Raw genomic sequence first — 55,858 nt, 5'->3', positions numbered from 1 at the left:
CTGCATGCCGCGAGCCTGAACGGCGGCACGCCCGGGGTTCTGCACGGCAACCGCACCTACCTGCTGCAAGACGAAGACGGCCAGATTACCGACGCCCACTCGATTTCTGCGGGGCTGGATTACCCCGGCATCGGGCCAGAACACGCCTGGTTGCACGAGCAGAAGCGCGTTGAGTACGTCTCTGCCACCGACGACGAAGCGTTGGAAGCCTTCCAGATTTGCTGCCGCAAGGAAGGCATTATCCCCGCCCTGGAAACTGCCCATGCCCTGGCCGAAGTTGCCAAGCGCGCGCCCGAGCTGCCCCGCGAGCATCTGATGGTGATCAACCTGAGCGGCCGTGGCGATAAGGACATGACGAGCGTCGCCCATCATCTTGGCGAGACCTCTCAATGAGCGCGAATCAGGAGACTGAAATGACTAAATCCACGCGTCTTGAACACTGCTTTAACGCCCTCAAGCAGCAAAACCGCCCGGCGCTGGTCAGCTACCTGACCGCAGGCGACCCGGATGCCGACACCTCCCACCGCCTGCTGCACGGGTTGCCCGCGGCCGGGGTGGATATCATCGAACTCGGCATGCCGTTCAGCGACCCCATGGCCGATGGCCCCGCCATTCAAAAAGCCGCGCAGCGCGCCCTGAAAAACGGCCAAACTCAGGCTAAAACGCTGGAGATGGTGCGCCGCTTCCGAGAAGAAAATAGCACCACGCCGATTGTGCTGATGGGCTACTACAACCCCATTTACTGCTACGGCGTTGAGCGCTTTTTGACCGATGCCGCCCGCGCCGGTGTCGATGGCCTGATTGTGGTAGACCTGCCTCCCGAGCACGACGAAGAGCTCTGCCAGCCAGCGTTTCAGCACGGCATCGGCTTTATCCGCCTGGCGACCCCGACAACCGATGCCAAGCGCCTGCCCAAGGTGTTGGCGAACGCCTCCGGGTTTATCTACTACGTCTCCGTGGCGGGTGTGACCGGCGGCAATGCCCCCACGCCGGAAAGGCTGGAAAGCTCGGTTGCCCACCTGCGTGAACATACCGATCTGCCTATTGCCGTCGGCTTCGGTATTCGCACCGCCGAGCAGGCCGCCTCCATTGGCCGTTATAGCGATGCCGTGGTGGTTGGCTCCGCGCTAGTGGACTGTATTGAACACGCCAATACGCCCGATGAGGCCGTGGAGCGGGTACATGGCTTGGTCAGCGAGCTGGCGGAAAGTGTGTGGGCGTGCCGGAGGTAGGTCACTGCCAATAATTGTGACTTTACATAGCGAATGAACAAAAAAAGAGCTAATATCAACCCTATATTAAGTACTTTATATAGGGTTTCCAGGAGGCCGACATGCATCAGGTATTAGCAGATTTTTCTGTAAGTATCTCTGAGCTAAAGAAAAATCCATCTTCGCTGCTTGCCAGGGTTAGCGGCTCCCCTATTGCCGTGCTGAACCATAACAAGCCAGCCGCCTATTTGATCCCCGCCGAAACCTATGAAGCCATGATGGAAATGCTGGAAGACTATGAGCTGGCCAAATTGGTGGATGAACGCCGAGCTGATAAAGATAAGGCAGTATCGGTTACGTTAGATGACCTATAAGCTTCGCTTTCTGCCAGCAGCGCTTAAAGAATGGGAAAAGCTCGGCGGGCCAGTCAAAAGCCAGTTTAAAAAGAAGCTCGCGGAAAGGCTGGAATCACCCAAAGTAGCCGCTGATAAATTAAGCGGCTTTGATGCGTGCTACAAAATCAAGCTTCGCAGCGCTGGCTATCGCCTGGTCTATGAAGTCGTTGACGACGAGCTGTTCGTTTATGTCATTGCCGTTGGCAAACGCGATAAAGGTAAGGTCTATGCGTCACTAAAACGTCGTATGTAATGTGGGCCAAACTCGACCTGGGTATAGGCGTTAGCCAGCGAGCGGCACCAAGGCGTGCTCAACACCAATCGACAGCGCCACGGCGTCCAGTAGCCCCGCCATCAGCCAGTTGAAGCCTTTCACGACCCGCGTGCTTTGAATGCGATCTCCCACCAGATTGCCGATGACCACATAGCTGCCGGGGGCGCCCGCCGCCATGGCGGATAGCCCCAGCGCCCACACAACCAGGCTGATGCCCTGAATACCCGCCGCCGGCAACTGAAGGGTGGCAATAGGCAGGGTCGCGACAATGGCTTTCGGGTTGAGCAGCTACATCACCAGCCCATCGCGAAAGCTCAGCAGGCGCGGTGCATGGTCAGGCTCGCCTAAATCCGCGTTGGCGCGGGCAATTTTGACGGCCAAGTACACAATGTAGCTACAGCCCAGCGCACTCACCACGACCAGGGCGCTACCGCTGATCCAGGCAGCCCCCGCCCAGGCCAACATCCCCGACGACGCCGTCGAGCGGGTACACGGCTTGGCCAGTGAACTGGCGGAAAGCGTGAGGGGGTGCAGGGGATTGGAAGAGCAGGTGATCAGTTAAAATTGGAGATTGAGTAGGCGTAAGAAAGCAGGTGATGAAAGCCTGCTATTTTTTGTCTGACCAGCTTCTTAGCCTGTGGCACTGTCTTTGCGCTGCTCCAGGTTAATAAAAAATTGTATTTTGGTTGATTACTGAACATTTTCTTGTTGAAGTGAATAAAATATTTTGATTTGAGGCGTTTTGTGATGAGGCCGGTAGGTTATGCGTACCTGCATGAACATTTGGCGTTGGGGGTATGCCCACCCATTTACCCTGCGCGGGTTCGACCAGTCACACGCATCATGTCTATGGAGAAGGAAATAGCAGTACCTGCGGGGCGTGCGCCAGAAACGTCATTGCTCGACCATCTACTTTTCGCACTTAAGCACGAAGGTATCGATCTCGCCATTCTGGCGGGCGCATTGCCACATTTGCCCATAGAAGCGCTTCAAAACGCCTTGCAAGCCTCGCCAAACGGCATCTATTTAAGAAAGTTAGGCTATCTGTACGAAGCGTTCGTAAAGCGCTTGCCGTTCGATATAGCCGTCAGTGGCCGAGCAGTGCCTTTGTTCGACCCCGTGCGCTATGTTACTGGCCCTCCAGTTCGTGATAGCCGTTGGCGGATTGACTTTAACGGGCTAGGAACACTTGATTATTGTGCAACCGTGAGGCGTACGCCAGAAATTGCCGGACTACTTGAAGAAGACATTCTGACCCAAGCCGCTACTTTTATGGCCTAGTTGCCCCCTGGCATGCTGGATCGTGCCATTCAGTGGGCTTATTTCAGTGAAACCCAATCTTCGTTTGCCATTGAGCGAGAATCGCCGTCGCAAGATAAGCAGCAGTCACATCATCAGTTTGCCATCAGCACTGTTGTTAACCTATAAAGGTGATTTTTCATGAGCCTAACCACGCTGCTGCTGTTTATCCCTGCCTGCTTCGCCCTCAATATGGCGCCAGGGCCTAATAATCTGCTGTCACTGACCAATGCCAAGCGCTATGGCGTTAGGGCAGCTTGTCTTGCAGGTATTGGGCGGCTGGCGGCCTTTGTTGGCATGATCACGCTTGCTGCAACCGGCTTGGCTACGCTGCTTTACACCTCTGAAAAGATTTTTCTGGTCATCAAGGTAGTTGGTGGCCTCTATCTGTTATGGCTGGCGTATCAATTATGGGGTGCCGACAGCGCTGAAAGTGTTGACGGAGACACCCAGCCCAAGAGCCTGTTTGAGCTGGCGCGACAAGAGTTCCTGCTTGCCGCCGGTAATCCCAAAGCCATCCTGATTTTCACCGCATTCCTGCCGCAGTTTGTGGAGCCCAGCGACAATGTAGGGCAGCAATTTATAGTGTTAGGTACGCTGTTTTTGCTGCTGGAATGGGTAGCGATTGCCGGTTACGCCTATGCAGGCAGCTTTTTAAACCAGTGGTTTTCACGCCCTGCCATGCGGCGTTTATTCAACCGTGGCTGCGCAAGTTTGTTAGCCAGCGCAGGGGTAGGGCTGTTACTGGCTAAAAAATAGTGAGCAAGCTTTAACATGGAAGTTGCGAATTTAATAAGTGCTGGCCGTCATACATGAACACTAGCTCAATACAGATGACTATTTAATGCTAAGGGAAAGCAATGACTGCTAGGTCGATAGTAAAGACGATGACGGTAGGTTTTGCGCTGATCGGTTTTGCGAGCGTATTGCTCCTTTGTATTGGTTTAATCATGGATTTTCGATCTTTCGATCAGACCCAGGGCGGTTACGAACCTCCTTACACTGACGTCACCGGCCAGCCCATACACTGGGAAAAGCTTGATACCACGAAAACGGGCATGGTGCATCGTGGTCATGTGGTCGACGTTCTGATCGACTGCCGCTTGGGTATGATGACGTTTGATGTGTTTGGCTTGGAAATTCCGTGGCGTCGCTTTTCTGAACGCGCCATAGTAGTGCACAAACCACGAGATGCCTGCGAAGAGCGTGGGTTCTCACCCATATTTTAAGGGCAAACGCTAAGCAGACGCGGTGCATGGTCAGGCTTGCCAAAATCCGCGTTGGCGTGGGAAATTTTGATGGCCAAGTAAACAATGTAGCTACAGCCCGGCGCACCGGAGAGGGGTTAAAGCCTACGCTGATTAAGCGGGCAGCGGTGCTGACCTGGCTGCTCGAAGCTGGCTAACATCAGCCCGCGGTGGGGCGCCGAACATACGGCTGTATTCACGGCTGAAGTGGGAAGGGCTTTCATAGCCCACTCGGTAACTGGCGGTGGAGGCTTCCAGCCCCTCGGCGAGCATAAGCCGGCGGGCTTCGTGCAGGCGTAGCTTCTTCTGAAACTGTAGCGGTGACATTCGAGTGACCTGTCGGAAGCTATGATAAAGCGTCGACTCGCTCATATTGGCAACCGCTGCCAACTCACGAATCTTGAGCGGCTTGGCGTAGTGTTCTTTTAGCGCGTAGACGACCCGCGCAATCCGGTTAGCCTGGGAGTCCGAAGCGGCAAAGCGGCGCATGTGAGGCCCCATGGCGCCCATCAGCGCCCGGTAGATCAGCTCACGTCGGGCCAGGGGCGAAAGCACTTGAATATCATCCGGGGAGTCGAGCAGATTCAAGAGACGATAGAGAGCGCCCTGCATACGTTCATCCATAGGGGCTGATGTTAAACCGCAGTCCATCTCGGAGCAGATAGCATCATTCCCTGTGGGTGGAGCCTTGTCACCCAGTTCCAGTATCAGTCCGGCGACTTCCTGAGGATTTACCGCGACCTTTACCGCCAGATAGGGATGCTCGGGTGTGGCATGGTCAACCCTGCCCACCACCGGTAAGTGAACGGCGCTCGCCATGTAGCTTGGCCCCGTATAGACGATCTCCTTATCACCCAGTAGTACGGTTTTGCTGCCTTGAATGACAAAGCACAGGCACGGCTCATACACGGCGCAGTGAAAGCTGGTAGGGGCGTCAGTGCGCACCAGTTGTACCTCGGCGATCGCCGTGTCCTGAAGCGTTTGCAGGGGTGTCCAGCGGCGGACGATCTGGATCAATTGCTGTGGCAGGCTTTGGCTTAGGTGGTGGACCTGCTGGGGTGTGAGATGGGTCAATGGCTTTCCTCCCTGACAGATCGCAGTATATGCCTTTGTTTCCTAAGTGTGAGGCTTTTTCATCTGGTTTTGCAGAATCAGGCAATCACCGCGTAGAAACCAGCAATCCCTGACGTGTGTCATCAAGCAGACACAATGCTTGAGCATGGAACACAACGCTATTCAGCCCCGCCAGGCCTATTGGCGCTTTCATGCGCCACGACAGAATTAGGCAATCTTCCCGCAGGAACCCGATACCTTCAATACACTCGCCTCGCCTATGGTAGCTGATACCTGATAGGCACTCGGTAATGCCTGTCTGTTCAGTCCCTCTCATATTACTGCCGCTTTCTGTCGATTCTGACGCGGTTTAACCGACTTGTTAGAGCCAATACGGTGGAATCTGTCTCACGAACGTCATCACGAACGCCATCACGAACATAATCACGAACATAATCACGAACATAATCACGAACATAATCACGAACGCTGCTATCGGATGCCGGTAGCCATGGGAGCAATTCATCATGGGAAGTCTTTTACAAAGAATCCGTTTTGCAAGCGGCCGGGCAGTGATCCTGCCCCTGCTGATAACGGCCTTGCTGGCTGGATGCGAGGCTAAGAGCGAGGAGGAAGTGGCTTCTCCAGCACCGCCACCGCCGGAAGTCGACGTAGCGGAGATCATCGCTCAGCCGGTGGTGCTGAGTGAGTCATTCACCGGGCGTGTAGAAGCCGCGCAAACGGTGGAGTTAAGAGCTCGGGTGAGTGGCTATATCCAGGAAGTCGCTTTCGAGGAGGGAGAACTGGTGGAGCAGGGGGACCTGTTGTTCCTGATTGATCCACGGCCTTATCAGGCGCGTGTTGGCGCCGCCCAGGCGGATCTTGCCCAGGCCAGGAGCCAGCTTGCCCAGGCTGGCAGCGAAGCCGAGCGCGCCCGGGTATTGCTTGGCCGTCAAGCCATTTCTCAGGAGGTGCATGACCAGCGTCAAGCGACTCTGAATAATGCCCGCGCCATGGTAGATGCCGCTCAAGCCGCATTGGATACCGCCGAGCTGGACCTGGAATACACCCGCATTACGGCGCCCGTCAGTGGTCGCGTCGGTCGGGCCATGGTGACGCTGGGTAATCTGGCCAACGCTGATCAGAGCCTGTTGACCACGCTGGTGAGCATTGATCCGGTACACGTCTACTTCGAAGCGGACGAGCAGGCCGCATTTGCCAGTCAGACACTCCTGATTAGTGACGCGCCGAACAGCCTGACGATTGAGCTGGGCGGTGACCCGGAGCGCCAGTACACGGGCACCCTGGACTTTATCGACAACCGTTTGAACCCCAACACAGGTACTCTGCAGTTTCGGGCGGTGCTGGCCAACCCGGATGGCCGCATTCGACCAGGGGAGTTTGCGCGGGTCGAAATGCCGGTCGCTCGTTTAGAGCAAGCATTACTGGTAGATCGTAAGGCAGTGCTGACCAATCAGGATCGCCGCTACGTCTATGTCGTCAATGAGAATAACCTTGCAGAGCAGCGCCAGGTAACCACAGGGCGGCAGGTGGCAGAACGAACAGTCATCACCGACGGGCTTCAAGCGGGTGATCGAGTGATCGTTAATGGCGTGCAAAAAGTTTTCTTCCCCGGAATGGAAGTGAGCCCGCAAAGCGTAGCGACCGCCCCGGCGGCTGATACCCCTATTTCCGACGACCAACCCACCATTGCTGCCAGGGAAGAGTAAGCCGCCATGAACTTCTCCCGTTTCTTCGTGGACCGACCGATTTTTGCGGCGGTGTTGTCGATCATTATTCTTGCGGTGGGACTGATCTCCATTCCCAACCTGCCGATCAGTGAGTACCCGGATGTAGTGCCGCCCTCCGTGGTAGTGAGAACGGTTTACCCCGGCGCCAACCCGAAGGAGATTGCCGAGACCGTAGCGACGCCGTTGGAAGAGGCCATCAATGGCGTCGAGGACATGATGTACCTCAAGTCTGTTGCAGGTTCTGATGGCGTGCTGCAAATGACCGTCACCTTCCGCCCCGGTACCGATGCTGAGCAGGCCGCCGTTCGCGTACAGAACCGCGTCAGCCAGGCCGAAGCCCGGCTGCCGGAGGCCGTTCGCCGTCAAGGCGTCACTACTCAGAAGCAGTCACCCACGTTTCTGATGGTTGTTCACCTGACCTCACCCAGCGGCGAGTACGACACCCTTTACCTGCGTAACTATGTACGGCTGAATGTCCGCGACCGTCTGGCCCGGCTTGAAGGGGTAGGGGATGCGCAAATCTTCGGTGGCGGTGACTACGCCATGCGGGCGTGGCTTGATCCCGACCGGATCGCCGCCCGCGGCCTGACGGCTGGCGATGTGGTAGGCGCCATGCGGGAGCAGAATGTCCAGGTCTCCGCCGGGCAGTTAGGGGCTGAACCCATTGAGGAGAGTGATTTTCTCACCCTGATCAATGCCCGTGGGCGGTTGGAAACGGTGGAAGAGTTTGGTGACATCGTGCTGAGACGCGGCGACAGCGGCGAGATACTCAGGCTTTCGGATGTGGCCCGGCTGGAAATGGGTGCCGGTGACTATACCCTACGCTCGCAGTTGGACAGCCAGAACGCAGTGGGTGTGGGGATATTCCAGGCACCGGGTGCCAATGCGCTGGAGATCCGCGAGCAGGTAGTCGCCACCATGGATGAACTGTCCGAGCAGTTCCCAGAAGGCGTTAAGTACGAAGCGGTTTACGACACCACGATCTTTGTGAACGACTCTATAAAGTCGGTGATAGCCACCCTACTGGAAGCCGTGCTGCTGGTGGTGTTAGTGGTCACACTTTTCCTGCAAACCTGGCGTGCCTCGATCATCCCGCTTTTGGCAGTGCCGGTATCGGTGATTGGCACCTTTGGGGCGCTTTACCTACTGGGTTACTCCATCAACACGCTGACCCTGTTTGGTCTGGTGCTGGCCATCGGTATCGTGGTGGACGATGCCATCGTGGTGGTGGAAAACGTGGAGCGGAACATCGAGGAGGGCCTGAAGCCGCAGGCGGCCGCTCATCAGGCCATGCGTGAAGTCTCTGGGCCTATCATCGCCGTGGGACTGGTGTTGTGCGCTGTATTTATCCCCATGGCTTTTCTCTCGGGGGTCACTGGTCAATTCTATAGCCAGTTCGCGGTGACGATTGCCATCTCCACGGTTATCTCCACCATCAACTCGCTGACCCTTTCACCCGCGTTGGCGGCGATGCTGCTCAAGCCGCATAACGCACCCAAAGATCGGCTCACTCGCGTGATCGATACGCTGTTCGGCTGGATATTCCGTCCCTTTAATCGTTTCTTTAACGCCAGTTCCAACAAGTATCAGGGAGGCGTGGCTCGATCCCTTAAACACCGAGGCGCAGTATTTGTGGTCTACGCGTTGTTGCTGCTGGGCACCGGTGTGATGTTCAAGGCGGTGCCGCCCGGGTTTATCCCGGTGCAGGACAAGCTTTACCTGATTGCCGGCGTCATCCTGCCGGAAGGCGCGTCCCTGGAGCGAACTGACCAGATGCTTCAGGACGTCGTGGATGTGGCCATGGAGATTGATGGCGTGGAGCACGCCATTGCCTTTCCGGGCCTGAACGCGCTGCAGTTCACCAATACTTCTAACACCGGGGTGGCGTTTCTTACCCTCAGCGCTTTTGGTGAACGCAGCCTTAGCGCCGCAGAGATAAACGCCCGCATCAATCAGGGCATTGGCGGCTTGAAAGAGGGGTTTGCGTTCTCGTTTATGCCGCCGCCGATTCTGGGATTGGGCAATGGCTCCGGCTTTCAGCTGTTCATCGAGGACCGCGGTAACCTTGGCTATGGGGCATTGCAGCAGGCGGTTAACCAACTTCAGGGCGCGATTGCGCAAACGCCGGGGATGGGGTTTCCGATCAGCAGTTACCAGTCCAACGTACCGCAGTTGGATGCCGAGGTGGACCGGCTAAGGGCCAAAGCCCAGGGCGTGCCGTTGACCGAACTGTTCGATACCCTACAGACTTATTTGGGCTCGACCTATGTTAATGACTTTAATCGCTTCGGTCGCACTTGGCAGGTGATCGCCCAGGCGGACGCCCCTTATCGGCAGAGCGTCGAAGACATCGCTCGGCTGCGGACCCGTAACGACCAGGGTGAAATGGTGCCCATCGGCACGATGGTGGATATCCGGCAAACCTTCGGCCCAGACCCGGTGCTGCGCTACAATGGCTACCCGTCGGCGGATCTGGCCGGCGAGTTCGATCCCCGCATACTCTCTTCCGCCCAGGCGATGGACACCATCAACGCCCTGGCGGAAGAGGTGCTACCACCGGGCATGGCGCTTGAGTGGACCGACCTGAGCTACCAGCAGTCGACCCAGGGTAATGCGGCGCTGGTGGTCTTCCCGCTGTCGATCCTGCTGGTGTTCCTGGTATTGGCGGCACTCTACGAGAGCTGGACGTTACCGCTGGCAGTGATTTTGATCGTGCCCATGTCGATGCTGGCGGCGCTGATCGGCGTCTGGTTTGGCGGGGGTGACAACAACATCTTCGTCCAGGTGGGGCTGGTGGTGCTGATTGGCCTGGCGTGTAAGAACGCCATCCTGATTGTCGAATTCGCCCGGGAGTTGGAGCTGCAGGGCATGAGTGTGGTGGACGCGGCCCTGGAAGCCTGCCGACTACGGCTGCGGCCGATCATCATGACCTCGATTGCCTTCACGGCGGCGGTGTTGCCTTCGGTGGTAGCCACCGGCGCAGGTGCAGAGGTGCGGGCGGCGCTGGGTACGGCGGTGTTTGCGGGCATGATCGGTGTCACCCTGTTTGGCTTATTCCTCACGCCGGTGTTCTACGTGGCGCTGCGCAAGCTGGCTGGCCCGCTGGTCAGTCATCACAGCGCTACCCTGACCACCGATGATAGCTCTGTTCAAGACAGTTCTGTTCAAGACAGTCCTGGTCAGGATGACTTGCCGGATTCAGGCCGAGCCTGAGACGCTTATGGCGAGGTGGGTAGTCCAACCACCTCGCCTGGCGGGTTTCTACCATACGCAAGGGCGCGCTTTAGTTCGTAAGCGGCATCCAGACATGCTCAACACCAATCGACAGCGCCACGGCGATCAGCAACCCCGCCATCAGCCAGTTGAAGCCTTTCACGACCCGCGTGCTTTTAATGCGATTCCCGACCAGGCTGCCGATCACCACATAGCTGCCGGGGGCGCCCGCCGCCATAGCGGATAGCCCCAGCGCCCACACCACCAAGCTGACGCCCTGAATACCCGCCGCCGGAAACTGAAGGGTGGCAATGGGCAGAGTCGCGACAATGGCTTTCGGGTTGAGCAACTGCATCACCAGCCCATCGCGAAAGCTCAGCAGGCGCGGCGCATGGTCAGGCTCGCCCAAATCCGCGTTGGCGCGGGCAATTTTGACGGCCAGGTAAACAATGTAGCTACAGCCCAGCGTACTCACCATGATAAGGGCGCTGCCGCTGATCCAGGCAGCCCCCGCCCAGCCCAACACCAGCAAGTAAACAAGCATTGCCGTTCCCACGCCCAGGCAAAACCCGACCGACTGTTTGGCCTGGCCATTGATGCCTACATTCAGGCCGAGCAGATTTACAGGCCCAGGCGTGTACATGACGCCCAGGGCATAGGCGACGATTGCTAACATGGTGGAACCTCTAAGTTTGGTAGGACTACCGCGCGATATCGCGCTGGTATTGGTGGGGCGTCATGCCATAGATGCGCTTAAAACGGCGATTGAAATGGCTAAGGTCGGCAAACCCAAACCGCAATGCCACCTCATTCAGCGGCGCACCCTGGTCCAGTGCCGCACGGGCTGCATTGATCCGGCAATTAATCACGTACTGGTGAGGTGTCATGCCGTAGTGCTGCCGAAACAGCCGTAAAAAGTGGTACTTGGATAAATGCGCGGTTCGGCTGATGTCATCCAGCGACATATCCGTCTCCAGGTGGGCGTGGATATATGCCTTGGCCAGGCCTAGCAGGGCATCCGGGCGTTGCGTGACGCGGCTGGGTTGAACATGGCCGCCTAGCTGAACGGTTCGCTCAACTACCTGATAAAGCGCATTCTCCTGGTCAATGCAGCTTCCGGCGTGAGTGCTCACCAAACGGGCCAATTCCAGAATGGCGTGGCGCAGGGGCGCATCCTGAATCAGCGTTTGGTCGGAACGAAAGCCTGCGGCGCTTTCGCGGCCAAGTACCTCGGCGAACAGCGGCATCACCTGTTCGGGGTGGGCATACACCATCAGGTAGTCCAGCGCTTGTGCGCCGCCCGAATGCCCGTCGTGGACTTCCTCCGGGTTGAACAGAATCACGTTGCCCGGCGGGCTGCGATGAAATTGCCCACCGCTGAAAAAGTCCTGACGACCGGCCAGCGTGACGCCAAAGGCATACTCCTCGTGGGCATGCGGGTCGTAGCTGAAATCCTCAATAGCCGCCTTCAGCACCGTCAGTGTTGGCACATGATGACTTTTGAAGAACTCAAACCGGCTGGCGCTGCTCATGCCGACCTCCCCTGATAAAATCTAACTTGATGAAGTACAGTCTTAGCTTATGTCGGCAGCGCCAAGGATGCTTGTACATAATTGCTCATCGACTGTGCGATGATTGTCTATCGATAGCGATCACCACCAAGGAGTTTGCATGGGAAAGCTTTTTTCACTGATCGTACTGGTAGCGCTGGGCTATGCCGGTATTTACTTCTATTACGGCGTTGTCGTTGAGCGCGAAATCCAAGAGCAACTGGATAGTCGCGGCCTTTCCTCGGTTAGCGTTGATAACGTCGAGTATGGTGTGCTGGCGCCCGTTAGCAGCTCTGCGGATATAGCCGTCACCGTAACCTACCGCGGCGCTCAAGCGACGCTAGATTTCGCGGTTCAGGGGCATCCGCTATTCTCTGACGAAGTCAGTATCGAATTTGACGCCTTACAAGCATTGCGGCTGGGTATCAGCTTTGGGCAGTGAGCGGCATCCACACATGCTCATAAGCAATCGCACCACCAGTCCATTGAGAAGCTAAAGTGCCGAGCGGCGAGGGCAGGCTTAATAAGTGTTTAAATCAGCGTTTGAACGGCCATTTTGCTAGCTCGTGTAAATGTAAGGACGTGACATGCCGCATCACATCACTAACCGAAAACGTAGTTATCAAACGTCGTTACCCAACGATAGTTTTTTATGGGAAGGCCTGAATGCTTCAGCCTACATCGTGGGAGCCGTCGCCTTTGTGATAGGGAGTCTCTTTTTCCTGCCGGCCTTTGAGAAACACTTGGCGGCGGGTGCCTGGCTGTTCATCTTGGGTTCATTAATCTATTTGGCTGTGACAGCAAACGATTGTGTAGAAATCATCAGCCATTATCGCCGTCACCCCTCGCACGGCACAAAAACAATGCTTGAGTTTGTAATGTCGGCAGGCTACATCATCGGTAGTGTACTGTTCCTGGTAGGCAGCGCCTTGTTTTTGCCGAGTGTAGGCTGGGAGAGAGGCGGAGCCTGGTGCTTTATCATTGGCAGCATTCTGTTCACGATTGGTGCGACGGTTAACGTGACGCAAATCACACAGGCTGGAAACATAGTTGTCTTGCAACTGCTCAATGCCGTTGCCATCTCGTTTATTATCGGTTCCATTCTGTTTCTGGTCTTCTCGATTCCTTATCTCTGGCCGAGCTATCAGACGCCGCTTGCCCATACACTGCATACCTATTTGGGTGCTCAGTTCATTTTCGCCAGTATGCTGTTTCTCGCTGGGGGAATAGTCAACTTCTATAGAGCTTATAGGGCTCACCAAGACCATCAAAAAAAGGAAGACGTCAAAAACCAGTGCCTCTCCTGATTAGCCAGCATCGCTTCCGAATGCTTGTACATCATGGCTAATCGGCAGGGGAGAATAAGCATTGAGTTGTGCTGAAGGGCGATGGCGGGAACGTTGAGGTATGAGATAGGAACATCCCCGAGCACTGATGTGCACAGGGATGTCGATCAAACATTTGCCGAGGGCCTGATGCGTTAGGGAACAGTCTCTAGCAACATAGATTAGCGTTGCTCATCGCTATATTCTGACCAGGCCGTATGATCAATATCCAGGTCATTGAATTTATTGGAATCAAACACCGGGCGTTTAATACCTTGAGCAAGCTGCTCGCGAAAATCTTTCAGCAGGCGTAGGCAAGTAGGCAGCAGCATCATAATGGCCACCAGGTTCACCACCGCCAGTAGTCCCATCATCGGGTCTGAGAAGAAGAACACCGATGTTGCCCCTGGCGCGATGGCGCCTAGGAAGACGATGCCGATAATTACGACGCGTAGTACCTGAATGGCTATCGGATTTTGGGTCATCACGGCCACGGCATTCTCGCCAAGGTAGTAGTTATAGATGATCGAGCTAAATGAAAATAGCAATATCATTAAAGACAGCAGATATTGCGTCCAATCCCCCAAATGATAGGCCAACGACTGCTGGGTCAGCACAACGCCGTCGATATCACTGGCACCAGGCTCATAAACGCCTCCTAGCAAGATCATAAACGCCGTGCATGAACAGATAAGCATGGTATCGATAAAGACTGAGAACGATTGCGTGATTCCTTGGCTAATGGGGTGACGCACATCAGCGGCAGCGGCAACGTTTGGCGCTGACCCCAGACCGGCTTCGTTAGAAAACAGCCCGCGCCGAATGCCCTGCGCAATCGCGGCCCCCATACCACCGCCTACCGCCTCCTCGAAACCAAACGCATTAGCAACAATAGTGGCGATGACGCCGGGAATTTCAGTGATGTTCATTACGATGATGAGCAGCGCCATCAGTATGTAACCCATCGCCATCACCGGCACCACCGCTTCGGAAACCCTGGCAATGCGTCGAATGCCGCCAAACACGATCAAGCCTGTTGCACCGGCCAGCAGCGTACCGGTGACATAGCGGCTGACGCCCAGGCTGCTCTCGATTGACCCCGCCACGGTATTGCCCTGAAAGGCATTAAAACCAAGGCCAAAAGCAGCCAGCAAACAGACTGCATAAAAGACCGCGAGCCATTTGTACTCAGCGCCTAAGCCGTAAATAATCGAATTGGCGGGGCCGCCTCTGAAGGTGCCATCGGTCTGGCGACGTTTAAAAAGCTGCGCGAGCGAAGATTCCACCAAGCTTGTGGCCATGCCCACCAAGGCAATCGCCCACATCCAGAACACCGCCCCTGGGCCGCCGAGGGTAATCGCCACAGCAACCCCCGCAATATTGCCGCCGCCCACACGCCCACCTACAGAGAGCATCAAGGCAGCGCGGGCGCTCACGCTATTCGGGTCAGACGACTCACTTTTAGCGGATAGAACGCGGAACATACGCGTGAAGAACCTGAATTGAACAAATCCGGTCATTAAGGTAATGAACAGCCCAAAGACGACCAGCAGGGGTATCAGTGCCCATCCCCAGGTTAGGTCTTCCAGTACACCAAAGAAATTTTCGATAAAAGCCATAGTCTCTTACTCCGCCTATTAGGTGAGATGTTGGTGAGATTCGGCGTCAATTCTGAAAAAGCATCGCGTATTTTTTTATATGACTAACTCGAGTGACTAGATTGAGCATATGGACATTTTTGCGAGGAAAGCAAAATTTTTTAGATTGAACAGCTACATGGGGCAGGGTAATTTTAAGGCATATATCCAAAACGATGACCATCAGCGGCTATACCGCCGCCATTGTTCTGTAGAGCGAAAGAGAGGGTTCTCAATAGCCACGCAGGGGGGGCGATGGTTCCCCCCATCTCGCGGCCTGCCGTGGCGTGCAGTTCGATGCTCATGCTGGCGCCTGCTTGCGTGCCAGCACCAGCAGTAACACCAGTGCGAATGAAGCAGCGGTTAATAACGTGCTGATGGCGGCGATGGTCGGGTCAATCTCGTCGCGCAGCGCGGTGAACATGCGCACGGTCAAAGGCTGGTTCTGGCCACCCGAAATAAATAGCGCCACCATGGTTTCGTCCAGCGCCTGAATAAACGCAAAGATCGCGCCGGTTACCACGCTAGGCATGATCTGCGGCAGGGTGACGCTCATGAAAGCGCGGAAGCGATTCATCCCCAGGCTTCTAGCCACCATCTCCTGGGTCTGGTCAAAACCGTGCAGCCCTGCCGTTACCGCGGTGATCACATAGGGCAGCGCCAACATCACGTCCGCCATGATCAGGCCCGGAATGGTGTATAGCATTCCTGCCAGGGCATAGATGAAGAATACGCCGGTGGCGACGATAATAATCGGCACGATCAAGGGCAGCAGAAGCACTATCTTCAGATAGCGCATCAGCCAGTGTGTCGAGCTATTGATGGCATAGGCCGCTGCCACGCCAATCGGGGTCGCGATCAATGCCGTGGAGAATGCCACGATCAGGCTGGTTTTCGCGGCGGACATCCAGCCCAGGTTATTGAAGAAAGTGTCATACCAGCGAAACGAGAAACTGCTGGGCGGAAAGGAGAGAAAGCGGCTGTCCGAGAACGACATGGGCACAACGATCAGCAAGGGCAGGATCAAGAAGGTCAGCACCACGACCACATAGCCAATGAAGATGATTCGGCTCAAGGATAATTTATTCATTTGGCACCCAGTATCTTCTCAAGGGGAACGAGGCGACTCACCACATAGAAAATGACCAGCACACACATCAGCAGCACGACACTGACGGCACTGGCGGCGCCCCAGTCGCTATACAGCTGGATGTTGCGGCTGACCAGCATTGAGGCCATGACCGTACGCCCTCCACCCACCAGCTCCGGGGTGATATAGAAGCCGAGGCACAGCACAAACACCAGCGTCATACCGGCTAACACACCGCTAAGCGAAAGCGGGAAGAACACGCGCATGAAAACGTGCAGTGGGCTGCCACCGAGACTGGCGCCAGCCTGTATCAAGTCGTGGGGAATTTTCTGCATAGTGGCGTAAAGCGGTAAAACCATGAACGGCAGTAGAATATGCACGGTGGCAATGATGGTGCCCAGCTCGTTATGCACCAGTGCCAGCGGCGCGTCGATAAGGCCCACGCCCATCAGCGATTCGTTAACCACCCCTGAGCGTTGCAGCAAAATCAACCAGGCGTAGGCCCTGACCAAGACGCTAGTCCAAAACGGTAGAATCACCAACGCCAGCACCACCACTGACCAGCGTCGTGGCAATATCGAGGCGGCATAGGCGATGGGATAGCCCATCAGCAGCGCCAGCAGGGTGACGATAAAACTGATGCGAAACGTGACCCAGAAGGTATTCCAGTAGATGCCTTCGGTGAGAATCCGTTGGTAGTGTTCCAGCGTGAAACCGTCGGCATAGAAGGACTGGCCGATCAACCAACCCAGGGGAATAAGCAGCAGCACAAAAACCACCAGCACGGCGGGCGACATCAAGAGCAGCATGAGCGCATGCTCGCGCCGCCGATAGCCACGTGAGGCATCCCGGTGGCGAGCGTGAGGGTAATTGTTGTTGATGGCGGTCGCTTTCAAAGGATGTCTCCTAGCGGGAAATCGACAAGCGTTGCCGTACCCCGAAGGTGGGCTACGGCAACGACGCACTTATCGCTGCATGAACTCCAGCCAACGACGTTCCGCTTCCTCACCCGCCGAGGAGGCCCACCACTCGTAGGACATCAATACCTGACGCTCGGCGTTTTCGGGGAAGCTTGGTAGCTCCTTGGCACGCTCATCGGGAATCTTGCCCGTATCGAAGGCAGCCGGGTTGCCGGGGCCGTAATCGATATGTAACGGCAGATTGGCTTGGTACTCGGGGGCGATTGCCGCGTTGATAAACTCGACGGCCGTTTCCTGATTGGTCGCGCCTTCAATAATGCACAGGTGCGTGTTTTGCAGCACACCATCGTTATAGGTGAACTCCGCGCTGGCGCCTTCATTAATGATCGCGCTAACGCGACCATTCCACATCATCAGCATGTCGACTTCGCCGTCGTAGAGCAGCTGCGCTGATTGTCCACCAGACGTCCACCAGGTGGTGATATGCGGTTTGATCTCCTCAAGCTTGGCGAAGGCGCGGTCAACGTCCAGCGGGTAAAGCTCTTCTCGCGGCACCCCATCGGCCATTCGGGCGGCTTCAAGCGTCCCTAGTGGGTGGTTGCGCAGGGCACGATTACCGGGGAACTCCTCGACATTCCAAAAATCCTCCCAGCTTTGAGGCGGATTACCATCGAAGGCCTCGGGATCGTAGGCCAGTACGCTGGAATAGAACTCATAGGCCACGGAGTAGGGCGTCTTGTACGCCTCGGGCATTGAGTCGGCGTTGGGGATCTGGCTGAAGTCGAGTTCCGCAATCAGCCCCTGGTTACCGCCCCGCACACAGTTCAGTGGCGGGGTATCGACCACATCCCATACTGCCTGGCCGGTAGTGCCTTGGGTCTTGATCATCGGCCAGGCGTCGGGGGCGCTCTCCTGGCGAATGGTGATGCCTAGCGCTTCGGCAACTGGGTCGAGTATGGCCACCGTCTGTGCTTCCTGGTACGCCCCTCCCTGGGAGACGAAGGTAATTTCGCCGTCTGCCAAACTATCACCAGCACCGACGCTACCTACCGCAACTACCGAGAAACCAAGCAAGTATTTGAAGCAGTGAGTATCTTTCATCTTGCTATCTCCATTGAGTAAATGCACCGACGCCGGATCAGCGCCCGATGGCATCAAGGAACTGGTAATAACCGGCTACCAGTCGAATACCAACTTCACGTAAGGGGTAAAACGGCACGGCCTTGAGCCGATCCGCCGCCAGCAGCGCGACATCAGGGCTTTCACCCATGGCGTAGTCCGCCGCCAACCGCCCGAGCAACGTCGACATGGCCACACCGGCGCCGTTGTAACCGGCGGCGTAGCAAACGCGGTCGTCGAATCTGCCCACATGGGGGAGGGCATCGAGCGTCATCCCCACATGCCCTGACCAGCGATAGGCAATGTCGATATCGGTGAGCGCTGGAAAAAGCGACACCATAGCGCTCTGCAGGGAGTCGAACGCCGCCTGAGAGTCACGCTTCCCAAACGCCCCGCGTCCTCCAAATACGATCCGTCCATCGACCTTGCGAAACCAGCGCATCATCCGGCGGGTTTCGCCATAGCTTCTTTCCTTGACCAACAGATGGTTCTTCAGCGCCTCCGGAAGGGGTTCAGTCGCAATGATCGAACTTCTAAACGGCACTAAACGAGACTTGATTGCTGCACTTACAGGGGTGATGTCCGAATAGGCATTGGTAGCCAGGATCACCTGTCGCGCCTTGATTTCGCCGTCTGGCGTTGTGATACATACACCATTATCCAATCGACGAATGCTAGTGGCGGGGGTTCGCTCGAAGACTACCTCGCCATGGCGTTGATTAATCCCTTCCGCCAGTCCGCGCACATAGTCAAGCGGGTGCAAGGTGCCAACACCAAGCCCCAAAACCCCGCCTGTAAACGCCTGCGACCCAGTCTCTTCGGCTACTTCGCCAGCGGAGAGGCAGCGTAGCGAATCATCGCCCATTTCCCGCCGCATCCACTCGGCTTCTTGGGTAATTTCTTTCAAAGCCTTGGCTGTGTGGGCGCAGCGCAAGTTACCGCAGCGTGTGAAGCGGGCACTCTCCAGGCTGTACGCCTGAATCAGTGCTTCTACCTCATCCACCGCCTCATGGCAGAGCTGATGCATGGCGTTGGCAACCGACATACCGTGTGCCTGGGCGATGCTGGGAAACGATAGCCGGAACTTGGCCGATACCACGCCGCCGTTGCGCCCGCTTGCTCCCCAGCCAATAGGGTTGGCATCCACTACAATCGCTTGAACATCCCGTTCTGCCAAGCGGTGGGCCGCGGTTAACCCCGTGTAGCCACCGCCGATAATGGCGACATCAACGGTTTTATCGCTGGAAAGCGGCGCGAAATTAGCGGTGGTACTCGCCGTATCACGCCAAAGCGAAGCAATCGGGGATCCTGGCTGCGGCCCACTCATATCACACCTTCTCTACGGCGTCGGCCAACGCCTTAAGGGTGGGGAAATGAAAGTCTGGCGTCGTGAGCTGTTTTGGCGCCGGCGTGCCGCCGAATCCCGTTTGCCCCTGACGACGCTCTATCCAACAAGTGGTGTAGCCCAGCTCTTTGGCTATGCCGATGTCGTGGTACTGGCTCTGGGCAACGTGCAGTATTTCCGAGAACTTATAGCCGTGGGCCGTCTGACGGCCACGGTTGTAGGCGAAAAACTGTGGGTTAGGCTTGGCCACCCCGGTCTCGTCGCAGGTTACGCTATCGTCGAAGGGGTCATCGAGAGTATGCGAGTAGCAAGAGAAGGCGGTGCGATCAGCATTGGTCATGGCGACCAGACGATAGTGCTTGCGCAGGCGCTTCAGTGCCGCCACCGAATCCTCAAAAGCAGGCCAACGAAATACAGCCATCTGAAAGGCATCTGCCGAAGCCGTATCGGCAGGCAGCTTTAACTCTTCAGCCAACGAGCGGTAGACATCCGCCATGGCACTGCTTGAGCGCCCGGGGTAACGATCCCGACCGCGCTTGTAGGCCTCGAAAATAGTGTTGTCGTCCAGATCCTGGGCCGCAGCCCCACCAAGTCGCCGGATTGCTTCCAGTACACCTTTCTCGAAATCAATCAGCGTGCCCACGACATCGAATGTCAGAACTTTAAAGTTGGAAAGTTCCATGATCGGCTATGACTCCTGTTGTTTACTTCGCAGTTATGTCAGGCAACGTTTGTCGCCGGAGTGGGGCATCCCGCACGAGGCACGATGATGGTGTCCTCTGGATGCAGTACCACGCTCAAGCGCTCGCCGAGCGGTGGAATCTGTAGCCTTGCGGCGTGGTGGCTGGGTTGGCGCATACTGATGGAAGTGCCGTCTTCAAGTTCGAGGAACAATCGCAGGCTATCGCCCTGGTATACCGCCTCGATGACCCGGCATGGCAGGCGATTGGCGCCTGGTTCATGACGCCCATCGTCGATCAGCAGTTTCTCGGTTTGAATGGCCAGCAGTAGCTCTGCATGAGGGGCGATGGGCTTGGTCGAACGCAGCGTGTGAGTGCCGAGGCGGACACTGTGCTCATCAATGCGGGTCACCGGTAGCAGAGTGGAGTCGCCGATAAAGCTGGCCACAAAGGAGTCTTTAGGGTTGTTGTGCAGCGTTTCGGGGGCGCCGATCTGAACCAGTTCACCATCCTTAAGGATGGCCACCCGGTCGCTCATGGTTAGCGCCTCACGCTGATCGTGAGTCACATACACAACGGTAGCCCCCAGCTTGCGGTGTAAGCGGCGAAGTTCTATCTGCATCGTCTCGCGCAGCTGCTTGTCCAGCGCTGACAGGGGCTCGTCCATCAGGATTAGCCGCGGCTCGAACACAATCGCCCTGGCCAGCGCGACCCGCTGCCGTTGTCCGCCCGACAGCTGCGACACCCCTCGATCCTGATAGCCATCCAGTTCAACCATGGCCAGCGCCTGCTTCACGCGCTCCGGCCACGTTGACTTGGGTAAACGACGGGCACGCAGCGGAAAGGCGACGTTTTCGCCAACGCTCATGTGGGGAAAGAGTGCGTAACTCTGAAAGACGATGCCGATGTTGCGCTTATGCGGCGGCATGTAAGTCATATCCTGATCGCCGACCCACACCGACCCTGATGAAGGCATCACGAAACCACCCAAGGCGCCCAGCAGGGTCGTTTTTCCAGAGCCTGAAGGGCCCAGCAATGATACGAACTCACCCGGCTCAATAGTTAAGGTTATGTCCTTCAGGGCTACCGTACTGCCATAACGCTTGCTGATGGAGCGTATGGCAACTCCCACACTGTCTCGCTCATCCATAGGGGTTATCACCTTTCATTGTTGTGATGCCTATCGGTTGTCATTGAGTACAGCAGATAAGGTGTTCGCGGACAATTGCGAAATTCTTGGCTGTGGCATAACCTGAAGTCATGCCTACATTGCGCCGACAACTGCCCAGTGCCAACGCACTCTTCGTTTTTGAGTCAGCGGCCCGCTGCGGTAACTTCACCAAAGCCGCCGCCGAACTGGGGGTTACCCAGCCGGCGGTCAGCCGTATGCTGGCGCTTCTGGAAGAGTATCTGGAGGTCAAACTGTTCTTGCGCACGCCCGGCAAGACCGAGCTGACCGAGAGCGGTGAGATACTTTACCAAGGCGTGGTCGACGGCTTTCACAATATCGAAGCGGCGATTCAGGAGATCCGGGCACGCAGCACCGGGCTTGAAACCGTCACGCTATCGGTCTCTACCGCCTTCACCACCCATTGGCTGATGCCGCGTATGCACAAACTGCAGGCGCAGCTACCCAATATCGACCTTCGCTTTCAACTGATTTCAGGGTCGGTAAGCGGCTCAGTCGAGGACGTGGATCTGGGGATTCGCTTTGTGACGGGGGAGGACATCCTGCATGACGCTTCACTGCTATTGCCGGAAATACTGGTACCTGTCTGCAGTCCCGCCTATCGCCAGCAGCAACTCGAATCGACCAGCAACGACATTTCCACCACCCTGATCAGCCTGAGCGACAGCCGCATAGACTGGTTTGAGCTTCTGCCCAATTTTCATATGGAAGCTTATGGGTCGACTCACTCGTTGGTCTTTTCGGACTATGCAGTAGTGCTCCAGGCCGCTCTGCTTGGTCAGGGAATCGCCATCGGCTGGTTGAACATCGCCTCCCACTGGCTAGAGACCGGCTCGCTGGTGCCCGCCACGCCCACTGCAATTGCCACCGAGCGGCTTTGCCACCTGGTGCACTCACGCAAAAAGCCGCTGAGTGATGCGGCCAAGCAAGTACGCGAGTGGATAATAGAAGAGACCCGCAATGACGTTGCGAATGTGGCGAGGCAGTATCCAGAGTTGAAGCTTGATGCCTATTTAAAGAATTGCTAACTCTTTCCAGACTGTGAGGGCCACTAGCTAATAACTAGCGGAGACACCATGCCGCTAGAGCTATGGCCAAGCGCGCGAGATTCTTGCTGCGAGCTTGAGTCACTGCATAATCCATGCGGGTCTATGTACGGGGTGGAGCTTCAGCCATCGGTTGAGCGTGTTAGCGTCTCCCATTCGCTAATTTCGTCGATAAGCGCCGACAATTTTCTGCGCACCAGCTCTAGCGCATCACTTCCCAGCAACAGATGTTCCGGCGGTGTGTCGCTGGCTATTGCAGCCAGCATTGCGCGCGCGGCTTTTTGAGGATCACCCAGTTGCTGACCGCTTTTCTCCTCTCGGGCGTTGCGGATTGGATCGAACTGCGCGTCGTAGTCAGGGATGGAGCGTGGCGTGCGGGACATCGAACGACCAGCCCAATCGGTGCGAAACGAGCCGGGCGCCACGGCGGTGACGTGAATGTTGAAGGGTTTAACTTCTTTGCCAAGCACCTCAGAAATACCTTCCAGCGCAAATTTACTGCCACAGTAATAGGCAATGCCCGGCATCGTGATGAAACCACCCATCGACGTGATGTTGAGGATGTGGCCGCTCCGGCGTGCGCGCATGAATGGCAATACAGCCTTTGTCACGGCGACCGCGCCGAATACATTCACATCGAACTGTCGACGCATCTCGGCTATCGGGGATTCCTCCATAATACCTTCGTGGCCGTAACCGGCATTGTTGACGAGAACGTCGATCGCTCCAACGTTCGCCTCAATCTCGGCTACGACACCGTCAATGGCATCGAAGTCGGTCACATCAAGCAAACGGCCCACTGCCTTCGCGGGATCGAGCTCTTCGAACGCTTGCCTGGCCCGTTCGCTGCGGACCGTGCCGACCACGTGATGGCCGCTAGCAAGTGCTTCCTGAGCCAGCGCCTGGCCAAAGCCGCTGCTGACCCCGGTAATAAATAAGAGTTTGCTGTTAGACATTACATATAGCTCCTGTGTATCAGTAGAAGATGCACATTACGCTGTTGAATTGCCTTATTTTAGGCTCATAATTCTTATATTATTGCCTATTCTAATAATTCCAGTGGATATCGCATGGAAAAGACTTTTCCCTCTCCGCAGGCGGCTGAACAGCGGGACATGGTGACGTTGCTTCAGGCGCTGGCGCCGGAAGAAGGATACAACCTCACGGCCCTGCCTGATGTACGCATCCTGCGTTCGGATCGCCCCTTGTCGCGTACCCCCGTTCTATACGACCCTGGTATCGTGATAGTTTGCCAGGGACGAAAGCGGGGTTATTTCGGCGATCAGGTTTATCTTTACGATGAGCAGCACTATTTGGCAGTCGCGGTGCCGGTGCCCTTCACGATGGAAACTGAGGCGACACCTGAACACCCACTGTTAGCCATTTACATGCATCTGGATTTTCAGCTCGCAGCGGAACTGATGACCCAGATCGACCACCATCAGGCCCTCGCCCAGGAACGCGCGGCCCAGAGTCTAATGTCCAGCCCCATGGATGCTGCTTTGCGGGTGTCCGTGACACGTTTTCTCGAAACAATGAGTCAGCCGCTTGAGGCGAAGATTCTCGGCCCCGCGCTGGTGAGAGAACTGTATTTTCGTGTGCTCACCGGTGCGCAGGGCAATGCCATGCGTGCAGCGCTGGCAATGCAGGGGCAGTTCGGGAAAATCAGCAAGGCGTTACGCCACATCCACGCGACCTACGCTCAGCCGCTTAACCTGACGCAACTGGCCAGCGAGGCCGGTATGAGCGTTCCGACGTTCCTTAATCACTTCAAAGCCATTACGCACACCTCACCAATGCAGTACGTTAAATCCACGCGACTGCATCAAGCGCGACTGCTGATGGTTCGCCAGGGCATGACGGCAGAGGCCGCCTGCCATGCTGTCGGCTACCAGAGCCCTTCGCAATTCAATCGGGAGTTCAAACGGCTTTTCGGCTTGACGCCAGCTTCCGAAACGAAGCGGATGCGGGAGAACTTCGCGTTGCCGCCAGCTTTTGCCAGTTCGGACTACGTGTCGTCACATTGAGAGGGAAGACTTGATCCGCTACGGCCAGCCGATATCGACGATATTCGCGCTATGCGTAAACGTTTAGGATAATAGTGCCGCGCCAGACGCTCCGTTTTAACCTAACTGCCACTTAGTGAGAACCACCTGATGCACTACCGCACCATGACCATCAACGACTATGACGCCGCCATTGCCCTGTGGAGCGAAAGTGAAGGCGTGCGGCTGCGCGATGCTGATTCACGGAAAGGCATTGAGAAATACCTGCTGCGAAACCCCGGCCTAAGCTTTGTAGCAGAAGGAGAAAGAGAAGGGGAACTGGTGGGAACGATCATGGCGGGCCACGATGGCAAGCGCGGCTATGTTCAGCACTTGTCGGTGGCAGACTCACATCGTCGAAGGGGCATAGCAACAGAGCTGGTAAACCTTTGCCTGGATGCGCTTAAAAACGAAGGGATACTAAAATCGCACCTGATGATTCTTCCCGAGAACAAAGCCGCCCAGAAGTTCTGGGCAAGCCAGGGCTGGGCTTACCGATCCGATATTCTGCTCTATTCGTTTGTTAATGGGGATAATTTAAATATCTAGACCAGGACTGTCATGTCCTTGCCGACTCCCTATCCTTATTTGTACTATTGAAGTTCTTTCCACGCTAAGCAGAGGTAGTTGCCCAATGAGCCATTGATGCCTGCCGTTGTTATGACGGCCAGTCTCCATTAGCCCCTGACTCAGGGGGAGTACTCGGCATCTCTGGAATCAACTATGACCACTACCCATCTCACCTTAAAGGGTGTCTCCTACGTTTTGCCGAATGGCAGAACGCTTTTCACCGACCTTCATGAGCAGTTCGATGCACGCCCAACCGGGCTGGTGGGCCGCAATGGGGCCGGCAAAACAGTCTTAGCCAAAATTATCGCGGGCTTGTTGCAACCCTCCAGCGGCCATTGTCAGCGCCCCGACAATGTGAACTACCTTGCCCAGCAAGTGGATCAACTGAAGGAAGCTTCTGTTGCTGATCTCGCGAATGTGCGAACAACGTTGGATGCACTGGCGCGCATCGAAGCCGGTAGCACGGTACCAGAGGATTTTGAGGCAGTGGATGACCGCTGGGATATGCCCCAACGCTTCCGCCATGAGCTTGATCGCAATGGCTTGGGCTATCTCGAAGCCACTACCCCGGCCAGCACACTGAGCGGTGGGGAAGCCATGCGGATTGCCCTAATGGGCGCCATGCTCTCGGATGCCGATTTTCTGATTCTTGATGAGCCAAGCAACCATCTTGACCGGCCCAACCGACAGGCGCTCATCGAACAGTTAAGCCGTTGGCCGCGTGGGTTGATCGTGGTCAGCCATGACCGGCAATTGCTTGAGTCCATGGCGCGCATTGTGGAACTTTCCCCTCTGGGGCTGCATAGCTACGGTGGTAACTACACTTTCTATGCCGAAGCGAAAGCCCACGAACAGCAAACTGCGATTGACCAACTCAATCAACATAAGCTGGAGCGCCAACGCCAGGAACGGGAGATGCGTAAGCAGCGTGAACGTCAGGAGAAACGACAGGCCCGTGGTAACCGGCAGGGCAAGGAAGCCAATCAGGCCAAGGTAATACTGGATGGACAGAAAGAGCGCAGCGAAAACTCCACCGGCGCGTTGCACCAAAAGCAGGCAGCCAGCCGTGATCAACTTAACCAGCGCGTGCGGGATGCCGCAAAGGAAGTTGAAGACGAAGCGCACATCACTCTGCATGAGATACCGATTAATCAGGTAGCCAAGCGCTGTTTGGTTGAATTAGAAAGGGTAGAGCTACCATTCGTCATGGGAGCTACTCGCCGCATTAGCCTAATGCTGAGAGGGCCGCAGCGCATCGGCATCGTTGGCCCCAACGGCTGTGGTAAATCCACACTGCTTCGCGTGCTAGCGGGCCAGATCGAACCATTATTCGGAACCTGCAAGGTGACCCCAGAAAAGGCTTATCTCGACCAGCGGCTGGAGAGTCTTGAGCCGGGAAAAAGCGTGCTCGAACAACTTCAATTGGCTAATCGCTCAATGACAGAAAGCGAACTGCGCATGCTGCTGGCCCAACTAGGCCTGGACGCGCAGAAGATCACCACGCCCAGTGGACGGCTTAGCGGCGGTGAACGCCTGAAAGGGGCGCTGGCCTGCATCCTCTATGCCGATTCGCCCCCGCAATTGCTGCTGCTCGACGAGCCAAATAACCACCTCGACCTGCCATCCGCGCAGGCCCTGGAAGCCATGTTGCGCAGTTACCAGGGTGCGTTACTGGTGGTATCCCATGACGATGCCTTCCTGGAAAACCTGGCGCTAACAGACCGCCTGCTGGCAACTGAGCAAGGCTGGCTCCTGGAGCCAGTTTGATGAAGAACTCTGACTTTTCGATCTTCAATAAGCGCTGGTTGGTGTAGGGCAAAAACTCAAATAGGCTTGAATAGCACGGGTTCCGTGCTATCGTGTATTTATGATCGTAAATTTCAAAGACAAAGCGGTAGAAGATCTATTCAATGGCGAGCATACCAAAGCTGCTCGCAAGCTATGTCCGCCATCTCTCTGGAAAATTGCATCACGAAAACTCGATCTGCTTGATTCGGCACAAAAGTTGGATGAACTGAGGGTGCCGCCTGGGAACCGGCTTGAAGCGTTATCAGGCGATAGAGCCGGGCAACACAGTATCAGAATCAATGGGCAGTACCGTCTCTGTTTTAAGTGGACTGAGGCTGGGCCTGATGAGGTCGAGTTAGTCGATTACCACTAACAGGAGAAAGCTATGATTCGTGTACCCACACATCGCGAACCGACACACCCCGGCGAAATGTTACTGGAAGAGTTTTTGCAGCCCATGGACATTACCCAGCGTGAGTTGGCCGCTGCTATCCACGTTCCTTACCAACGGATCAACGAACTGGTGAATAAAAAGCGGGGTGTTACGCCCAGCACGGCACTAAGGCTGGCGCGGTTTTTTGGTGTTTCAGCAGATTTTTGGCTGAATTTACAAATGCGCTGGGATCTCTTTAAAGCAGAGCAGTTAGAGCATGAGGATCTCTCTAGTATCCAGCATTGGCAGAAGATGGCGTAGCCCTGCAGCTTCACGGCAGGGGGAAACCGTGATGGGTAAGTTCTATATCTACACGAACTCGGCCGTCCTTCTCAAGTCCTGCGATGATGGGTTTCCCCCATTACATCAGCTATATCAGCTGGGGTTTTCTCCGCAAGCAGGCGAATTTCGGCAAGCCTGATCTCGAATAACATATCATTGGCTTTTGTCTCAGCTGCTGCAACTACCTCAGGCTTTTCTCTTACTAACAAGTCTTCCAGTTGACGTGCCATAGTTATCACCTCACGTTATTTTCCTGGTGAACCGCGTATTCTTTATCGGCAACTGGGGCATTTTAGTCTCCAAAAACGCTATTTCCCATGGATGATTTTTAGCTAAAGTAAGATTAACGCGTACCTGCCCGAAGGCCGTCAATGACTGATTTAATCATCTTGCGAGATTTCCTGGCCCTTTGTGAAACCAAGAGTTTTAACCGCACGGCTGAGCACCGGCATGTATCGGTGTCAGGGTTGAGTCGCCGTATTCAAGGTCTTGAAGAGTGGGCAGGCACCGCGCTGTTTGAGCGGCGTAAAGGGGCGTTAGTGCTGACGGATGCAGGCCACAGACTGCAAACGGTAGCCTCGCAAGCACTTAGCTCTTTAGATTGCTTTCGTCGCTCCGTTGCTGACGATATTAATGATCAGAAACAGCGGATACGCTTTTGCTCACCACACATTATGGCGACGATGTTCTTTCCCCAGTGGCTACCGCGCTTACAAGAGCAGTTTACACGGGCTAAATTTAGCATCGACTCGAATACCTTGCCGGAATGCCTGACCGCGCTCAATCAGGGAGAAACCGACTTCGTAACGGCGCTATTCGATTGTGAACACCTTATTGCAAGGCGCTTAGGAGTGGTGAGTGATAGCTACGCTTCTATTGAGCTGGATACCGAGTATCTCATCCCTGTTAGTGCGCCAAATGTTGCCGGTCAGTCACTGTTTAACTTACATGTAACAGACGGCTCTCCACTCTCATTTTTGAATTACTCACAAGAGTGCCACTTGGAGTGGTCGTTGAGTGCCATGCTCGCGCAGCAAGACTTAAATTTGCAGCAACACCATGATGCTGGACTCGCTGACAGCCTGCGTCATATGACTTTATCAAAGTTGGGTGTTGCGTGGCTTCCTTATTCGCTCGTGCGAGAAGACCTCGCTGCTAAGCGGCTAGTTCGAGCCGGAAGTGACGCTTTCGATGTGCCATTAAACGTTGTACTACTGAGACGAACCACGCCCTTACCAAAAGAGGCCCAGCGGCTATGGGACGGTCTCTTGGAAGTGAAGAACGTGACAGCCTTTTGTGACGTTGTCTGATCGGTACTCCGTGAGCACGTTGCAGCGTTGGCAATGTTTTCGCCTCTTTTCAGCCTGTCGTGCAACCTGGATAGGCAATACACACTGTGCTTGCTGATTTGGCAACAAGCGTTGCGATATCGTCGTGGCTTAACGCCCATAAATGGCTAATGCTAGGGAAAGGCTCAATGTACTGAGAACCCCTATGACGACAATGCTGCCGATGGCTTCTGCTCAAAACTACCGCTGGATCATTCTGCTGATAGCCACCCTTGCTCAAGCAGCGGCTTGTTTCTTCGTTCAGGGTATCGGGGCCATTAGCGTCTATATACAGGCAGATATGGGACTCTCCGCATTTCAGATTGGGGCGCTGGTCTCGGCGGCTCAGCTGGTGCCGTTGGTTGGGCTGTTGGTTGCTGGGGAGTTGTTGGACAGGTTCAGTGAGCGTTTGGTGGTGGGGGTAGGCACCCTCGTGGTAGGTATCGCGCTGTGCGCTGCCGTACTGGCTGAGAGTTACTGGGCCATGCTGCTGTTTTTGGTCATCGTCGGCGCGGGCTACAGTACCGCCCAGCCCGGCGGTAGCAAATCGGTAGCCGCTTGGTTTGATAAATCTCAGCGCGGCTTTGCCATGGGTATTCGCCAGGCAGGTTTGCCACTGGGCGGGGCGCTGGCGGCGATCATACTGCCAACCGTTGCTATCACCTGGGGGTGGCGCGCCTCTTTTTTGGTGGGCGGGCTGATTGCGATCTTTGGGGCGTTGGCCTTTATGCTTTTTTACCGTGCCCCTGCTGGCGTGGCGCCGGTCGCAAGAGCCTCTGAAGGCAGCCTAACCAACGTCGTCTTATCGCGACTGGCGATGATTCGCGAACCGGCCATGAAACAGATTATGGCGTCCGGTATTAGTTTAATCTCGGTTCAATACGGCATTTTGATTTTTACCGTGCTCTATTTGCACAGTCGTTTGCAGATGGAGGTGCTGCAGGCCGCGACCTTACTATTTGTGGCCCAAGGGGCCGGTGTTGCCGGGCGCATTTTGCTGGCGGCCTGGAGTGATCGCTGTCGCTCGCGCTATTTCCCGGTCATGGTGTGCATGGCGGCGGTGATAGTGGGGCTGCTGGTACTGGTTTGGCTGCCGCTAAACTCGACGTTCATGCTGGGCTGCTTGATGGCCTGGCTAGGTTTTTTTGGTTTCGGCTGGTACGGCCCTTGGGTGGCTTATGTGGCAGAGTCGGCACCCGCCAATAAAACTGGTTTTGTGCTGGGCCTGGCCATGGCGATTAACCAACTGGCAATCGTATCGGTACCGCCACTGCTTGGCTGGATGCTGGATGTAACGGGCAGCTTTATGCTCGGTTGGAGCCTGCTGATTGCCATGACACTGCTGGGATTATTAATGACCCTCCAACGGCAAGGAGACGTTAATGAAAGCCATCGTGTTTGACGTGTTCGGTACTATTGTCGATTGGCGTTCCAGTTTGATTAATCAGTTCGGGAAGCTTGAGAAAGAGTTAGGGCTTGAGTTACCAAGTGACGGATTGGCTGTTTAGTGGCGTTAGCATTATGTGCCTTAAGCATTTGAATGTGGTGGTGAGCCAAAATGACGATAAGAGCATTTCGAACCAGCGATTTTGAGGCCATAGAGAAGATTTATTCACTCGCCAAACTGGATGAGTTTCGGTTTGAGCAGGATCAATTTGTGCTAATACCGCTTAGGGAAGACGAGACGCGGCTGCGGGAACTGCTGGAATCAACGATATTTGTTCATGACGATAAAGGCATTCGAGGGTATGGAGCGGTCTATGGAAATGAGATTCGCACGCTACTTGTTCACCCGCTCTTTCGCCGCCAAGGCGTCGGTGGTCAATTGTTTAGCCATATGATCGCTTGGGTCGGAGGCCCCGCGACGCTCTGTGTCGCAAAAAGCAACGTGACGGCAAAAGCGCTTTATCAGCAATATGGCTTTAGAGTGACCGGGGAGTTTGAGGCCTGCTACAACGGTAAGTCAGTCATAGCCAATACGATGGATTAGTCGAACATTATTTCTGGAAAAATCTAGCACTGACAGACTGCTTCCTAGCAACCGTACAAGGTACCTATCTGGAGTCGATCTAGCCTTGTTTTCTGTACGGCAAAGCCGTATATTTAAATGATGTTATTCATCGAAACTTCTACGTTCACCAAGCTGTTACCTAGCTACCTCACGGATGAGGAGTACCGTGGGCTGCAAACGTATTTGCTGCAGAAACCGGATGCAGGCGACCTCATCAAAGGCTCCGGTGGTGTTCTTAAAGTTCGTTGGTCATCAACAGGTTCGGGAAAGAGCGGCGGTATCAGAGCTATCTATTATTGGAAGAAATCTGACCACGAGATATGGATGCTCACGCTGTACAGTAAAACGGAGCGCGCCAGTATCCCTGGACACATGCTCAAGCAGATAGCGGAGGCAATCAAAAATGGTTGATAGAAATCTTGGAGCAGAGATTCTCGACGGTATTAATGAGATTAAACAGTTCAAGAAAGGCAGAGTTGCGCTGCGAACTAATGAGTTAGCAGCGCCCTCACCGCCAAAAATGATTCGATTGAAACTGAAGCTCTCTCAATCAGCCTTTGCGGGGCTGCTGGGGGTAAGCATACGTACGCTTCAGGACTGGGAGCAAGGTCGAAGAGAGCCACAGGGCCCGGCAGTTGCTCTTTTGCGTATTGCTGAACAGCGTCCGGAAGTCTTTGATCAACTGCACTGATCAGCCTGCTACCGACTATGAAGCAGTAAGCTGAGGCTCATCCACCACCACCGCATCACGCAAGGTGTCAGCGAAGCTTGCCAGGGCGGGTGTCCATGTCTCGGGTTCGAAGGCGGCAAAGTAAGTATCGACATTGGCGATGGAGGAGGGCAGTTCCAGGGTGTGAATCCCGAACCGGTGTTGGTGGGCTTCGACTGTTCCTCGGGGCAGTACTGTGTAACCCATTCCCGCCGCGACACAGCCTAGCATCGCGTCCAGTGAACCGAACTCAAAAATCCGCCCGGCATTAACGCCATGGGAGGCCAGCAATAGCTCGATACGCTGGCGGTAGCTACACCCTTGACGAAACGCCAGGAAGGCAGAGGTCAGCAGCTCCTGAGAAGAGGGCATCGTCGTCATCGGCGTTGAACCCACCAGGACAAGCTGCTCGCTGAAAGCCTTGAGCAAGTGATAGCGGCTATGCTCAAGCCGCCCAGCCACGAAAACACAGTCCACCTGTCCGTCCAGCAACAACTCGACCAGTTCGGCCGTTGGCCCGGTCTTGATCTGGATATCAACGTCAGGCTGTGCTGCGTGGTATGCCGCCAGTATCGGCGGAAGGCGCACGGCTGTGGTGGTCTCCATGGCGCCAATACGCAGTCGGCCACACGCCTTCTCCTGGCCCTTGAAGAGCGATACCGCTTCATCGTGGGCCGTCAACATGCGTTCAGCGTACTCCACCAATGCCAAGCCAGCGCTCGTAGGGCGAACGCGGCCCGCACGCTGAATAAGCTGCACGCCTAACTCATCCTCAAGTTTCTTGATGTGAGCCGTCACGTTGGATTGCACCGTGTGCAGCTGATTAGCCGCCGTCACGAAGCTGCCTGTTTCGGCGACGGCCATGAATAGTCGCAGTGATTTCAATTGCACGCGCCGTCTCCCTGTCAGGCTATCTCAAAAAAAGATAGTAACGATCAAAACTAATCGTTTCTAGAAATAGTTTCTCACGCGTAGTCTGGCTGTGTAACAACGCGCTGCCCACCTTGCCCTAATGGCGGCACGAAAAGGACACAGCATGATGAATCGAGCACTCACTACCCAAGACCTACCCGCCCTAATTACCGGGATAATGGCGACCTTGGCGGGCATTGGCATTGCGCGCTTTGCCTACACGCCGCTACTGCCCGCGATTATTCAGGAAGGCTGGTTTACCGCCAGCCAAGGCGCCTACCTGGGAGCTGCCAACCTGCTGGGTTACTTTATCGGCGCGCTCTCCGCCCACGCCTTGAGTGAGCGCTTTTCTTCCCGCTGGGTAATTGGCGCAAGTTTCGCGGCTATCGCCCTCAGTTTTATGCTCTGCGCTGGCGCGGGCAGTTTTGCCTGGTTCTTCTTTTGGCGATTAGTCTCCGGCATTGCTGGGGCCATTTTAATGGTGGTTGGCCCATCGCTGGCGCTGGCGGCTACTCCGCCTGAAAGGCGAGCCAGTGTGGGTGCTATGGTGTTTACCGGGATTGGCCTCGGCGCGCTGCTTTCGGCCTTCATCGTGCCTGTGCTTCTGGAGTTAAGCCTAATGGTCACCTGGAGCACGCTGGGGTTGCTCTGCATTGCTGCGGGCCTTTTAAGCGACGCTTTTTTACAACGCGTGACGCCCTTAGCACTAACTTCAGATGCTAGCCCATCGGCCAATAGCCAGAAGGGATATATGGGTATAAAGCTAGTGGTATTGTTGGTGATAGGCGCTTATGCCCTGGACGCGGTCGGATTTGTGCCCCATACCGTGTTCTGGGTGGACTATCTCGCCAGGGAAAACGCCCTGGGGAATCACGCCGCTTCCCTACAGTGGGGCATCTTCGGTTTGGGCGCCGTATGTGGGCCGCTAATGGTGGGTGCCTTGGCGCATCGAGTGGGTTGGCATCGTGGCTTAGCGATCGCCTTTGTGGCGAAGGCTGCCGCTGTATCACTGCCGGTATTTTCGCTAGCGCTGCTCAGCCAATCGATATCCTCTTTCATGGTGGGAGCAATGATCCCCGGTATAGTCGCGTTGACTTCTGGCCGTCTTGCCGAATTAGTAGGCCCGGCCGCACACAAGAAGCTATGGGGGCAGGCAACCGCTGCTTTTGCTGCTGCCCAGGCAGTGGCGGGTTATGCCATGTCCGCGCTTTATGGTACCTGGGGCACCTATGCGCCGCTATTTGCCATCAGCGGCTTTATGCTAGCGGGAGGCTTTTTGTTGGTGCTGCTTAGCCGTGGCGTACAGCAGCGCCACGCGCACCTTTCTACTTTGCATTAAACCCAGCAATCTACATCACACCGAGGGAGGCAATAATGGAACTCTACCTGAACGCCACATCACCCTATGCGCGCCTGGCGCGAATTGTGTTACTGGAAAAAGGCTTAGCAGACGCCGTCACGCTGAACTGGTGCGACCCCTGGGCAGACGATGCCGATCTATTAAAGGCCAATCCCGCAGGGCGGATTCCCGCGCTGATAACGGAGGAGGGCACTACGCTAAGCGAGTCACTGCTGATTGCCGTTTACCTGGATGGCGTTAGCCCCAGCAAGCCAATGATTCCCCAAGACCGTTTGGGTGCGGTGTTGCATCTGGCAGGATTGGGCCAAAACCTGATGGATGCCGCGTTCAACACCGTGATTGCCCGAAAGCATTACGGCAACGAGATAGATGACAGCGAGCTGGGGCAGAGGCGTTCTCGGGCGATTCAGCGGCTGTTAAAACAGTTGGACGGTGAGCTTGGTGAAAAACAGCAGACCTCAACCATTAACCTGGGTGAAATCGCCATTGCGGTGGCGCTTGATTATCTCGCCTTCAGGCTTCCAGAGGTGAGCTGGAAAGAAGACTACCCGCAGCTTCAGGCTTGGCATGCTGGCGTTACTGCGCGAGAGAGCTTTCAGCAGACGGCATTCTGTTAGGGCTTTCTATTAGCAAAAGTGGGGTAAAGCGAGCATAGCGCTGGATCTCAGCCCGTAACTTTCCCACTTCTTCGACGGGCTGCTCTTCAATATCCGCGATCATTTGATCGTCCATTCGATGAGGTTGAACTGCCGTAAAACCTGCTTGCGGCAGTTTAATCAGTGGCGGACTGCGCACGAAAACGAGTTATCTGCTCAATAGCCAATTGAGCCACAGCCTCAAGATCCTTTGCTGAGGCGCCATCGCGTGCTTGCACAGACATGCCTTGGATGATGGCGCCGATAAAGCGGGCGAGTGCCATCGCATTGGTATCGGTGCTTAACTGCCCCTGTGAAATGCCTTGCTCAATCCTATCGTGCAATGCCTTCATCGTTGCTTCGCGCTCTCGCGCCACCATATCGGCAATAGCATCATTATCGCGGGCACAGGTTAAAACAGCCATCGAGATCATGCAGCCACGAGGTCTATCCGGGCGGCAGAACTGCTTGGCGGCTTCCATCAGCAATTGCTTGAAGGCAGCCACCACATCTTCTTTCTCTAGGGCGGCAGCGGCGAAAGCACCTACCTCGGACTGATACCAGTCCAGCGCTTCCCGATAGAGGTCTGCCTTTGAAGTGAAGGCGGCGTATAGGCTCTGTGGCGTGATGCCCATAGCGGCTGTCAGTTCGGCGATTGAAGCGCCTTCATAACCTAATTGCCAAAATGTTTCTCCCGCAATGGCTAAAGCCGCACTGCGATCGAAAGCGCGTGGACGGCCACGCGATCGTGGCGAGTTAACAGTAGTATTTTTCACAATGATCACTCTTGAAATAAATTGATTTTCCGTTAATTATGGAGTGGTCGCTCCTTATTATAGGTATTCCTACCATGAATAGATATTTGATCGGTCTTGCAGGCATCATGTTGGCTACCTCGGCTTCGGCCAACGATGCCCTTACAAGACAGTTGGATGGCGTTATCAATCGAGCCATTGCGGAAAATAGAATCGTCGGGACAGTCGTGTTAGTGGCTCAAAATGGCGAGATCGTCTATCGTCGCGCAGCGGGTCAGTTTGATCGTGAAGCGAGAACTCCCATGTATGAAGATGCCGTGTTCCGCTTAGCATCTATCACCAAACCCATCGTCTCGGCGACGCTGATGCGGCTCGTTGAAGAGGACAAGCTAACGCTAGATGACCCTGTAACAAAGTGGTTGCCCGCATTTCGTCCCCAGCTCGACGATGGCAGCCGACCGGTTATTACTCTTCGCCAGCTTTTGACCCATACATCGGGCCTTAGCTACCGCTTTGTAGAGCCGTTAGACAGTGATTACCATCGCCTAAATATTTCGGATGGTCTTGACCAGCCGGGGCTTAGCCTGGATGAAAATCTGCGCAGGCTCGCACAAGCGCCTCTTGTCTTTGCTCCGGGCGGAGGGTGGCGCTATTCGCTAGGGCTTGATGTGCTGGGGGCGGTTATTGCCGAGGCTTCGGGCAAGACACTTCCTCAGGCTGTGCAGGAAGCTGTTCTCGACCCCCTCCAGTTGGCAGACACCGCCTTCGTGCCCTCCGACACCTCTCGGTTGGCGACGCCCTACGCAGATGGAGAGTCCGAGCCGGTTCGGATGACGGACAATATGGCAGTGCCTATTTGGAATAGCGTTGCTCACTTTGCACCCAGTCGGGCAACGAATGCTGATTCGTACCCCTCGGGCGGAGCGGGCATGGTGGGAACTGCGGCTGATGTCTTACGCTTTTTAGAAGTTATTCGCCGTGGGGGAGAGCCAATCCTTGCGCCTGATACGGTATCAGCAATGATGCAGGATCAGGTCGGCGGTGAGTCGGAAATGCAGGGACCAGGCTGGGGATTTGGTTATGGCTGGGCGGTGTTGGATGACCCTGACGCCGCGGGTACACCGCAGTCAAAAGGCACTATCCAGTGGGGTGGCGCCTACGGCCATAGCTGGTTTGTTGACCCTGTTAAAAAGCTCACTGTTGTTGCGTTAACCAACACCGCATTTGAGGGGATGTCCGGCGCTTTTCCTATGGAAATACGCGATGCGGTCTATGAAAAGAATGATTAGGGCTCGAACCGTCGATTACAGCGATCCTGCATCAACGATATTCGCAAACGCCTTATGATTGCATGGTTGGGGAAGCGTGAATCAGTGTTTATCTTCGAGGCGCTCCGCATCGCAATAAACAGCATCTCAAATAATAAATAGCTGTGCACGGACAAGTAATTGCTGGCGGGTAGGCGTCAGCCGTGACCTGCATTTGATACTTCCAACCCTTATCACCCATGCTAGATCGCATATTCAAAATAAGAATATCAAATTTCTCTTTTATGCTTTTTGTTAAGTTAAGTATGCACTAAAATGGCGCCCTTTCTGAGCCGGGCCGCTGGGTGTCTTCTCCCTTGTTAGGCCGCAGATAGGGATGTCCCCATGAGTGAGCCAGCAAGCGATCAAGATCCTTCTCAAGAGCGTGCGCACTTCAAGCGCAGTATGCAGACGCGCCATTTGGTGATGCTCTCTTTAGGGGGCGTGATTGGCACCGGGCTGTTTTTGAGTTCCGGTTATACCGTGCAGCAAGCCGGGCCTATTGGCGCGGTGTTGGCCTATCTGGTAGGTGGCATTGTTGCCTGGCTGGTGATGATGTGCCTGGGTGAGCTGGCGGTGCATATGCCGAATTCAGGTGCCTTCAGCGCCCATGCCAGCCGCTATATCGGCCCCGGCACCGGTTATATGGTGGCCTGGATGTACTGGCTTACCTGGACGGTGGCGCTAGGTTCGGAATTTACTGCGGCGGCGGTCTTTATGGGGCGCTGGTTTCCCGACATCCCCGGCTGGTACTGGAGCGGCTTGTTTGCGGCGATTGTCTTTGGCGTTAATGCGTTTACCTCGCGCTTCTTTGCCGAGTCTGAATTCTGGCTCTCACTGATCAAAGTGATCGCAGTGGTGGTGTTTGTGCTGGTGGGCGCCGTGGCGATTATTGGCTGGGTACCGCTGCATGATGCCGCGGGCACCGAGGTCGCCTCGCCGGGGCTATCGGCTCTATGGGGAGAGGGCGCCATGCCGCCCAACCTGCTAGCCATTGGTACCGCCTTACTGGCAGTGATGTTTGCGTTTTCTGGCACCGAACTGATCGGGATCGCCGCCGGAGAAACGGTGGATCCAGCCCGCAATGTGCCCAAGGCAATCCGCGCGACACTATGGCGGTTGATCCTGTTTTTTGTCGGCACCATCGTCGTGATTGCGGCGCTGTTACCTCAAGATCAGGCCAGTCTTAGTCAAAGCCCCTTTGTGGCCGTATTCCAGCGCCTTGGGGTGCCGGGCGCTGCCGATATCATGAATTTTGTCATCATTACCGCGCTGCTGTCGGCGGCCAATTCCGGGCTTTACGCTTCGTCGCGCATGCTGTGGACGCTCGCTGACCAGGGCACGTTGCCCAAGTCGCTTGGCCGTCTCAATAAGCGGGGTATCCCGATGAACGCCCTGCTACTCAGCATGGTCGGCGGCTTGGGCGCTCTGTTCTCCAGCGTGTATGCCCCTGAAACCGTCTATCTGGTATTGGTCTCGATTTCCGGTTTAGCCGTGGTCGTGGTCTGGATGGCAATTGCACTCAGCCAGTTCAACTTCCGCCGCCACTACCTGCGTGAAGGAGGGCAATTGAAGGATCTGGTCTATCGCACGCCGTTCTATCCCTGGGTGCCGATTATTGCGTTTGCAGCCTGTTTGGCGGCGTGTATCGGCATCGCCTTTGACCCGCAACAACGTGTAGCGCTCTATTTCGGTGTGCCTTTTATTGGCCTGTGCTACCTGGTGCACTTTGTGCGCCACCGTTCGGCCTCCCAACGTTCTGAATATTCGCCCAACGCTGTTGAGGAAAAGACCGTATGAATGAGTTAAATCCGATCAAGGCCCTCTTAGCCGACGTGCCCTTTATGGTCATCGACGGTGCTTTGGCCACCGAGCTTGAAGCGCTGGGCTGCGACCTCAATGACAATTTGTGGTCGGCGCGCTTGCTGGCCCAGGCGCCGGAGAAGATTCGTCAGGTTCATCAGGCCTACTTTGGCGCCGGGGCCGACTGTGCGATTACCGCCAGCTATCAAGCCACGGTGCCCGGCTTTATGCAGACAGGGCTAACGGCAGAAGAGGCGCGGGCGTTGATTCAGCTGTCGGTCACGCTGGCGCAGCAGGCCCGCGATGCGGTGTGGCAGCCAGGGCAAACCGACCGTCCCAAACCACTGGTAGCCGCATCCGTTGGCCCGTATGGCGCCTACCTAGCAGACGGCAGTGAATACCGCGGCGGCTATGACCTGGATCGCGCTGGACTGGTTGAGTTTCACCGCGAGCGGTTTGAGCTGCTGCTGGCGGCGGGGGCGGATCTACTGGCTGCTGAGACCTTGCCCTCATTGGAGGAAGCGCTGGCGATCACCGATTTGTTGGCTGAAAACCCAGGCGCCCAGGCCTGGATAACCTTCTCGGCGAAGGATGGCCAATACATCAGCGACGGTACGCCTATCGCAGAATGTGCCGCCGCCCTGGCCAACTGCCCAGGCGTAGCGGCAATCGGTGTGAATTGCACGGCGTTTGCACACATCGAATCATTGATTCAGGAAATCCGACGTGAGTGCGACCTGCCGGTGTTGGTCTACCCCAACTCAGGTGAGGTGTACGACGCGGTAACCAAAACCTGGCACCCGGCCCAATGCGATCATACCGCTGCCGATCTTTCCGGGCTGGCACAAGGAGTTGAGCACTGGCTGAAGGCAGGCGCATCAGGTATTGGTGGATGCTGCCGGACCACACCGGAGGATATTCAGGCGCTAGCCGAGTGGCGGCGGTCGCACTAGTTTAGTTAGGCTTTAATGCTGAGTCTCTGCTCGTAACTTATCTATTTCTTTGAAGGGCATCTCATTTAGCTGCTCCAGACTCACCTCAGCTCCGAGCTGTTGTAGGTGACGTTTGATCCAGCGCGTAATGACCTTATCAATGCGCTCTTTGTTCGGATTCGCTTGAATGATGGTCACAATACGATCCACGGCTTATCGTTTGAGTGCTGTCATCCAGCCGTACGGATGAAAGCCTCCGCTGAGGGAGACAAATGGCGGTGACCTAACACGAGATCGAATTGAGGCTCGGAACCCGTTAACGGACGATAACTGATCCGGTCTGCCTGAAAGCCACTCATGCTTTCGGGAACAATGGAGACACCGCCTCCGACTGCTACAAGAGACAGTACAGCATGCATTCCGTGCGCCTCTTGCATCACTCTGGGTACAAAGCCCGCATTCGCGCAAAGACGAATAACCTGAAGATGAAAACCACGGCCTTCCACCATCGGCCAGAGAATGAACGGTTCGTCAGAGAAGTCGCCAAGCGCTAAGTCTGACCGCTTACTAAGGGCATTATCTTTCGAAATAGCCATGCATAATCGATCACTATCGAAACTTGTCTGCTCGATATCTTCAGCATTTACAAGCGGTGGGATCAACACACCCACGTCCAGCGTTCCGCCTCGCAATGCCTCAACCTGGGCGGCGGTTGTCGCTTCACGTAGCTCAAGACGGACATGTGGATGGCTTGTCCGAAATTCACGAATGACATCCGGTAACCGTCCATAAAGCGAACTTCCCACATAGCCCAGGCGAACTAAACCTGTTTTTCCTGCTGCGACATCTTGCGTCGCGGTGATGGCTTCTTCCGCACGCCGAAGGGTTCCGTATGCTTCATTAAGAAATCTCTTTCCCGCAGGGGTTAAGCCAAGAACGCGGTTGCCACGTTCAATCAGGGTTACATTGATATCACCCTCCAGCTTTCTGATCGCACTAGTAAGAGGGGGCTGCGACATATTCAAACGCGCCGCAGCACGGTGGAAGTGCAACTCTTCCGCCACAGCCACGAATTGTTCCATTGCGCGCAAGGTGATACGGGCTTTGATGTCTGGCGTCATGCGGCAACTCCGATATGTCATTAGCAATTCAATACTCTAATGATATTAAAAATGTATCAAGCATTGATATTATTAGTATTTTATATATTACTTTGCCCATTTCATACTTCCTACTCGTGTTCACAGAAAAGACGGAGCGTGAAATGGTGAGCTTTGAAGGGCAGGTAGTTCTTATTACCGGAGCAGGTCGCGGGCTTGGTTTTGCGTATGCCCAATACGTTGCACGACTTGGTGCGACAGTTCTGATCCAGGATAACGGTGCCGATTCGGATGGTAATGGAGAGGATCCACAGATTGCGGAGCTTGCAGCAGAAAAACTTCGGTTGGAAGGTCTCGATGCAAGAGCAGTATCGGCGGATATTGGAACGCGTGCAGGCTGCCATGCACTGGTGCGCAGTGCTCTAACAATCAATGGCCGATTGGATGCGCTGATTCATAATGCAGGGTGGGTAGCCTACGAAGGCATTGAAGCAGTAGAGGAAAGCGCCTTTGACCAAATGATGTCCATCGCCGCCAAGGCTCCTCTCTGGCTCGCACAGGCAGCTTGGCCTGTAATGAAAGCAGCGGGCTATGGCCGCATCGTCATGACCACTTCCTGCCGGGCGCTCTACCCCCAATATGTTCAGAGCGGGCTCGCCTCTTACGCGGCCGCCAAGATGGCGGTGGTGGGGCTTATGAATGTGCTTGCTTCTGAAGGTGAGAAGGACGGCATTATTGTCAATGCGGTTTCGCCCGTTGCCAAGACGCGCATGTGGGGAATAGAGGGTGAACCCGATGAACTGCGTCCCATCGATGTCGCGCCAGGCATTGCGTATCTTGCATCTTCGCAATGCAAAGAAGGTGGCTGGATACTCCGTGCCGCGAATGGGCAGTTTCATGCTACCAAGGCGATGGAAGCGAAGGGCGTCGACTATCCACGTGACCTGCGTGCAGTGCATATCTCAACAGCGGATGAGATAGCGGCAAACTGGCCGCTAATCGCTGTTTCTAACGTGGAACCTCGATCATGAACGAGGTGATCGTGGCATTTTCAAGCCAAGCGGTGTTGGGAGAGTCGCCGGTTTGGAGCACATCCACCGCTAGGCTTTTATGGGTAGATACTCTGGGAGCCTCGCTCAATGTATTCGACCCAGTGACGAGCCATAATGTCGTACATGCGATGCCCAGTCCGTTGGGCTTTGTCACTGAGACACCGGCTGGCCAGTGGTTCATAGGAGCCGGTTGTGATGTTGAAATGGTCAGTAGGTCAGGTGAAAGGCAGCTAATAGCGACCGCGCCGCATGGCCAAGAAGGATATCGGTTCAATGATGCTAGCCTCGACCCATCCGGCCGCCTGTGGGTGGGCTTGATGAACGAAGGGCTGAAGGAAGGCTCCGGCTATCTCTACCGACTCGATCCAGAGGGTGCGTGGCACACCATCGATTCTGGTTTCACGCTCATTAATGGAATTGACTGGAGCCGTGATAGTAAAACACTCTATGTGACAGACTCCCTGCAGGGCGTCATTTACGCCTATGATCACGACCTCTTGTCGGGTGAGGTCAGAAATCGACGTTCTCTGATCAGCATCAGCCCAGATAAAGGCAAACCTGATGGGCTGACTGTTGATCGAGAGGGCTTCTTACTCAGTGTGCTCTTCGATGGTGCTGCTATCGCGCGGATATCACCAGAGGGGCAGATAGATTGCATGATTTCGCTTCCTGTTCCACGCCCTACGAGCTGTGCCTTTGATGATACGGGGCAATATCTCTTCGTTACATCGGCACGGCTTGGTTTATCCAAAAGCGAGATAGCAAGAGCGCCCGCATCGGGGGCGCTGCTTCGAATTGACTATCAACAGGTGACGGGATGAATTTACGACTAACCTTCATTAAATAATGTGGAGGTCGAAGGTACGCGTTGCCCAAGAGAGCATCGTGCATCATCTGCCTCTAATATAGTGGTCATGAGCACTGTTCAAAAGCGTGTATTATCGTGGGGGCACGATGACAAAACAAAAATTGATTCTGCTATTCGATGGGACGTGGAACGACCCTGAAGACCAAACCAATGTTTATCGTATTACCCGGCTGATCCATGATGACGATGACGGTATCCGGCAGCGGTTCTATTACGATCCCGGCGTAGGGACATCCAAATTTCAGCGCTTTACCGGCGGAGCCTTCGGTCATGGGTTGAGCACAAACCTACTGGAAGGCTATGACTGGCTGGCAAGGCGTTACAGTGAAGGTGATGAAATCTGGATATTCGGGTTTAGCCGTGGTGCCTACACCGCCAGAAGCCTGGTGGGGCTGATTCGTAAATGCGGGCTAGTGCATGTCGTCACGCCAGGGTTGCTCGATAAGGCCGAAAGTATTTATCGAAACCGCGATTTGCACCCCGATTCTGACGTTTGCAAAGGGTTCAAGGAGAACTTCAGCCGCCAGCCCAGGATTCATTTCATTGGTGTGTGGGATACCGTTGGCGCGCTGGGCGTGCCCGGAATCAACCTGTTCAAAAGCAAATACGATTGGCACGATACCGAGCTTTCCAGCATTGTCGATCATGCCTATCAAGCGGTCGCGCTGGACGAATACAGAGCGACCTATAACGTATCGCTCTGGACAAGCAAGGATGGCAAGCAGAAAACGGGCAATCGCGATGTAGAGCAGTGCTGGTTTATCGGCGCCCACGCCAATGTAGGCGGCGGCTATGGCGCTGACGACACACTGGCCGATATATCGCTGAGCTGGATGTTAGCCAAGGCGCAAAAAGCAGGCCTAAAAGTGGCACCCTTTGATGTTGTTGAGGATGCCTGGAAGACAGCACCAAAAGACTCGTTTTCTGATTTCCTGAAGGGGTTCTACGCCAGATACAAACGCCTTGGAAACACCACTGACGGCCGTTTTTACCGACAATATGCGCAAGGAATGCCAGGGCAGCGAGCAGTGAATATTTCAGTCGATGAGAGTGTTTGGAAGCGCTGGGCCGATACAGCTTGTGAGTACCGGCCACGTACCTTGACTGATGTCCCCCTTTCCCCACCTGAGGAGTAGGCGGGGCGGGTAGTTTTGATTGGCATAGGCAGCCTTTCACCAGCACCACCCAGCCACTGCCCAACGCCACTAACTGCCGGTACTGCTCGCCAAACACGTTTCCAGCACGGGCGGCTGGCAAACCTGCCGCAACAGTGGCGGCTGGAACGCAGCAGGGGAGCTAAACGTGAAAGCTAATGGCACGCAGTCTAGTTTAGTGCTGTGTCACGTTAACCAAGGTGCCATAAGCAGTAGCATAATGACTGACCTAGATCACGAAGTGTCCACTATCGACTAAAAACTAGGTGTTCAAAGTAGGCTTAATCTAAATGAACTGCTAGTCTCGAAGTATTAGAGCGAAAAACGCCGCAGGGACAATACAATGCAGAATGCCCGCATAACGCTTCACCCTAACCAACAGCGCATGCAAGTGCAGGTTGCTGGCATTCTGCTGGGCGACTCCACCAATGCGGTTGAACTCCGCGAGCTAGGTGAAGAACGTTCTGTTTGGCATTTTACCGAAAATAATTACCATTTTGCCATAACTTGGAGATGGGATTCATGTACCTTAAAAAGGTTGCTATACGGAATTTTCGTCGTTTAAAAGATATATCAATTGATTTTGAAGGAAAGGAAACCGTTTTTGTAGGACCTAACAATAGTGGTAAGACGTCCGCAACTGCTGCAATTAGGAGCTTTCTAAGCAGTCGGGACTTCAAGGTTCACGATTTCTCGCTCTGCTCCCTAACAGCGATCAATGCATACGACCCAGATTCTCCTACCCCCCTCCCATGCATCCAACTTGATCTTTGGTTTCATATTGATCCTGACGCGATTGAGTTTGGAACAGTTTTCGCTCTGGCAACTGGCCTCGACGGCGACTTTACTGAACTTGGTATTCGGTGTTCCCTTGAAGTGGCGGATGCAGGTGAGCTGTGGGCTAAATATGATCAAACATTTCCCGTTAAAGCAGATGGGCGACGCAAAAAGACACTGGTAGATTTCCTCGCTCTAGAAGGGAATCTTAAGGCTCATTTCAAAACGCAATACTACTCTCTGAATAATAGCGCCACGGGCGTCGTTTCGACCTCCCTTGATCCTAGCGAGGGGAAGAAGACGCTTCGCTCATTGCTTCGTGTCGATTTTGTTGATGCGCAGCGGAATATCGACGACGAAAATGCTACGCGAAGCAACAAGCTCTCAGAAGCATTTGCAGCATACTACCAACGGAATCTGGAGCAAGCCGAAGCAGCCGAGGGAGCGGTAGCAGTGATCGAACAGAACAATCAGAATTTGACCGATCACTATCAACAGCACTTTCAACCCTTAATGGGTATCATTGAAGACCTGGGACTGCCCTCTCACAATGATCGGGCAATGAAGGTTGTGTCGACGCTCAGCTCTGAAGTTGCATTGCGAGGCAGCTCCGAGCTCTTCTATGTAGACGCATCGTCCAGTCATGAACTGCCTGAGGCCTATAATGGCCTTGGCTTCAAGAACCTTGTCTTCATGGCAATTCAAATCGACAATTTCTATAAACAATGGCTTGCGACCGAAGAAAATCGGCCTCTATGTCAGATGATATTTGTCGAAGAGCCCGAAGTTCACCTGCATGCGCAAGTGCAACAAACATTTATTAAGCAGATGTGGAAAGTGCTCACTCAAGGCGCCTGTGCCGATGAATCGCGCCCACAACTTACTGTTACAACCCACTCGTCTCACGTTCTGGATGCGGTGGATTTCTCAAAAATTCGCTACTTCCGCCGCGTTGATTTGAATGACGTAGGTACAGGAAGCACATACCCAGGATCGATTGTCAAAAGCCTGAAGGAATTCCGACCTGATGAAATCAAGGTCGGTAATATTGAGGTATCTGCAGATGAAGCACTGGCTTTTCTAAAAAAGTACCTCCGGTTAACACACTGCGATCTGTTTTTTGCTGATGCCGTCGTTTTAGTTGAAGGGGCCGTTGAGAAATTGCTCTTACCAAAAATGATTGATCTATCAGCGGGTGGTTTGAATTCGAAGTACCTCACGGTTTTGGAAGTCGGCGGCGCATACAGTATGCGATTTTCTAAATTGATGGATTTTTTGGGTGTTCCCTATTTGATCATCACCGATATCGATTCTGTTAATCCGGCCGACAATAGAAAGGGGTGTAAGGCAACCGAAGCAGGAGCCGTTACATCGAACGCTTCCATAAAGTATTTCTTCGCCGGTAGTGACCTTGTGTCTGATTTGACCACTAAAGCCGACGTAGATCATATCCAGGCCGACAATATGCGATTCGTCGCTTACCAGAAAAAATTAGAGATCGAGTATGGTGGTGCAGTCCATAGCTTCCACGGCAGGACGCTCGAAGAGACCTTTGTTTATGAAAATCATGAACTCTTCTCTAGTGGAGCGCTGTCGATTGGTAAGAGAATACCTGCTGACGCTGCAGAGTTTCACGACGTTGTCTGGAAGCGGATAAAGAGTTCAACCTTTAAGAAGACTGAATTTGCGATGGATGTTCTGGCCCGCGATTCAAACGTTGAAGGTGCTGTGCCTTGGAAGGTTCCACAGTACATAGCAGTCGGGTTGCGCTGGCTAGAAGGCCGTTTAAACGACCAACCGGTTAAGGGAGAGCAGAATGCCTGACCTTAAGCCAACCGAAGCAGATAACGAAATTGCCAGTTGCATAGATGGAAATACATCCTTTACGGTCATTGCCGGTGCTGGGTCAGGCAAGACCACGTCATTGATCGAGGCCCTAAATAAAATCCGGTGTGCCCGAGGGAGTCAACTGAGGGAACGTGGACAGAAAGTGGTTTGTATCACCTATACCAACCGGGCCGTGGCGGTAATTTCATCACGTTTGGGGTTTGATGCGCTTTACTTTGTAACGACACTTCATGGATTCCTCTGGGGAGAGGTTTCCAGGTTTCAGGCTCCTCTAAGAGAGGCTTTGGTTGAGCATGTTATTCCTGGCCATATCGACAAGGCTCAAGAAGCCGATAATGGAGGGAATTCGCAAAGAGCGATTGCCGCAAGAAAAAAAGTTAAGCGTTTGCAATCTGAACTCGCGGCACTTATCGAGAACAGCCCACCTGTGAATTACGCAGAAACGACGGCAAGCGATTACTCGAAATGCTTACTCAACCACGATGACGTCATAGATGTAGCTTCGCACTTAATCGCAACGAAACCGATGCTTCAAAAAGGTCTCGGCTTCAAGTATCCCTATATTTTCGTTGATGAAGCGCAAGACACCTTTCCACAGGTAATGACTGCACTAAATTCCGTTTGCGCTTTGGAAGGGCTCCCAATCATAGGGTATTTCGGCGACCCTATGCAGCAGATTTACGACAAGCGCGCGGGATATTTCGCTGGGCCTGAAGGATCAGTGCCTATAACGAAGCGAGAAAATTTTCGATGTTCTGTCTCAGTCATTAACCTACTCAATAAGTTTAGGGGCGATGTCGAGCAATTTCCTGCGGGTAAGAACGCGGACGTCGAGGGTAGTGTTGAAATCACTATCGCTCGGGCCCCAGATCCTGAGGGGATCAGAAGAACATACACGCCAGAGCAGCTTGATCACGTGTCCGGCATGTTTCATCAAGCGCTGGAAAATTGGGAGTGGAATAACGACCCAGCTGTGAAAAAGTTGTTCTTGGCAAGGCAAATGATTGCAAGACGTCTGAACTTCTCAAAACTTCATCGATTGTTCACTGGTGTTTACTCATCATCCCGCTCCCAATCCGACTACGAAGACGGGACACACTATCTTCTAAAGCCTTTTTTAGAAGTAATTCATCCTTTGGTTTCCTCCTCGACCAGGGGGGATTCGAAGCGCGTCCTCGATGTCTTGCGACACGGAAGTCCCGCGTTCTCATCAAGTGGCGCAAACAAGGAAAAGTCGCTCAAACAAATGCTCAATCGGGCCAGAGAAGTTTCTCGCCAACTATCTGACTTATGGGGTGTTGCGACAACCAAAGAAATTCTTAAATACTGCGAGGGCCACGCTTTACTTTCGATTTCGGACCGCCTTTCTTTACAGCTAGAACGTGATGCGCGCGATGATTTTGACGCAGAGAATGAGGACCATCAGCGAGACAAAGGAGACTGGTTGGCCGATGAGTTTTTTAAGATGGATTGTAGAGAAATCGCCCCATATGCTGACTTTCTTGATGAAAACTCCCCGTTCAGTACTCAGCATGGTTCCAAGGGCGAAGAATATCCAAAGGTGTTGGTGATGATTGACGACGTCGAAGCCTCTTGGAATACCTACAGCTTCGGGAAGACACTTACACCTGGCACTGCCGGGGAGCCAACCGAACGTCAAGCCGAGCTTACCCGAAAACTTGCTTATGTTTGCTTTTCGCGGGCCGAAATAGATTTACGTATCCTATTCTTTTCTCTTGATCCAGAGAAGGCCGGATGTGAGCTGATCGAAAGAGGCTTATTCACAAAGGAACAAATTTCTTACATTTAGCAGTCCGAGTGAAAACCAAGATATTCGCGACGCTCGGCGTTTTGTGCGTGTAACTGAAGGTGTCCGACGCTTCACGCTAAATTGTGAAATTAGGCTGCCGTCTTCTTTAACTGGGAGATAACCAAACTATAGAAGCAGTCGTGTCAACTTGGGCCCCGCTATCGGCTAAATGCTCTTTGCGGGGCGAGAGACCGCTTCTGGCCGAAAACCGATACCACCAATGTTAATGTTGACTTTGATCACAATCTCCCCATCCCACTAACCCTCATAACCTCCCGCGTCACCGCATCATTCAATATCCCGCGCTTAGCTTCGATCACCGTGAGCCAATCGCGGGCGCGGGTGATGCCGGTATAGACTAACTCTCGGGTAAGAATGGGATTGGGCGTTTGCGGTAGCAGCAGGGCGGTGTGCTGAAACTCTGAGCCTTGGGATTTGTGTACCGTCATCGCGAACACGGTTTCTACTGCGTGCAGGCGGGAAGGTAGCACCCAGTGGATGGGGTTTTCTGCGTCACTGGTTGGGAAAGCGACGCGCAAAAGAGACCTTCCAGGCGTGCGGGGATCTGGCACCGCCATTGTGATGCCGATATCGCCGTTCATCAGTTTCAGGCCGTAGTCGTTTTGGGTGACCAGCACCGGGCGGCCTTCGAACCAGCCTTTTTCCAGCGTGTGGTCGTTGCCGAACAGCAGCTTTTCGCTGCGTAGTGTTTTGGCGATGCGCAGGTTTAATCCTTCTACGCCCCATGGGCCTTTGCGCAGTGCGCATAGCAGCTGAAAGCGACTGTAAGCGATTAGCACTTGTTTTGCCCAGGCATCGTAAACGTCGCCGTTCTCTTCAAACGCTAAAGCCGTATCGGGCCGTTCACTCGCTAAGGTGTTTAGGTAGTAACGGTAGCCGGTGGGCGGTGCTATTGGCTCGCCCTTGTGGTTGGTGCGGTTTTCGCCTGCGTTGGGAAAACGTTCCGAGCTGCCGGTGATGACTAGGCGCTCTAGGGCGCTGTCTTCGTTTTGTGCATCTGGCTTTAAAACTAAGTGGTGTAGGTCGGCATAGCCTTTATTCAGCACGCCATGCACCGCTTGGTGCTTCTTCCGTTCACTCAGTGACTCGCTTAACGGCTGGTTAATCGCCTGGGCGAGCTGGCCGATGCCGCTTTGGGCATTAAAACGGTGGCTTACCCGCAGCATGGTAATGGCTTGATCAAGCGGCTGGCCGTTGGGGTCGATTAATGTTTCCGGCAGAGGGTGGTCAGTGAGTTCGGCCAGCCACTGTGCCGTGGCGGGGGTGTAGTGGGCGGCGTCGGCGCGGCGGCACAGGTCGCCTAGTACGGCGCCTGCTTCTACCGATGCCAACTGGTCTTTATCCCCCAGTAGCACCAGCTTGGCGCTGGCGGGCAGGGCGCTGAGTAGCGCCGTCATCATTTCGATATCCACCATCGAGGCTTCATCCACTACCAGCACATCCAGCGCTAGCGGGTTGGCGGCGTTGTGGCGGAAGTGACGGGTGTCTGCCCTTGCGCCCAACAGCCTGTGAAGCGTGGTCACTTCCGTAGGAATGTCTATTGCGCTTGATGAGGAAGCGGCTGAGTGCTCAGCTAATAAAGAGGCTAACCCGCTAGTGGGCAGGTCATTGACCTGCCCGGCGATGGATTCATTTAGCCGGGCGGCGGCTTTGCCGGTGGGCGCGGCCAGGCGAATGCGCAGCGGGTGGGCGTTGGGCTTTGCCAGCTGCAGGGTTTGCAGTAGGGCTAGCAGGCGCACCACGGTGGTGGTTTTGCCGGTGCCGGGGCCGCCGGTGATGATTGCGAACGGGCTGCGGGCGGCGAGGGCACAGGCGTTCTTTTGCCAATCCAATGTGTCGGTGGCGGGGAATAACGTTTCTAACGCGCTTTTTAGTAGCGGGCTATTCGCCGAGCTGTTCAACGGGCTATCCGCACTAACCCGGTTGGCAATTTCCTGGTGCAGGGTTTGCTCGAACTGCCAGTAGCGGCGCAGGTAGAGTTTGCTGGTGTTGCCGCTGTGGCTCACCACCAGCGGCGTATTGCCGGGGCCGTCGCTGATCAGCGTGGGGTGGTTTAGAGCAGCCTGCCACTCGGGCAGCGTTAGCGTGGCCAGCACATGGCTGGGCAGCGGCGGCGGGTCGTTGAGGTCGTCGCCTTCCGGCGGTAGCGAAAGGGCAAAATCCGGGGCTTCCAGGGTGGCGGCTAAATCCAGGCAGACATGGCCACGGCCAAGCTGGTGGCTGGCTAGCGCTGCGCCCAGCAGTAGCAGCGGCGGGGCGTGTTGGCTTTCGCGCTCAAAAAAGCGCACCAGGGCCAGGTCTAAATCCCGCAGCCAGCCACGGGAAACCCAGCGCTCACACAGTTGTAGCAGCGCGGCGGTATCGCTCAGCGCGGGGTGGGGCTGGGCGGCACTGGCGGCTGATTCTGTCGGTGGTGTTGCTGATGCGCTTGAATCAGGCGCAGCGGGCGGTGCGTCATCGGCGAACAGGTCAAGATTCATAGGCCCGTTCTTGGAAACCGTATCTCGCTTGCTCATACCACCACCTCCTGATTGGCTGCTGCATCTGCCGCTGTGCCTGTAAAGAGGGCATCCAGCGCTTCAATCAGCGTGACCGGAGCGGGCACGGCGTGTACTCCGCGGGCGGCGGTGCGGCTGCCGCGCAGAAATACCGTCATCGAACCGCCCAAATGCTGGTGCGGGTCGTAGTCGGGCAGGCGCGCTTTGAGCAGCCGATGCAGCGCGAGAAGGTAGAGTGCTGCTTGCAGGTCGTAGCGCTTTTCGAGCATGGCGTTGCGCAGGGCTTCCGTGGTGTAGGCGCTGTCGTCGCTGCCCAGGTAGTTGGATTTCCAGTCGAGCACGTAGAAGCGGCCTTCATGCTCGAAGGCCAAATCGATAAAGCCTTTGAGCATGCCATTGAGGGTGTCGGCATCCAACGCGGGGCGCGATACCCCAGGCAGTAAGTGGTCACTTACCAGCTCATCCAACTTGCGCGTTCCCACCTGATGGGCGGCAAACCAGAACTCCAGCTCTACTTGGTAGCTGCCTAGTTCGCTTAGCGCCACTTGGTCGCTTTCACCAGGTTGTGAAAGTGGCTTTGACGAAGGCAGGGGAAGAGGGACATTGAGCAGCTCTTCAAACCAGCCCGCCAGCGTATCGTGCCATGCCTGCCAGCCGCGTAGCTGCACGCGCCGACGCAGCATATCTTCTCGTGCGGCGGGGTCTTCCAACGCTTTGTTAAAGCCTAGCTGGCCTGCCCACTCTAACAGCCCGTGCAGAAAGGTGCCGGGGCCGGGGCCACGCGGAAAGCGGTGCAGGTGAAACGCTTCGGTGTTGATGGCGTTATCGTGGGGCTCGTCCAGCACTTCCAGGGTGGTGGCTTCCTGGGGCGTGGTGGGTTCCGGCGTGGGTGTTGGCTGTGCTGTCGGTATCGCGCCGGAGATGGCCCCCGAGGTGCGCAGCGCCGAGTAGCTGGCGATCCACCACTGCTCTCGGGCGGGGCGCAGCGGGGTGCGGGCCAGCCCTAGCGCCTGCTGTTCTGGCGCGGGGGTAAAGCGCAGTGCAGTGGGTTCCGGGGCGGGGTTTAGCGCGATATCGCTGCCTTTTACTAGCTCGCCTAGCGCTTGGGTAAACCCGCTGGGGGCGATGGCCTTGCCGCCGTTGATCAGGTGGCCGATGGCGCTGTTCTCGCTGCCTTTTAGCGGGGCCAGCCCCAGCCAGGTGGCGTGGCGGGCGCGGGTGAGCGCGACGTAGAGCTTGCGCAGGTCTTCGCCCAGGCGTTCGCGGTCGGCGGTGGCCAGCGTGGCTTCATCTGCGCTTAGGCTGAGTTGCAGCTTGCCTTCGCTGTCATGCCAGCGTAGCGGTAGGTCGCTGTCGCTGACCGGGCGGTGGTTGGCGATAAACGGCAGGAACACCAGCGGGTACTCCAGCCCCTTGGATTTGTGGATGGTGACGACCTTGACCAGATCGGCGTCGCTCTCCAGGCGCAGCTTGTGGCTGTCGCCGTGGCTGTCCGGGTCGGCAATCGCCTCGGCCAGAAAGCGAATCAGCGCGTGTTCGCCATCCAGCTCTTGGCTGGCGTGCTGAAGCATTTCGCCCAGGTGGAGCAGGTCGGTTAGCAAACGCTCACCCTCGGCAAATTCGGCCAGCAGCCGGGCGGCGATATCAAAATCGACCATCAGGCGGCGCACCAGTGGCAGTACGCCTTGGCGCTGCCACAAGCGGTGGTAGTCGCTGAACTGCTCAACCCGCGCTTCCCAGGCCAGCTCGCTCTGGTTGAGGTGGTCGAGCTCTTCAAGGCTGAGCCCAATCACCGGCGTGGCCAGGGCGGCACGTAGCTTGGCCTCCGCTTGACGGGAGTTGGCCTGGGGCTCGGCGCAGGCGCGTAGCCAAATAGCCAGCTGCGGGGCGATGGGGGAGCTAAACACCTTGTCGTGATCGGAAAGGTACACGCTCTTGATGCCCCGGCTGGCCAGCGCCAAGCGAATCGCCCGGGCTTCCTGCAGGCCGTTGACCAGCACGGCCATATCCGAGGGGGCCAGCGGAGTGAGCGATTGCTCTCCGTTATCGTCCCCAGGTTCAACAACGGGTGCAAAGCCCGCCTGCAACTCGCGGCCTGCTTCCAATAGCGCGGCCATCTGTGAGGCGAAGCGCTCGGCCATTTCGGTTTGGTAGGCGGTTTTGGAGAGCGGCTCGTCGCTTTCCAGGGGCCATAGGGTCATCGCCGGTAGCGGTTGGCCGTTGAGTACCAACGAGTCCTTGGTGCCTTTGGCGTTGACGGGGTTAAACGGCAGCGGGTTGTTGCCACCATCAGCGCGGAACAGAAAGGCCCCGGCGTCGTGCTTATCGGCATAGCTAAAGCAGTGGTTGACCGCATTTACCATCGCTTTGCTGGAGCGGAAGTTGGTGCCTAGCGTGACGTGGCGGCCATCGGTGTCGTGGCGGGCCTGCAGGTAGGTGAAGATATCCGCACCGCGAAAGGCGTAGATGGCCTGCTTGGGGTCGCCGATCAGTAGAATGGCGCTATCGCGACGGGGCGTGGCGACGTCATACACGGCGTTAAAAATGCGGTACTGGATCGGGTCGGTGTCTTGGAACTCGTCGATCAGTGCCACAGGGAACTGGCGCTGGATCTGCGCCGCCAGGGCGTCTCTGTTGGGGCCTTTTAGGGCGCGATCTAAATGGGTGAGCAGGTCGTTGGGGCCCATTTCGGCGCGGCGCTCTTGTTCGCGCTCCAGCCGGGCGCGGCACCACTGCACGGCGTGAATCAGCAGGTCGTTGCGGGGCTCGGGCAGGGCATCCAACACTTGTGGTAGTTGCGCCAGCGCTTGCCAAACTTGCGGGCAGGGTGGCGCGCCGTCTTTCCAGATATCGGCCATGCCATCCGGCGTCATGCGTTTCCAGGCGGCGTCGGTGAGTGCGGGGCGGTCAGCATCGCTTTCGCACCATTCGCGCAGGGCGCCTAGCCAGTTGGCGCGGCTTTTGGCGTTGAAGCTTTGGCCTTTGAAGGCTTTGCTTTTGGCGGCCTCTTCCAGGGCGGGTACCAGTTCGTCCAGCCAGGCGGGCCAGGGGGCTTTGAGTTCGCTAAGCTGGGCGCTGCGTTCGGCCTGGGTGGCGGCCAGAGTTTCGCTGGGTGCGGGCTTTGCGCCGCCCAGCGCTTCGCTTTCGGGCAGCAGCCGTTGCAACGGGGCGTGCAGGTCGTCCGGGGATTTCCAGTAGCGGGTGACAATGCCTAGCGCGTCGCTGTCCAGCGGGTAGTAGAAGCTGCGCCAGTAGTCGCGCACCACTTCCTGTTCAAGCTCGCGCTGGTCGTTCTCTAGATTGAGCGAGAACAGGCTGCCGCTATCGAAGGCGTGTTCGCGCAGCATGCGGTAGCACCAGCTATGGATGGTGGAAACCGCGGCTTCGTCCATCCATTCAGCGGCCAGGGCCAAGCGCCGCGAGCAGGCGGGCCAGGTGGCGGGGGCATATTGGTCGCGGAGTTCTAGGAGCAACGGATCGTCCGCAGGCTCGGAAGCAGGCCACTGCGAGGGCGCTGTGAACCCATCCTTGGGCGCTACTTTTGCCATCCCTGGCAAAAGACCCTCTCCGTGACCTGCTTCCTTCGCGTCTGGCCCCTTACGAAACACTTCTGCTGCTTCTACCAGCCGGTTGCGGATCCGTTCGCGTAGCTCTTGGGTGGCGGCGTTGGTAAAGGTAACGACCAGAATTTCCGGCGGGGTGAGCGGGCGCACAAAGGCCGTGTCGTCTTCCGTACTGTGACCGCCGAGTACCAAGCGCACGTAGAGCAGTGCGATGGTGAAGGTTTTACCGGTGCCTGCGCTTGCCTCTATCAACCGGCTGCCGTGGAGCGGGAGGCTCAATGGATTGAGTGGGGCGGGCTGGCTCATCACTGAACTCCAGTAGCAGACAATAGAAAGCAAATCGGCCCAACATGGGGCCTAGACTGTATGAGAGCCCCGCCACCTGATAATCTTGTCGCCGAGCCACACTTGGTGCAATGAGTTTACGCTACCGGCGGCTTCGGTTCACTCTAACGATGGGATCTCATGCTGACATCGCTGCTGGATAATGACTTCTACAAGATCACGATGCAGAACGCCGTGATCAAACGCTTTCCCTATGCCCATGCGCGCTACGCCTTTATCAATCGTGGCGAGCATGCGTTTCCTGATGGCTTCGGCGCTGAGCTTCGTCGCGAAGTCGATAAGATGGCGGAACTTCGCCTGGGCGATGATGAAAAGCGCTATCTCGAAAACACCTGTCCTTATCTCGACCCTACCTATCTCGATTTCCTCGCCGGGTTTCACTACAACCCCAGCGAAGTGATTATCGAGCAGCAGGGAAGCGAGCTTTCGGTGATTATCGAAGGGCCGTGGTATCGCACCATTCTCTGGGAGGTGCCGCTGATGGCGTTGATCAGCGAGCTTTGGTATCAGCTGCGCGACATTTCGATCACGCCGGAGGCCGATGCGCAGATTGAGCAGCGCGCTCAGGAGAAGATCGAGCTTTATCGCCGCTTAGGGTTGAAGATTGCCGAGTTCGGTACTCGTCGACGCTTCTCGTATGATGTTCAAGACCGCGTGGTGGGCGCGCTTGGGCATTATGGCGGCGAGGCATTCAGCGGCACCAGCAATGTGCTGCTGGCCATGCGCCACGGCGTTAAGCCGATCGGCACCCACGCTCACGAGTGGTTTATGTTCCACGGTGCGCGCTTTGGTTTCAAAATGGCCAATAGCCTCGCGCTTGAGCATTGGGTGGATGTGTATCGTGGTGATCTCGGCATTGCCTTGACCGATACCTTTACCTCGCGAGCCTTTTTCGACAGCTTCGATAAAAAGTTCGCCAAGTTGTTCGATGGTGTTCGCCACGATAGTGGTGATCCGTTTGAGTTTGCCTCCCAGACCATCGCGCACTATGAGCGTCTGGGCATCAATCCGTTGAGCAAGACGATTATCTTCTCGGATGCGCTGACGCCGGAGAGGGTCGAGCGTATCCAGGCCTTTTGCCAGGATCGCATCGGCATGGCGTTTGGTATTGGCACCAACTTCACCAACGATGTGGGCTTCGAGCCGATGAACATGGTGGTGAAAATGGTCGAGGCGCGCCCAGAAGGACAAGGCTGGCTTCCGGTGATCAAACTCTCCGATGTGGCGGAAAAGAACACCGGCGATCCGGAAATGATCGCCCTGGCGAAGCGGGTATTGTCGCTGAATCAGAAGAGCGACTAGCTCTTCACTGAACGATGCAGCGGCGCATAGAGCGCTTCGGTCAGCGTAGCGAAACTGTGGCCCAGGGCGCGCTCACTAAACAGCTGCTCAAAGCTGGGCCACTGGTGGGAGAGGTAGGCGCTTTGGGCGACTTCGCCGGTTTGGAAACGGCCGCCTTCGTAGGCGGTTTCGGCGGCGGCGTAGGCGTCGCTATCCGGCTCGGATTCTGGCGTGCCCAACTTGGCCAGCCAAGCGAAAGCGGCTTGGGGGGCCAGCGGTAGCGGCGCCTGCATGCCATCACACCATGCGCTGAGTAGCGCCTCTAGC

At 55.5% G+C, this 55,858-nt stretch carries 57 protein-coding genes (2 of these 57 running past the window's edge); 34 read left to right on the top strand and 23 right to left on the bottom strand.

What is annotated here, in order from left to right; genetic code table 11:
• The 4 genes from trpB to QT230_RS07870 form a co-directional block, all read left to right on the top strand.
• Positions 1-393, top strand: partial view of a tryptophan synthase subunit beta gene (gene trpB, locus QT230_RS07885; protein WP_308321065.1) — the 3' portion only. 825 nt of this gene lie to the left of the window's left edge; 393 of the gene's 1,218 nt are visible here — the last part of the coding sequence; the start codon falls outside the window, past its left edge; its stop codon occupies positions 391-393.
• Positions 394-413: 20 nt separating this feature from the next.
• Positions 414-1,232: a tryptophan synthase subunit alpha gene (gene trpA / locus QT230_RS07880; RefSeq protein WP_308321064.1), complete on the top strand. Its 819-nt coding sequence runs from the start codon at positions 414-416 to the stop codon at positions 1,230-1,232.
• 101 nt (positions 1,233-1,333) lie between these two features.
• Positions 1,334-1,585, top strand: coding sequence for a type II toxin-antitoxin system Phd/YefM family antitoxin (locus QT230_RS07875; RefSeq protein ID WP_308321063.1), 252 nt, complete (start codon positions 1,334-1,336; stop codon positions 1,583-1,585).
• The gene (locus QT230_RS07870) at positions 1,575-1,859 is read left to right on the top strand and encodes a type II toxin-antitoxin system RelE/ParE family toxin (RefSeq protein ID WP_308321062.1); all 285 of its coding nucleotides are present in this window, start codon (positions 1,575-1,577) and stop codon (positions 1,857-1,859) included. The genes QT230_RS07875 and QT230_RS07870 overlap by 11 nt, the downstream gene beginning before the upstream one ends.
• A gap of 30 nt (positions 1,860-1,889) precedes the next feature.
• On the opposite strand, the gene QT230_RS07865 is transcribed toward QT230_RS07870, so the two are convergent.
• The gene (locus QT230_RS07865; RefSeq protein ID WP_308321061.1) at positions 1,890-2,117 is read right to left on the bottom strand and encodes a hypothetical protein; all 228 of its coding nucleotides are present in this window, start codon (positions 2,115-2,117) and stop codon (positions 1,890-1,892) included.
• Between the two features lie 51 nt (positions 2,118-2,168).
• Positions 2,169-2,345 carry a hypothetical protein gene (locus QT230_RS07860; RefSeq protein ID WP_308321059.1) on the bottom strand — a complete coding sequence of 59 codons (177 nt, stop codon included), beginning with the start codon at positions 2,343-2,345 and terminating at the stop codon, positions 2,169-2,171.
• Between the two features lie 282 nt (positions 2,346-2,627).
• Between QT230_RS07860 and QT230_RS07855 the strand changes: the two genes are divergently transcribed.
• From QT230_RS07855 to QT230_RS07845, 3 genes are all read left to right on the top strand, one after another.
• Complete coding sequence (locus QT230_RS07855; RefSeq protein WP_308321058.1) at positions 2,628-3,161, top strand: hypothetical protein; 534 nt, start codon at positions 2,628-2,630, stop codon at positions 3,159-3,161.
• A gap of 159 nt (positions 3,162-3,320) precedes the next feature.
• Positions 3,321-3,938, top strand: a complete 618-nt coding sequence (locus QT230_RS07850; protein ID WP_308321057.1) for a LysE family translocator — start codon at positions 3,321-3,323, stop codon at positions 3,936-3,938.
• 191 nt (positions 3,939-4,129) lie between these two features.
• Complete coding sequence (locus tag QT230_RS07845) at positions 4,130-4,408, top strand: hypothetical protein (RefSeq protein WP_308321056.1); 279 nt, start codon at positions 4,130-4,132, stop codon at positions 4,406-4,408.
• 132 nt (positions 4,409-4,540) lie between these two features.
• Here the strand turns inward: QT230_RS07845 and QT230_RS07840 are convergent, their stop codons facing one another.
• Entirely contained in the window at positions 4,541-5,500 is a 960-nt protein-coding gene (locus QT230_RS07840; RefSeq protein WP_308321055.1) for an AraC family transcriptional regulator, read from the bottom strand.
• A gap of 85 nt (positions 5,501-5,585) precedes the next feature.
• The gene (locus QT230_RS07835) at positions 5,586-5,816 is read right to left on the bottom strand and encodes a hypothetical protein (protein WP_308321054.1); all 231 of its coding nucleotides are present in this window, start codon (positions 5,814-5,816) and stop codon (positions 5,586-5,588) included.
• A 190-nt stretch (positions 5,817-6,006) separates the two neighbouring features.
• Between QT230_RS07835 and QT230_RS07830 the strand changes: the two genes are divergently transcribed.
• Together QT230_RS07830 and QT230_RS07825 are read left to right on the top strand one after the other, a co-directional pair.
• Positions 6,007-7,209, top strand: a complete 1,203-nt coding sequence (locus tag QT230_RS07830; protein ID WP_308321053.1) for an efflux RND transporter periplasmic adaptor subunit — start codon at positions 6,007-6,009, stop codon at positions 7,207-7,209.
• Between the two features lie 6 nt (positions 7,210-7,215).
• Complete coding sequence (locus QT230_RS07825) at positions 7,216-10,443, top strand: multidrug efflux RND transporter permease subunit (RefSeq protein WP_308321052.1); 3,228 nt, start codon at positions 7,216-7,218, stop codon at positions 10,441-10,443.
• A 70-nt stretch (positions 10,444-10,513) separates the two neighbouring features.
• Here QT230_RS07825 and QT230_RS07820 read toward each other — a convergent pair whose 3' ends face one another.
• Positions 10,514-11,119 carry a LysE family translocator gene (locus QT230_RS07820; RefSeq protein WP_308321050.1) on the bottom strand — a complete coding sequence of 202 codons (606 nt, stop codon included), beginning with the start codon at positions 11,117-11,119 and terminating at the stop codon, positions 10,514-10,516.
• Positions 11,120-11,144: 25 nt separating this feature from the next.
• Positions 11,145-11,975: an AraC family transcriptional regulator gene (locus tag QT230_RS07815; RefSeq protein WP_308321049.1), complete on the bottom strand. Its 831-nt coding sequence runs from the start codon at positions 11,973-11,975 to the stop codon at positions 11,145-11,147.
• 139 nt (positions 11,976-12,114) lie between these two features.
• Between QT230_RS07815 and QT230_RS07810 the strand changes: the two genes are divergently transcribed.
• Together QT230_RS07810 and QT230_RS07805 are read left to right on the top strand one after the other, a co-directional pair.
• Entirely contained in the window at positions 12,115-12,435 is a 321-nt protein-coding gene (locus tag QT230_RS07810) for a hypothetical protein (protein ID WP_308321048.1), read from the top strand.
• 145 nt (positions 12,436-12,580) lie between these two features.
• The gene (locus QT230_RS07805; RefSeq protein WP_308321047.1) at positions 12,581-13,300 is read left to right on the top strand and encodes a YrhK family protein; all 720 of its coding nucleotides are present in this window, start codon (positions 12,581-12,583) and stop codon (positions 13,298-13,300) included.
• Between the two features lie 200 nt (positions 13,301-13,500).
• Here QT230_RS07805 and QT230_RS07800 read toward each other — a convergent pair whose 3' ends face one another.
• From QT230_RS07800 to QT230_RS07765, 8 genes are all read right to left on the bottom strand, one after another.
• Positions 13,501-14,937, bottom strand: coding sequence for an alanine/glycine:cation symporter family protein (locus tag QT230_RS07800; RefSeq protein ID WP_308321046.1), 1,437 nt, complete (start codon positions 14,935-14,937; stop codon positions 13,501-13,503).
• Positions 14,938-15,110: 173 nt separating this feature from the next.
• Complete coding sequence (locus QT230_RS07795; RefSeq protein ID WP_308321045.1) at positions 15,111-15,260, bottom strand: hypothetical protein; 150 nt, start codon at positions 15,258-15,260, stop codon at positions 15,111-15,113.
• Positions 15,257-16,045, bottom strand: coding sequence for an ABC transporter permease (locus tag QT230_RS07790; RefSeq protein WP_308321044.1), 789 nt, complete (start codon positions 16,043-16,045; stop codon positions 15,257-15,259). Before QT230_RS07790 ends, QT230_RS07795 begins: the two co-directional genes overlap by 4 nt.
• Complete coding sequence (locus QT230_RS07785) at positions 16,042-16,941, bottom strand: ABC transporter permease (protein WP_308321042.1); 900 nt, start codon at positions 16,939-16,941, stop codon at positions 16,042-16,044. The genes QT230_RS07790 and QT230_RS07785 overlap by 4 nt, the downstream gene beginning before the upstream one ends.
• Positions 16,942-17,010: 69 nt before the next feature.
• A complete protein-coding gene (locus QT230_RS07780) occupies positions 17,011-18,066 on the bottom strand; it encodes an ABC transporter substrate-binding protein (protein WP_308321041.1) in 1,056 nt (351 codons plus the stop codon).
• A gap of 37 nt (positions 18,067-18,103) precedes the next feature.
• Entirely contained in the window at positions 18,104-19,411 is a 1,308-nt protein-coding gene (locus QT230_RS07775; RefSeq protein WP_308321040.1) for an FAD-binding oxidoreductase, read from the bottom strand.
• A gap of 1 nt (position 19,412) precedes the next feature.
• Positions 19,413-20,111, bottom strand: coding sequence for an HAD-IA family hydrolase (locus QT230_RS07770; protein WP_308321039.1), 699 nt, complete (start codon positions 20,109-20,111; stop codon positions 19,413-19,415).
• A gap of 38 nt (positions 20,112-20,149) precedes the next feature.
• Positions 20,150-21,259: an ABC transporter ATP-binding protein gene (locus QT230_RS07765; protein ID WP_308321037.1), complete on the bottom strand. Its 1,110-nt coding sequence runs from the start codon at positions 21,257-21,259 to the stop codon at positions 20,150-20,152.
• A 110-nt stretch (positions 21,260-21,369) separates the two neighbouring features.
• Here QT230_RS07765 and QT230_RS07760 point away from each other — a divergent pair, with 110 nt between their 5' ends.
• The gene (locus QT230_RS07760; RefSeq protein ID WP_308321036.1) at positions 21,370-22,326 is read left to right on the top strand and encodes a LysR family transcriptional regulator; all 957 of its coding nucleotides are present in this window, start codon (positions 21,370-21,372) and stop codon (positions 22,324-22,326) included.
• A 140-nt stretch (positions 22,327-22,466) separates the two neighbouring features.
• Here the strand turns inward: QT230_RS07760 and QT230_RS07755 are convergent, their stop codons facing one another.
• Positions 22,467-23,300, bottom strand: a complete 834-nt coding sequence (locus tag QT230_RS07755; RefSeq protein WP_308321035.1) for an oxidoreductase — start codon at positions 23,298-23,300, stop codon at positions 22,467-22,469.
• 114 nt (positions 23,301-23,414) lie between these two features.
• On the opposite strand from QT230_RS07755, the gene QT230_RS07750 reads away from it, so the two are divergent.
• The 5 genes from QT230_RS07750 (at position 23,415) to QT230_RS07730 (ending at position 27,441) form a co-directional block, all read left to right on the top strand.
• A complete protein-coding gene (locus tag QT230_RS07750; RefSeq protein WP_308321034.1) occupies positions 23,415-24,371 on the top strand; it encodes an AraC family transcriptional regulator in 957 nt (318 codons plus the stop codon).
• A 129-nt stretch (positions 24,372-24,500) separates the two neighbouring features.
• Positions 24,501-24,938 (top strand): GNAT family N-acetyltransferase, encoded by a 438-nt coding sequence (locus QT230_RS07745; protein WP_308321033.1) that lies wholly within the window; start codon positions 24,501-24,503, stop codon positions 24,936-24,938.
• Between the two features lie 174 nt (positions 24,939-25,112).
• Positions 25,113-26,726 carry an ABC-F family ATP-binding cassette domain-containing protein gene (locus tag QT230_RS07740; RefSeq protein ID WP_308321031.1) on the top strand — a complete coding sequence of 538 codons (1,614 nt, stop codon included), beginning with the start codon at positions 25,113-25,115 and terminating at the stop codon, positions 26,724-26,726.
• Between the two features lie 100 nt (positions 26,727-26,826).
• On the top strand, positions 26,827-27,120 hold the full coding sequence (locus tag QT230_RS07735; RefSeq protein WP_308321030.1) for a type II toxin-antitoxin system RelE/ParE family toxin: 294 nt from the start codon (positions 26,827-26,829) through the stop codon (positions 27,118-27,120).
• A gap of 12 nt (positions 27,121-27,132) precedes the next feature.
• Positions 27,133-27,441: a HigA family addiction module antitoxin gene (locus tag QT230_RS07730; RefSeq protein ID WP_308321028.1), complete on the top strand. Its 309-nt coding sequence runs from the start codon at positions 27,133-27,135 to the stop codon at positions 27,439-27,441.
• Positions 27,442-27,512: 71 nt separating this feature from the next.
• Here QT230_RS07730 and QT230_RS07725 read toward each other — a convergent pair whose 3' ends face one another.
• Positions 27,513-27,692: a hypothetical protein gene (locus QT230_RS07725; RefSeq protein WP_308321026.1), complete on the bottom strand. Its 180-nt coding sequence runs from the start codon at positions 27,690-27,692 to the stop codon at positions 27,513-27,515.
• Between the two features lie 141 nt (positions 27,693-27,833).
• Between QT230_RS07725 and QT230_RS07720 the strand changes: the two genes are divergently transcribed.
• The 6 genes from QT230_RS07720 to QT230_RS07695 all read left to right on the top strand — a co-directional run bounded on the left by QT230_RS07720 (position 27,834) and on the right by QT230_RS07695 (position 31,492).
• A complete protein-coding gene (locus tag QT230_RS07720) occupies positions 27,834-28,772 on the top strand; it encodes a LysR family transcriptional regulator (RefSeq protein ID WP_308321025.1) in 939 nt (312 codons plus the stop codon).
• A 184-nt stretch (positions 28,773-28,956) separates the two neighbouring features.
• The gene (locus tag QT230_RS07715; RefSeq protein WP_308321023.1) at positions 28,957-30,192 is read left to right on the top strand and encodes an MFS transporter; all 1,236 of its coding nucleotides are present in this window, start codon (positions 28,957-28,959) and stop codon (positions 30,190-30,192) included.
• Positions 30,173-30,298, top strand: a complete 126-nt coding sequence (locus QT230_RS07710; RefSeq protein WP_308321021.1) for a hypothetical protein — start codon at positions 30,173-30,175, stop codon at positions 30,296-30,298. The genes QT230_RS07715 and QT230_RS07710 overlap by 20 nt, the downstream gene beginning before the upstream one ends.
• Positions 30,299-30,348: 50 nt before the next feature.
• Positions 30,349-30,780 carry a GNAT family N-acetyltransferase gene (locus QT230_RS07705; protein ID WP_308321020.1) on the top strand — a complete coding sequence of 144 codons (432 nt, stop codon included), beginning with the start codon at positions 30,349-30,351 and terminating at the stop codon, positions 30,778-30,780.
• 117 nt (positions 30,781-30,897) lie between these two features.
• Positions 30,898-31,212, top strand: coding sequence for a type II toxin-antitoxin system RelE/ParE family toxin (locus QT230_RS07700; RefSeq protein WP_308321019.1), 315 nt, complete (start codon positions 30,898-30,900; stop codon positions 31,210-31,212).
• Positions 31,205-31,492, top strand: a complete 288-nt coding sequence (locus tag QT230_RS07695) for a helix-turn-helix domain-containing protein (protein WP_308321018.1) — start codon at positions 31,205-31,207, stop codon at positions 31,490-31,492. The genes QT230_RS07700 and QT230_RS07695 overlap by 8 nt, the downstream gene beginning before the upstream one ends.
• 15 nt (positions 31,493-31,507) lie before the next feature.
• Here the strand turns inward: QT230_RS07695 and QT230_RS07690 are convergent, their stop codons facing one another.
• Positions 31,508-32,401: a LysR substrate-binding domain-containing protein gene (locus tag QT230_RS07690; protein WP_308321017.1), complete on the bottom strand. Its 894-nt coding sequence runs from the start codon at positions 32,399-32,401 to the stop codon at positions 31,508-31,510.
• A gap of 148 nt (positions 32,402-32,549) precedes the next feature.
• Here QT230_RS07690 and QT230_RS07685 point away from each other — a divergent pair, with 148 nt between their 5' ends.
• Both QT230_RS07685 and QT230_RS07680 read left to right on the top strand, forming a co-directional pair.
• Positions 32,550-33,761: a YbfB/YjiJ family MFS transporter gene (locus QT230_RS07685; RefSeq protein WP_374694451.1), complete on the top strand. Its 1,212-nt coding sequence runs from the start codon at positions 32,550-32,552 to the stop codon at positions 33,759-33,761.
• Between the two features lie 35 nt (positions 33,762-33,796).
• Positions 33,797-34,399, top strand: coding sequence for a glutathione S-transferase N-terminal domain-containing protein (locus QT230_RS07680; protein ID WP_308321015.1), 603 nt, complete (start codon positions 33,797-33,799; stop codon positions 34,397-34,399).
• A gap of 155 nt (positions 34,400-34,554) precedes the next feature.
• Here QT230_RS07680 and QT230_RS07675 read toward each other — a convergent pair whose 3' ends face one another.
• Positions 34,555-35,193 (bottom strand): TetR/AcrR family transcriptional regulator, encoded by a 639-nt coding sequence (locus QT230_RS07675; RefSeq protein WP_308321014.1) that lies wholly within the window; start codon positions 35,191-35,193, stop codon positions 34,555-34,557.
• 74 nt (positions 35,194-35,267) lie between these two features.
• On the opposite strand from QT230_RS07675, the gene QT230_RS07670 reads away from it, so the two are divergent.
• From QT230_RS07670 to mmuM, 3 genes are all read left to right on the top strand, one after another.
• Complete coding sequence (locus QT230_RS07670) at positions 35,268-36,461, top strand: serine hydrolase domain-containing protein (RefSeq protein WP_308321013.1); 1,194 nt, start codon at positions 35,268-35,270, stop codon at positions 36,459-36,461.
• A gap of 363 nt (positions 36,462-36,824) precedes the next feature.
• On the top strand, positions 36,825-38,279 hold the full coding sequence (locus QT230_RS07665; protein ID WP_308321012.1) for an amino acid permease: 1,455 nt from the start codon (positions 36,825-36,827) through the stop codon (positions 38,277-38,279).
• The gene (mmuM, locus tag QT230_RS07660) at positions 38,276-39,235 is read left to right on the top strand and encodes a homocysteine S-methyltransferase (RefSeq protein WP_308321011.1); all 960 of its coding nucleotides are present in this window, start codon (positions 38,276-38,278) and stop codon (positions 39,233-39,235) included. Before QT230_RS07665 ends, mmuM begins: the two co-directional genes overlap by 4 nt.
• Before the next feature lie 12 nt (positions 39,236-39,247).
• Here mmuM and QT230_RS07655 read toward each other — a convergent pair whose 3' ends face one another.
• Both QT230_RS07655 and QT230_RS07650 read right to left on the bottom strand, forming a co-directional pair.
• Positions 39,248-39,424, bottom strand: coding sequence for a hypothetical protein (locus QT230_RS07655; protein WP_308321010.1), 177 nt, complete (start codon positions 39,422-39,424; stop codon positions 39,248-39,250).
• A gap of 20 nt (positions 39,425-39,444) precedes the next feature.
• Complete coding sequence (locus QT230_RS07650) at positions 39,445-40,335, bottom strand: LysR substrate-binding domain-containing protein (protein ID WP_308321008.1); 891 nt, start codon at positions 40,333-40,335, stop codon at positions 39,445-39,447.
• A gap of 14 nt (positions 40,336-40,349) precedes the next feature.
• Between QT230_RS07650 and QT230_RS07645 the strand changes: the two genes are divergently transcribed.
• The 5 genes from QT230_RS07645 to QT230_RS07625 all read left to right on the top strand — a co-directional run bounded on the left by QT230_RS07645 (position 40,350) and on the right by QT230_RS07625 (position 47,823).
• The gene (locus QT230_RS07645) at positions 40,350-41,345 is read left to right on the top strand and encodes an SDR family NAD(P)-dependent oxidoreductase (RefSeq protein ID WP_308321007.1); all 996 of its coding nucleotides are present in this window, start codon (positions 40,350-40,352) and stop codon (positions 41,343-41,345) included.
• On the top strand, positions 41,342-42,187 hold the full coding sequence (locus tag QT230_RS07640; protein WP_308321005.1) for an SMP-30/gluconolactonase/LRE family protein: 846 nt from the start codon (positions 41,342-41,344) through the stop codon (positions 42,185-42,187). The genes QT230_RS07645 and QT230_RS07640 overlap by 4 nt, the downstream gene beginning before the upstream one ends.
• A gap of 133 nt (positions 42,188-42,320) precedes the next feature.
• Positions 42,321-43,370: a DUF2235 domain-containing protein gene (locus tag QT230_RS07635; RefSeq protein ID WP_308321004.1), complete on the top strand. Its 1,050-nt coding sequence runs from the start codon at positions 42,321-42,323 to the stop codon at positions 43,368-43,370.
• A gap of 540 nt (positions 43,371-43,910) precedes the next feature.
• On the top strand, positions 43,911-45,989 hold the full coding sequence (locus QT230_RS07630; protein WP_308321002.1) for an AAA family ATPase: 2,079 nt from the start codon (positions 43,911-43,913) through the stop codon (positions 45,987-45,989).
• Entirely contained in the window at positions 45,982-47,823 is a 1,842-nt protein-coding gene (locus QT230_RS07625) for a UvrD-helicase domain-containing protein (protein WP_308321001.1), read from the top strand. Before QT230_RS07630 ends, QT230_RS07625 begins: the two co-directional genes overlap by 8 nt.
• A gap of 239 nt (positions 47,824-48,062) precedes the next feature.
• On the opposite strand, the gene recD is transcribed toward QT230_RS07625, so the two are convergent.
• Together recD and recB are read right to left on the bottom strand one after the other, a co-directional pair.
• Entirely contained in the window at positions 48,063-50,324 is a 2,262-nt protein-coding gene (gene recD, locus QT230_RS07620; RefSeq protein WP_308321399.1) for an exodeoxyribonuclease V subunit alpha, read from the bottom strand.
• Positions 50,325-50,356: 32 nt separating this feature from the next.
• A complete protein-coding gene (recB, locus tag QT230_RS07615) occupies positions 50,357-54,211 on the bottom strand; it encodes an exodeoxyribonuclease V subunit beta (RefSeq protein ID WP_308321000.1) in 3,855 nt (1,284 codons plus the stop codon).
• 159 nt (positions 54,212-54,370) lie between these two features.
• Here recB and pncB point away from each other — a divergent pair, with 159 nt between their 5' ends.
• Positions 54,371-55,552: a nicotinate phosphoribosyltransferase gene (gene pncB / locus QT230_RS07610; protein WP_308320998.1), complete on the top strand. Its 1,182-nt coding sequence runs from the start codon at positions 54,371-54,373 to the stop codon at positions 55,550-55,552.
• Here pncB and recC read toward each other — a convergent pair.
• A protein-coding gene (gene recC, locus QT230_RS07605; protein WP_308320996.1) for an exodeoxyribonuclease V subunit gamma crosses the window boundary here: on the bottom strand, positions 55,549-55,858 show its final stretch. The gene runs 3,290 nt beyond the window's last position; only the last 310 of its 3,600 coding nucleotides appear in the window; its start codon lies off the right edge, out of view; it ends in the stop codon at positions 55,549-55,551. The genes pncB and recC overlap by 4 nt on opposite strands.

The organism is Halomonas sp. SpR8, assembly GCF_031010195.1.
GTDB lineage: Bacteria > Pseudomonadota > Gammaproteobacteria > Pseudomonadales > Halomonadaceae > Vreelandella.
Note: the sequence above shows the minus strand (reverse complement) of the source record. Positions and strands in the feature narration are given on the sequence as shown.

Excerpts from the sequence above, each read along its gene's own strand:
- trpA (WP_308321064.1), top strand. The coding sequence starts at position 414 with ATGACTAAATCCACGCGTCTTGAACACTGCTTTAACGCCCTCAAGCAG.
- QT230_RS07875 (WP_308321063.1), top strand. The coding sequence starts at position 1,334 with ATGCATCAGGTATTAGCAGATTTTTCTGTAAGTATCTCTGAGCTAAAG.
- QT230_RS07870 (WP_308321062.1), top strand. The coding sequence starts at position 1,575 with ATGACCTATAAGCTTCGCTTTCTGCCAGCAGCGCTTAAAGAATGGGAA.
- QT230_RS07860 (WP_308321059.1), bottom strand. The coding sequence starts at position 2,345 with ATGTTGGCCTGGGCGGGGGCTGCCTGGATCAGCGGTAGCGCCCTGGTC.
- QT230_RS07855 (WP_308321058.1), top strand. The coding sequence starts at position 2,628 with ATGAGGCCGGTAGGTTATGCGTACCTGCATGAACATTTGGCGTTGGGG.
- QT230_RS07850 (WP_308321057.1), top strand. The coding sequence starts at position 3,321 with ATGAGCCTAACCACGCTGCTGCTGTTTATCCCTGCCTGCTTCGCCCTC.
- QT230_RS07845 (WP_308321056.1), top strand. The coding sequence starts at position 4,130 with ATGGATTTTCGATCTTTCGATCAGACCCAGGGCGGTTACGAACCTCCT.
- QT230_RS07835 (WP_308321054.1), bottom strand. The coding sequence starts at position 5,816 with ATGAGAGGGACTGAACAGACAGGCATTACCGAGTGCCTATCAGGTATC.
- QT230_RS07830 (WP_308321053.1), top strand. The coding sequence starts at position 6,007 with ATGGGAAGTCTTTTACAAAGAATCCGTTTTGCAAGCGGCCGGGCAGTG.
- QT230_RS07825 (WP_308321052.1), top strand. The coding sequence starts at position 7,216 with ATGAACTTCTCCCGTTTCTTCGTGGACCGACCGATTTTTGCGGCGGTG.
- QT230_RS07820 (WP_308321050.1), bottom strand. The coding sequence starts at position 11,119 with ATGTTAGCAATCGTCGCCTATGCCCTGGGCGTCATGTACACGCCTGGG.
- QT230_RS07815 (WP_308321049.1), bottom strand. The coding sequence starts at position 11,975 with ATGAGCAGCGCCAGCCGGTTTGAGTTCTTCAAAAGTCATCATGTGCCA.
- QT230_RS07810 (WP_308321048.1), top strand. The coding sequence starts at position 12,115 with ATGGGAAAGCTTTTTTCACTGATCGTACTGGTAGCGCTGGGCTATGCC.
- QT230_RS07805 (WP_308321047.1), top strand. The coding sequence starts at position 12,581 with ATGCCGCATCACATCACTAACCGAAAACGTAGTTATCAAACGTCGTTA.
- QT230_RS07800 (WP_308321046.1), bottom strand. The coding sequence starts at position 14,937 with ATGGCTTTTATCGAAAATTTCTTTGGTGTACTGGAAGACCTAACCTGG.
- QT230_RS07795 (WP_308321045.1), bottom strand. The coding sequence starts at position 15,260 with ATGAGCATCGAACTGCACGCCACGGCAGGCCGCGAGATGGGGGGAACC.
- QT230_RS07790 (WP_308321044.1), bottom strand. The coding sequence starts at position 16,045 with ATGAATAAATTATCCTTGAGCCGAATCATCTTCATTGGCTATGTGGTC.
- QT230_RS07780 (WP_308321041.1), bottom strand. The coding sequence starts at position 18,066 with ATGAAAGATACTCACTGCTTCAAATACTTGCTTGGTTTCTCGGTAGTT.
- QT230_RS07775 (WP_308321040.1), bottom strand. The coding sequence starts at position 19,411 with ATGAGTGGGCCGCAGCCAGGATCCCCGATTGCTTCGCTTTGGCGTGAT.
- QT230_RS07770 (WP_308321039.1), bottom strand. The coding sequence starts at position 20,111 with ATGGAACTTTCCAACTTTAAAGTTCTGACATTCGATGTCGTGGGCACG.
- QT230_RS07765 (WP_308321037.1), bottom strand. The coding sequence starts at position 21,259 with ATGGATGAGCGAGACAGTGTGGGAGTTGCCATACGCTCCATCAGCAAG.
- QT230_RS07760 (WP_308321036.1), top strand. The coding sequence starts at position 21,370 with ATGCCTACATTGCGCCGACAACTGCCCAGTGCCAACGCACTCTTCGTT.
- QT230_RS07755 (WP_308321035.1), bottom strand. The coding sequence starts at position 23,300 with ATGTCTAACAGCAAACTCTTATTTATTACCGGGGTCAGCAGCGGCTTT.
- QT230_RS07750 (WP_308321034.1), top strand. The coding sequence starts at position 23,415 with ATGGAAAAGACTTTTCCCTCTCCGCAGGCGGCTGAACAGCGGGACATG.
- QT230_RS07745 (WP_308321033.1), top strand. The coding sequence starts at position 24,501 with ATGCACTACCGCACCATGACCATCAACGACTATGACGCCGCCATTGCC.
- QT230_RS07740 (WP_308321031.1), top strand. The coding sequence starts at position 25,113 with ATGACCACTACCCATCTCACCTTAAAGGGTGTCTCCTACGTTTTGCCG.
- QT230_RS07735 (WP_308321030.1), top strand. The coding sequence starts at position 26,827 with ATGATCGTAAATTTCAAAGACAAAGCGGTAGAAGATCTATTCAATGGC.
- QT230_RS07730 (WP_308321028.1), top strand. The coding sequence starts at position 27,133 with ATGATTCGTGTACCCACACATCGCGAACCGACACACCCCGGCGAAATG.
- QT230_RS07725 (WP_308321026.1), bottom strand. The coding sequence starts at position 27,692 with ATGGCACGTCAACTGGAAGACTTGTTAGTAAGAGAAAAGCCTGAGGTA.
- QT230_RS07720 (WP_308321025.1), top strand. The coding sequence starts at position 27,834 with ATGACTGATTTAATCATCTTGCGAGATTTCCTGGCCCTTTGTGAAACC.
- QT230_RS07715 (WP_308321023.1), top strand. The coding sequence starts at position 28,957 with ATGACGACAATGCTGCCGATGGCTTCTGCTCAAAACTACCGCTGGATC.
- QT230_RS07710 (WP_308321021.1), top strand. The coding sequence starts at position 30,173 with ATGAAAGCCATCGTGTTTGACGTGTTCGGTACTATTGTCGATTGGCGT.
- QT230_RS07705 (WP_308321020.1), top strand. The coding sequence starts at position 30,349 with ATGACGATAAGAGCATTTCGAACCAGCGATTTTGAGGCCATAGAGAAG.
- QT230_RS07700 (WP_308321019.1), top strand. The coding sequence starts at position 30,898 with ATGATGTTATTCATCGAAACTTCTACGTTCACCAAGCTGTTACCTAGC.
- QT230_RS07695 (WP_308321018.1), top strand. The coding sequence starts at position 31,205 with ATGGTTGATAGAAATCTTGGAGCAGAGATTCTCGACGGTATTAATGAG.
- QT230_RS07685 (WP_374694451.1), top strand. The coding sequence starts at position 32,550 with ATGAATCGAGCACTCACTACCCAAGACCTACCCGCCCTAATTACCGGG.
- QT230_RS07680 (WP_308321015.1), top strand. The coding sequence starts at position 33,797 with ATGGAACTCTACCTGAACGCCACATCACCCTATGCGCGCCTGGCGCGA.
- QT230_RS07670 (WP_308321013.1), top strand. The coding sequence starts at position 35,268 with ATGAATAGATATTTGATCGGTCTTGCAGGCATCATGTTGGCTACCTCG.
- QT230_RS07665 (WP_308321012.1), top strand. The coding sequence starts at position 36,825 with ATGAGTGAGCCAGCAAGCGATCAAGATCCTTCTCAAGAGCGTGCGCAC.
- mmuM (WP_308321011.1), top strand. The coding sequence starts at position 38,276 with ATGAATGAGTTAAATCCGATCAAGGCCCTCTTAGCCGACGTGCCCTTT.
- QT230_RS07650 (WP_308321008.1), bottom strand. The coding sequence starts at position 40,335 with ATGACGCCAGACATCAAAGCCCGTATCACCTTGCGCGCAATGGAACAA.
- QT230_RS07645 (WP_308321007.1), top strand. The coding sequence starts at position 40,350 with ATGTCATTAGCAATTCAATACTCTAATGATATTAAAAATGTATCAAGC.
- QT230_RS07640 (WP_308321005.1), top strand. The coding sequence starts at position 41,342 with ATGAACGAGGTGATCGTGGCATTTTCAAGCCAAGCGGTGTTGGGAGAG.
- QT230_RS07635 (WP_308321004.1), top strand. The coding sequence starts at position 42,321 with ATGACAAAACAAAAATTGATTCTGCTATTCGATGGGACGTGGAACGAC.
- QT230_RS07630 (WP_308321002.1), top strand. The coding sequence starts at position 43,911 with ATGTACCTTAAAAAGGTTGCTATACGGAATTTTCGTCGTTTAAAAGAT.
- QT230_RS07625 (WP_308321001.1), top strand. The coding sequence starts at position 45,982 with ATGCCTGACCTTAAGCCAACCGAAGCAGATAACGAAATTGCCAGTTGC.
- recD (WP_308321399.1), bottom strand. The coding sequence starts at position 50,324 with ATGAATCTTGACCTGTTCGCCGATGACGCACCGCCCGCTGCGCCTGAT.
- recB (WP_308321000.1), bottom strand. The coding sequence starts at position 54,211 with ATGAGCCAGCCCGCCCCACTCAATCCATTGAGCCTCCCGCTCCACGGC.
- pncB (WP_308320998.1), top strand. The coding sequence starts at position 54,371 with ATGCTGACATCGCTGCTGGATAATGACTTCTACAAGATCACGATGCAG.